Source organism: Pseudomonas sp. NPDC087814 (assembly GCF_044742865.1).
In the GTDB taxonomy this organism is placed as follows: Bacteria; Pseudomonadota; Gammaproteobacteria; order Pseudomonadales; family Pseudomonadaceae; genus Aquipseudomonas.
In genome coordinates, this window is the sequence record NZ_JBIUVK010000009.1 from 37100 (window position 1) to 91595 (window position 54496).

The 54496-nt window shown below is 61.5% G+C and carries 53 protein-coding genes, 1 pseudogene and 1 riboswitch (1 of these 55 only partly in view); of the genes and pseudogenes, 31 read left to right on the plus strand and 23 right to left on the minus strand.

Features of this window, described 5'->3' with window-relative positions; translation table 11 throughout:
- Positions 1-141 precede the first annotated feature (141 nt).
- The 10 genes from ACIOMR_RS10030 to ACIOMR_RS10075 all read right to left on the minus strand — a co-directional run bounded on the left by ACIOMR_RS10030 (position 142) and on the right by ACIOMR_RS10075 (position 11628).
- A complete protein-coding gene (locus tag ACIOMR_RS10030; RefSeq protein ID WP_003208015.1) occupies positions 142-1539 on the minus strand; it encodes a sigma-54-dependent Fis family transcriptional regulator in 1398 nt (465 codons plus the stop codon).
- Positions 1536-3107 (minus strand): ABC transporter ATP-binding protein, encoded by a 1572-nt coding sequence (locus tag ACIOMR_RS10035; protein ID WP_087694187.1) that lies wholly within the window; start codon positions 3105-3107, stop codon positions 1536-1538. The genes ACIOMR_RS10030 and ACIOMR_RS10035 overlap by 4 nt, the downstream gene beginning before the upstream one ends.
- An 11-nt stretch (positions 3108-3118) precedes the next feature.
- On the minus strand, positions 3119-4141 hold the full coding sequence (locus tag ACIOMR_RS10040; protein ID WP_003208019.1) for an ABC transporter permease: 1023 nt from the start codon (positions 4139-4141) through the stop codon (positions 3119-3121).
- Positions 4141-5202, minus strand: coding sequence for a microcin C ABC transporter permease YejB (locus ACIOMR_RS10045; RefSeq protein WP_003208021.1), 1062 nt, complete (start codon positions 5200-5202; stop codon positions 4141-4143). The genes ACIOMR_RS10040 and ACIOMR_RS10045 overlap by 1 nt, the downstream gene beginning before the upstream one ends.
- A complete protein-coding gene (locus ACIOMR_RS10050) occupies positions 5202-7061 on the minus strand; it encodes an extracellular solute-binding protein (protein WP_003208022.1) in 1860 nt (619 codons plus the stop codon). Before ACIOMR_RS10050 ends, ACIOMR_RS10045 begins: the two co-directional genes overlap by 1 nt.
- A 140-nt stretch (positions 7062-7201) precedes the next feature.
- Positions 7202-7483, minus strand: a complete 282-nt coding sequence (locus tag ACIOMR_RS10055) for a peptidylprolyl isomerase (protein WP_003208024.1) — start codon at positions 7481-7483, stop codon at positions 7202-7204.
- Positions 7484-7570: 87 nt separating this feature from the next.
- Positions 7571-8488, minus strand: a complete 918-nt coding sequence (locus ACIOMR_RS10060; RefSeq protein ID WP_401193799.1) for a response regulator transcription factor — start codon at positions 8486-8488, stop codon at positions 7571-7573.
- Entirely contained in the window at positions 8485-9903 is a 1419-nt protein-coding gene (locus ACIOMR_RS10065) for an aminotransferase (RefSeq protein ID WP_177123062.1), read from the minus strand. Before ACIOMR_RS10065 ends, ACIOMR_RS10060 begins: the two co-directional genes overlap by 4 nt.
- A gap of 25 nt (positions 9904-9928) precedes the next feature.
- Positions 9929-11029 carry a polyamine ABC transporter substrate-binding protein gene (locus tag ACIOMR_RS10070; RefSeq protein ID WP_401193804.1) on the minus strand — a complete coding sequence of 367 codons (1101 nt, stop codon included), beginning with the start codon at positions 11027-11029 and terminating at the stop codon, positions 9929-9931.
- Between the two features lie 104 nt (positions 11030-11133).
- Positions 11134-11628, minus strand: a complete 495-nt coding sequence (locus ACIOMR_RS10075; protein WP_177041632.1) for a DUF1543 domain-containing protein — start codon at positions 11626-11628, stop codon at positions 11134-11136.
- Between the two features lie 108 nt (positions 11629-11736).
- Here ACIOMR_RS10075 and ACIOMR_RS10080 point away from each other — a divergent pair, with 108 nt between their 5' ends.
- A complete protein-coding gene (locus tag ACIOMR_RS10080; protein WP_178912506.1) occupies positions 11737-12558 on the plus strand; it encodes an aldo/keto reductase in 822 nt (273 codons plus the stop codon).
- Positions 12559-12613: 55 nt separating this feature from the next.
- Here ACIOMR_RS10080 and ACIOMR_RS10085 read toward each other — a convergent pair whose 3' ends face one another.
- A complete protein-coding gene (locus tag ACIOMR_RS10085) occupies positions 12614-13129 on the minus strand; it encodes an Hcp family type VI secretion system effector (protein ID WP_003208034.1) in 516 nt (171 codons plus the stop codon).
- Positions 13130-13605: 476 nt separating this feature from the next.
- Here ACIOMR_RS10085 and tssA point away from each other — a divergent pair, with 476 nt between their 5' ends.
- From tssA to ACIOMR_RS10165, 16 genes are read left to right on the plus strand one after another with little or no spacing between them, the layout of a single operon-like run.
- Positions 13606-15159, plus strand: coding sequence for a type VI secretion system protein TssA (gene tssA / locus ACIOMR_RS10090; protein WP_178964786.1), 1554 nt, complete (start codon positions 13606-13608; stop codon positions 15157-15159).
- 32 nt (positions 15160-15191) lie between these two features.
- Positions 15192-15689, plus strand: a complete 498-nt coding sequence (tssB, locus tag ACIOMR_RS10095; protein ID WP_177008256.1) for a type VI secretion system contractile sheath small subunit — start codon at positions 15192-15194, stop codon at positions 15687-15689.
- 28 nt (positions 15690-15717) lie between these two features.
- Complete coding sequence (gene tssC, locus ACIOMR_RS10100; RefSeq protein WP_178964787.1) at positions 15718-17193, plus strand: type VI secretion system contractile sheath large subunit; 1476 nt, start codon at positions 15718-15720, stop codon at positions 17191-17193.
- Positions 17190-17615 carry a type VI secretion system baseplate subunit TssE gene (gene tssE / locus ACIOMR_RS10105; protein ID WP_178912508.1) on the plus strand — a complete coding sequence of 142 codons (426 nt, stop codon included), beginning with the start codon at positions 17190-17192 and terminating at the stop codon, positions 17613-17615. The genes tssC and tssE overlap by 4 nt, the downstream gene beginning before the upstream one ends.
- Positions 17605-19380 carry a type VI secretion system baseplate subunit TssF gene (gene tssF, locus ACIOMR_RS10110; protein ID WP_178964788.1) on the plus strand — a complete coding sequence of 592 codons (1776 nt, stop codon included), beginning with the start codon at positions 17605-17607 and terminating at the stop codon, positions 19378-19380. The genes tssE and tssF overlap by 11 nt, the downstream gene beginning before the upstream one ends.
- The gene (tssG, locus tag ACIOMR_RS10115) at positions 19344-20351 is read left to right on the plus strand and encodes a type VI secretion system baseplate subunit TssG (RefSeq protein ID WP_177019437.1); all 1008 of its coding nucleotides are present in this window, start codon (positions 19344-19346) and stop codon (positions 20349-20351) included. The genes tssF and tssG overlap by 37 nt, the downstream gene beginning before the upstream one ends.
- 12 nt (positions 20352-20363) lie before the next feature.
- Positions 20364-22928 (plus strand): type VI secretion system ATPase TssH, encoded by a 2565-nt coding sequence (gene tssH, locus ACIOMR_RS10120; RefSeq protein WP_401193813.1) that lies wholly within the window; start codon positions 20364-20366, stop codon positions 22926-22928.
- Positions 22928-24460, plus strand: coding sequence for a sigma-54 interaction domain-containing protein (locus tag ACIOMR_RS10125; protein ID WP_401193816.1), 1533 nt, complete (start codon positions 22928-22930; stop codon positions 24458-24460). Before tssH ends, ACIOMR_RS10125 begins: the two co-directional genes overlap by 1 nt.
- Before the next feature lie 33 nt (positions 24461-24493).
- A complete protein-coding gene (locus ACIOMR_RS10130; RefSeq protein WP_003208049.1) occupies positions 24494-24625 on the plus strand; it encodes a hypothetical protein in 132 nt (43 codons plus the stop codon).
- A gap of 18 nt (positions 24626-24643) precedes the next feature.
- Entirely contained in the window at positions 24644-25825 is a 1182-nt protein-coding gene (gene tagH, locus ACIOMR_RS10135) for a type VI secretion system-associated FHA domain protein TagH (protein ID WP_401193819.1), read from the plus strand.
- 5 nt (positions 25826-25830) lie between these two features.
- The gene (gene tssJ / locus ACIOMR_RS10140; protein WP_102604778.1) at positions 25831-26313 is read left to right on the plus strand and encodes a type VI secretion system lipoprotein TssJ; all 483 of its coding nucleotides are present in this window, start codon (positions 25831-25833) and stop codon (positions 26311-26313) included.
- A gap of 1 nt (position 26314) precedes the next feature.
- Positions 26315-27643, plus strand: coding sequence for a type VI secretion system baseplate subunit TssK (gene tssK, locus ACIOMR_RS10145; protein WP_401193824.1), 1329 nt, complete (start codon positions 26315-26317; stop codon positions 27641-27643).
- Between the two features lie 4 nt (positions 27644-27647).
- A complete protein-coding gene (icmH, locus tag ACIOMR_RS10150; protein WP_401193827.1) occupies positions 27648-28508 on the plus strand; it encodes a type IVB secretion system protein IcmH/DotU in 861 nt (286 codons plus the stop codon).
- 15 nt (positions 28509-28523) lie between these two features.
- The gene (gene tssM, locus ACIOMR_RS10155) at positions 28524-31910 is read left to right on the plus strand and encodes a type VI secretion system membrane subunit TssM (RefSeq protein ID WP_401193830.1); all 3387 of its coding nucleotides are present in this window, start codon (positions 28524-28526) and stop codon (positions 31908-31910) included.
- On the plus strand, positions 31907-32644 hold the full coding sequence (locus tag ACIOMR_RS10160) for a PP2C family serine/threonine-protein phosphatase (RefSeq protein WP_087694172.1): 738 nt from the start codon (positions 31907-31909) through the stop codon (positions 32642-32644). The genes tssM and ACIOMR_RS10160 overlap by 4 nt, the downstream gene beginning before the upstream one ends.
- Positions 32632-33510, plus strand: a complete 879-nt coding sequence (locus tag ACIOMR_RS10165; protein WP_087694171.1) for a serine/threonine-protein kinase — start codon at positions 32632-32634, stop codon at positions 33508-33510. Before ACIOMR_RS10160 ends, ACIOMR_RS10165 begins: the two co-directional genes overlap by 13 nt.
- On the opposite strand, the gene ACIOMR_RS10170 is transcribed toward ACIOMR_RS10165, so the two are convergent.
- Both ACIOMR_RS10170 and ACIOMR_RS10175 read right to left on the minus strand, forming a co-directional pair.
- The gene (locus ACIOMR_RS10170) at positions 33507-33836 is read right to left on the minus strand and encodes a DUF6388 family protein (RefSeq protein WP_087694170.1); all 330 of its coding nucleotides are present in this window, start codon (positions 33834-33836) and stop codon (positions 33507-33509) included. The genes ACIOMR_RS10165 and ACIOMR_RS10170 overlap by 4 nt on opposite strands.
- Positions 33837-33863: 27 nt before the next feature.
- Positions 33864-35159 (minus strand): serine hydrolase domain-containing protein, encoded by a 1296-nt coding sequence (locus tag ACIOMR_RS10175; RefSeq protein WP_401193951.1) that lies wholly within the window; start codon positions 35157-35159, stop codon positions 33864-33866.
- 254 nt (positions 35160-35413) lie between these two features.
- Between ACIOMR_RS10175 and ACIOMR_RS10180 the strand changes: the two genes are divergently transcribed.
- A complete protein-coding gene (locus ACIOMR_RS10180; RefSeq protein ID WP_102604784.1) occupies positions 35414-37507 on the plus strand; it encodes an EAL domain-containing protein in 2094 nt (697 codons plus the stop codon).
- On the opposite strand, the gene ACIOMR_RS10185 is transcribed toward ACIOMR_RS10180, so the two are convergent.
- The gene (locus ACIOMR_RS10185) at positions 37485-38351 is read right to left on the minus strand and encodes a LysR family transcriptional regulator (RefSeq protein ID WP_087694167.1); all 867 of its coding nucleotides are present in this window, start codon (positions 38349-38351) and stop codon (positions 37485-37487) included. The genes ACIOMR_RS10180 and ACIOMR_RS10185 overlap by 23 nt on opposite strands.
- Before the next feature lie 92 nt (positions 38352-38443).
- Here ACIOMR_RS10185 and ACIOMR_RS10190 point away from each other — a divergent pair, with 92 nt between their 5' ends.
- Positions 38444-38998, plus strand: a complete 555-nt coding sequence (locus ACIOMR_RS10190; protein ID WP_102604786.1) for a DUF4865 family protein — start codon at positions 38444-38446, stop codon at positions 38996-38998.
- Between the two features lie 40 nt (positions 38999-39038).
- On the opposite strand, the gene ACIOMR_RS10195 is transcribed toward ACIOMR_RS10190, so the two are convergent.
- Complete coding sequence (locus tag ACIOMR_RS10195; RefSeq protein WP_032899583.1) at positions 39039-39767, minus strand: CbtA family protein; 729 nt, start codon at positions 39765-39767, stop codon at positions 39039-39041.
- Positions 39768-39782: 15 nt separating this feature from the next.
- The gene (locus ACIOMR_RS10200; protein WP_003208073.1) at positions 39783-39995 is read right to left on the minus strand and encodes a CbtB domain-containing protein; all 213 of its coding nucleotides are present in this window, start codon (positions 39993-39995) and stop codon (positions 39783-39785) included.
- A gap of 31 nt (positions 39996-40026) precedes the next feature.
- A riboswitch (cobalamin riboswitch) is annotated at positions 40027-40166 on the minus strand.
- Positions 40167-40193: 27 nt separating this feature from the next.
- Between ACIOMR_RS10200 and ACIOMR_RS10205 the strand changes: the two genes are divergently transcribed.
- From ACIOMR_RS10205 to ACIOMR_RS10215, 3 genes are read left to right on the plus strand one after another with little or no spacing between them, the layout of a single operon-like run.
- Positions 40194-40757 carry a histidine phosphatase family protein gene (locus ACIOMR_RS10205; protein ID WP_003208075.1) on the plus strand — a complete coding sequence of 188 codons (564 nt, stop codon included), beginning with the start codon at positions 40194-40196 and terminating at the stop codon, positions 40755-40757.
- A gap of 58 nt (positions 40758-40815) precedes the next feature.
- Positions 40816-41571: a precorrin-6A synthase (deacetylating) gene (gene cobF, locus ACIOMR_RS10210; RefSeq protein WP_003208076.1), complete on the plus strand. Its 756-nt coding sequence runs from the start codon at positions 40816-40818 to the stop codon at positions 41569-41571.
- A gap of 12 nt (positions 41572-41583) precedes the next feature.
- A complete protein-coding gene (locus ACIOMR_RS10215; RefSeq protein ID WP_003208077.1) occupies positions 41584-42303 on the plus strand; it encodes an alpha/beta hydrolase in 720 nt (239 codons plus the stop codon).
- A 144-nt stretch (positions 42304-42447) separates the two neighbouring features.
- Here ACIOMR_RS10215 and ACIOMR_RS10220 read toward each other — a convergent pair whose 3' ends face one another.
- Both ACIOMR_RS10220 and ACIOMR_RS10225 read right to left on the minus strand, forming a co-directional pair.
- The gene (locus ACIOMR_RS10220; protein WP_401193839.1) at positions 42448-43026 is read right to left on the minus strand and encodes a hypothetical protein; all 579 of its coding nucleotides are present in this window, start codon (positions 43024-43026) and stop codon (positions 42448-42450) included.
- 72 nt (positions 43027-43098) lie between these two features.
- Entirely contained in the window at positions 43099-44907 is a 1809-nt protein-coding gene (locus ACIOMR_RS10225) for a monovalent cation:proton antiporter-2 (CPA2) family protein (RefSeq protein WP_401193842.1), read from the minus strand.
- Positions 44908-45266: 359 nt separating this feature from the next.
- On the opposite strand from ACIOMR_RS10225, the pseudogene ACIOMR_RS10230 reads away from it, so the two are divergent.
- The 3 genes and pseudogenes from ACIOMR_RS10230 (at position 45267) to ACIOMR_RS10240 (ending at position 46943) form a co-directional block, all read left to right on the plus strand.
- Positions 45267-45633 (plus strand): annotated as a pseudogene (locus ACIOMR_RS10230) (type II toxin-antitoxin system RelE/ParE family toxin).
- Positions 45626-45931: an XRE family transcriptional regulator gene (locus tag ACIOMR_RS10235; protein ID WP_003208085.1), complete on the plus strand. Its 306-nt coding sequence runs from the start codon at positions 45626-45628 to the stop codon at positions 45929-45931. The pseudogene ACIOMR_RS10230 and the gene ACIOMR_RS10235 overlap by 8 nt, the downstream one beginning before the upstream one ends.
- A gap of 115 nt (positions 45932-46046) precedes the next feature.
- A complete protein-coding gene (locus ACIOMR_RS10240) occupies positions 46047-46943 on the plus strand; it encodes a LysR family transcriptional regulator (RefSeq protein ID WP_401193846.1) in 897 nt (298 codons plus the stop codon).
- Here ACIOMR_RS10240 and ACIOMR_RS10245 read toward each other — a convergent pair.
- Positions 46933-47334, minus strand: a complete 402-nt coding sequence (locus ACIOMR_RS10245) for a RidA family protein (RefSeq protein WP_003208087.1) — start codon at positions 47332-47334, stop codon at positions 46933-46935. The two genes, ACIOMR_RS10240 and ACIOMR_RS10245, sit on opposite strands and share 11 nt — an antisense overlap.
- A 181-nt stretch (positions 47335-47515) precedes the next feature.
- Between ACIOMR_RS10245 and ACIOMR_RS10250 the strand changes: the two genes are divergently transcribed.
- Together ACIOMR_RS10250 and ACIOMR_RS10255 are read left to right on the plus strand one after the other, a co-directional pair.
- Positions 47516-49069 carry a DUF726 domain-containing protein gene (locus ACIOMR_RS10250; protein ID WP_401193849.1) on the plus strand — a complete coding sequence of 518 codons (1554 nt, stop codon included), beginning with the start codon at positions 47516-47518 and terminating at the stop codon, positions 49067-49069.
- A gap of 41 nt (positions 49070-49110) precedes the next feature.
- Positions 49111-50430, plus strand: coding sequence for an Nramp family divalent metal transporter (locus tag ACIOMR_RS10255; protein WP_177008242.1), 1320 nt, complete (start codon positions 49111-49113; stop codon positions 50428-50430).
- A gap of 10 nt (positions 50431-50440) precedes the next feature.
- On the opposite strand, the gene ACIOMR_RS10260 is transcribed toward ACIOMR_RS10255, so the two are convergent.
- From ACIOMR_RS10260 to ACIOMR_RS10270, 3 genes are all read right to left on the minus strand, one after another.
- Positions 50441-50818, minus strand: coding sequence for a type II toxin-antitoxin system VapC family toxin (locus ACIOMR_RS10260; protein WP_003208092.1), 378 nt, complete (start codon positions 50816-50818; stop codon positions 50441-50443).
- Positions 50815-51186 (minus strand): type II toxin-antitoxin system Phd/YefM family antitoxin, encoded by a 372-nt coding sequence (locus ACIOMR_RS10265; RefSeq protein ID WP_008437059.1) that lies wholly within the window; start codon positions 51184-51186, stop codon positions 50815-50817. The genes ACIOMR_RS10260 and ACIOMR_RS10265 overlap by 4 nt, the downstream gene beginning before the upstream one ends.
- A gap of 138 nt (positions 51187-51324) precedes the next feature.
- On the minus strand, positions 51325-52257 hold the full coding sequence (locus ACIOMR_RS10270; RefSeq protein ID WP_023658922.1) for a LysR family transcriptional regulator: 933 nt from the start codon (positions 52255-52257) through the stop codon (positions 51325-51327).
- Positions 52258-52375: 118 nt separating this feature from the next.
- On the opposite strand from ACIOMR_RS10270, the gene ACIOMR_RS10275 reads away from it, so the two are divergent.
- From ACIOMR_RS10275 to ACIOMR_RS10285, 3 genes are all read left to right on the plus strand, one after another.
- Positions 52376-52861 carry a DMT family transporter gene (locus ACIOMR_RS10275; RefSeq protein WP_008437061.1) on the plus strand — a complete coding sequence of 162 codons (486 nt, stop codon included), beginning with the start codon at positions 52376-52378 and terminating at the stop codon, positions 52859-52861.
- A 4-nt stretch (positions 52862-52865) separates the two neighbouring features.
- The gene (locus ACIOMR_RS10280; RefSeq protein ID WP_008437062.1) at positions 52866-53321 is read left to right on the plus strand and encodes a DMT family transporter; all 456 of its coding nucleotides are present in this window, start codon (positions 52866-52868) and stop codon (positions 53319-53321) included.
- A 92-nt stretch (positions 53322-53413) separates the two neighbouring features.
- The gene (locus tag ACIOMR_RS10285; protein ID WP_401193856.1) at positions 53414-53584 is read left to right on the plus strand and encodes a metallothionein; all 171 of its coding nucleotides are present in this window, start codon (positions 53414-53416) and stop codon (positions 53582-53584) included.
- Positions 53585-53701: 117 nt separating this feature from the next.
- Here the strand turns inward: ACIOMR_RS10285 and ACIOMR_RS10290 are convergent, their stop codons facing one another.
- A complete protein-coding gene (locus ACIOMR_RS10290; protein WP_003208104.1) occupies positions 53702-53944 on the minus strand; it encodes a DUF6555 family protein in 243 nt (80 codons plus the stop codon).
- A gap of 116 nt (positions 53945-54060) precedes the next feature.
- Here ACIOMR_RS10290 and ACIOMR_RS10295 point away from each other — a divergent pair, with 116 nt between their 5' ends.
- Positions 54061-54496 carry the 5' portion of a helix-turn-helix domain-containing protein gene (locus tag ACIOMR_RS10295; RefSeq protein ID WP_008437064.1) on the plus strand. The gene runs 329 nt beyond the window's last position, so only the first 436 of its 765 coding nucleotides appear in the window; it begins with the start codon at positions 54061-54063; its stop codon lies beyond the right edge, outside the window.

The window sequence follows — 54496 nt, forward strand, 5'->3', positions numbered from 1 at the left end:
GTTGTTGGGGTGGGTGGTGTCTGCCCCCTGGTCTCAGCACCCACCCCCCCCCCCCCCCCCCCCCCCCCCCCCCCCCCCCCCCCCCCCCCCGCTCCCACATTGGATTTTCTCTGTATTTGGAATTGTGTCTCTTTTTGGAGACTAGGCGATGCCCAAGGCAACCATTTTCTTGTACAAGGTCGACCGACCCAGCCCCAGCCGCTTCGCCGCCTCCACCACATTCCCCTCACAGTGCTTCAACGCCGCCCCAATCACCTGCCGATCAAACCGCTCCCGGGCCGCGCTGAAACTCTCGCCCTCAACGGTCTCTACCGAACTCTGCTCAACCGGGCTGAATGTACCAATTGCTGCGCGAATTTCACTGGCGTCCAGCACCAGGTCATCACTCAACAGCGCCGCCCGCTCCAGCACATTGCGCAGCTCGCGGATATTCCCCGGCCACGCATGCTGCGCCAATAACGCCAAGGCCTCGCGGTCCAGCTCATGCTGGCTGCGCAACTCCTCCAGAATCGCCTCGCTCAACGCCGGCAAATCATCCAGCCGCGCGCGCAACGGCGGCACCTGGATCGGCAGCACATTCAGCCGGTAATACAGGTCCGCCCGAAACTCGCCGCGCTTGATTGCCGCTTCCAGGTCCATGGACGTGGCCGCAATCACCCGCACATCACTGTGGATCATCTCGTTGGAGCCCACCGGCTCGAACTCTTTCTCCTGCAACACCCGCAGCAATTTGCTTTGCAGTGGTAGCGGCATGTCGCCGATCTCATCCAGAAACAGCGTGCCGCCCTGGGCAATCTGCAACTTGCCGGGGCGGCCCTTGCGGTCGGCGCCGGTAAACGCGCCCGGTGCCGTGCCGAAGAATTCGGCTTCCAACAAATCATGGGGAATCGCCGCGCTGTTGATGCTCACAAAGGCTTTGTGCGCCCGAGGCGATGCACCATGAATCGCCTGGGCCAGCAGCTCCTTGCCGGTCCCGGTTTCCCCCAGCAGCAACACTGGCGACTCCGCGCTCGCACTGCGCCGCGCCCGACGTTTGACTTCCAGGCTGGCCGCGCTGGTGCCGATAAAGTGCGCGAAGTTGTATTTACTCTGCCGCGACCTCAGCAGCGACCGAGTGGAAGCCAGTTCCTGCTGCATGCTCAGGTAACGCTCGATCAGCGGCGACAGGTTGCGCAGCTCATCAAACAGCGCAAACCCGATGGCGCCGATCACCTTGCCGGCGTCGTCATGGATCGGCAGGCGCATCACCACCAGCGGGCCTTTGGGCGTGTCCTGGATATCCAGCAATATCGGCTGGTCGTTGCGCACCACCTGGCGCAACAGGCTGTTGGAAATCACCTGCTCGCAGGGTTGCCCGATGGCTTCGTCGGCGCTTTTCAGGCCGAAGCGCTTGGCGTAGCGCTCGTTCATCCAGACGATGTTCGCGTCACCGTCGACAATCACCGTGCCTTCGCTGGACTGCTCGATGATCTCGAACAGCGACTGGATCGCCAGGCCGCGAACGTATTGGTAATCCTTGAGGCTGCCAGTGGTGCTCATGGGTGCGCCGCCGCGAGGAGTTCCCGGGTGTAAGGGTGTTGAGGCGCGGCAAACACTTCATCGCTGGGCCCGCGTTCCACCACCTTGCCGTCCTTGATCACGATCATGTCGTGGGCCAGGGCCCGCACCACCGCCAGGTCATGGCTGATAAACAGGTACGTCAGGCCGTACTTTTCCTGCAGCTCAAGCAGCAGGGCGACCACCTGTTTCTGCACGGTACGGTCTAGTGCAGAAGTGGGTTCGTCCAGCAGGATCAGCGCCGGCTTGAGCACCAGCGCACGGGCGATGGCGATGCGCTGGCGCTGGCCGCCGGAGAATTCATGGGGGTAGCGATGGCGGCTGGCAGGGTCCAGGCCCACGTCTTCCAGCACGCGGATCACTTGGGCTTCGCGGTCCTTGAGGCTGCACGGGGCATGCACTTCCAGGCCTTCGCTGATGATCTGCGCCACCGACATCCGCGGGCTGAGGCTGCCGAACGGGTCCTGGAACACCACCTGCATCTGCTTGCGCCACGGCTGCATCTGTTTTTGCGTCAGGCCGTCGAGGGCCTCGCCCTGGAAGCGAATCGTGCCGCTGGAATCCAGCAGCCGCAGAATCGCCTGGCCCAGGGTGGATTTGCCCGAGCCGGACTCGCCGACAATCCCCAGTGTCTTGCCGCGCTGTACCTCCAGGCTGATGCCATCCACCGCTTGCAGGTACTGCTTGCGCCGGAACAGTCCGCCGCCCAGCGGGAACTGCACACTCAGGTTATCCACCTGCAACACCGTCTCCCGCGCCTCGTGATTCAAGACGATGCCTGCCGGTTCAGCATCCAGCAGCAGGCGGCTGTAAGGGTGCTGCGGGGCGCAGAACAGGGTTTCGCAATCCGCCTGTTCGACAATTTCCCCGGCCTTCATCACGCACACCCGCTGGGCAATGCTGCGCACCAGGTTGAGGTCGTGGCTGATCAGCAGCAGCGACATGCCCAGGCGTTGTTGCAGGGACTTGAGCAGCAGCAGGATCTTGCGCTGCACCGTCACATCCAGTGCAGTCGTCGGCTCATCGGCAATCAGCAGTTCCGGTTCACAGGCCAGGGCCATGGCGATCATCACCCGCTGGCGCTGGCCGCCGGAGAGTTGGTGGGGGTAGGCCTTGAGGCGTTCCCGGGGCTTCTGGATGCCCACCAGTTCGAGCAATTCAAGGATCCGCGCCTGGGCCTGTTTGCCGCCCAGGCCCTTGTGCAACAGCAGGGTTTCGCCGATCTGCTTCTCGATGCTGTGCAGCGGATTCAGGGACGTCATCGGCTCCTGGAAGATCATCGCAATCCGGTTGCCCCGCAGTTTTTGCAGGGTGGCGGGCGAGGCGCCGAGCAGTTCCTGGCCGCGATAGCGCACCGAGCCGGTGGTTTCGGTGCCGGCTTCGGGCAGCAGTTGCAGGATCGAATGGGCGGTCACCGATTTGCCCGAACCCGACTCGCCCACCAGCGCCAGGCACTCGCCGGGGCGCACGTCCAGGCACAGCTTGCGCACCACGGTCTGGCCGTTGAAGGCGACACTCAGGTCGCGAATCTCGATCAGGTTTTCAGTCATCTCAACGGCCTTCATGAGCGTGGGTCGAAGGCGTCACGCAACGCCTCGCCGATAAACACCAGCAACGACAGGATCAGCGCCAGGGTGAAAAACGCGGTCAGCCCCAGCCACGGCGCTTGCAGGTTCTGCTTGCCCTGGGCGATCAGCTCACCCAATGACGCGCTGCCGGCGGGCATGCCGAAACCGAGGAAATCCAGGGCGCTCAGGGTAGAAATCGCCCCGGTCAAAATGAACGGCAGGTAGCTCAGGGTCGCGGTCATCGCGTTCGGCAGGATATGCCGGCGGATGATCTTGCCGTCCCCCAGGCCCAACGCCCGCGCGGCCTTGACGTACTCCAGGTTGCGCCCCCGCAGGAACTCGGCGCGCACCACGTCCACCAGGGCCAGCCAGGAAAACAGCGCCATGATCCCCAGCAGCCACCAGAAATTCGGTTCGACAAAACCTGACAGGATGATCAACAGATACAGCACCGGCAGCCCGGACCACACTTCCAATATTCGTTGCCCGAGCAAGTCGACCCAGCCGCCGTAATATCCCTGCAACGCACCCGCCGCGATGCCGATGGCGGCGCTGATGGCGGTGAGAGCCAGGGCAAACAGGATCGACACCCGGGCACCGAAGATCACCCGCGCCAGCACGTCGCGGGATTGGTCATCGGTGCCCAGCCAGTTCACGCTGGAGGGCGGGCTGGGGGCAGGGCGGGTCAGCTCATAGTTGGGGGTGTCGTCGCTGAACGGGATTGGCGGGAACAGCATCCAGCCGCCGTCCTTCTTGATCAGGTTCTGCACGTATTCACTGCGGTAATCCGCCTGGAACGGCAGTTGCCCGCCGAACTCCTGCTCGGTGTAGCGCTTGAACACCGGGAAATACAGTTCGTTCTGGTAGCTGAGCACCAGGGGTTTGTCATTGGCGATCAACTCGCCGCCGAGGGTCAGGATAAACAGGCCGATAAACAGCCACAGCGACCACCAGCCGCGGCGGTTTTTCTTGAAGCGTTCAAAGCGCCGACGGGCCACGGGAGAGAGCTTGAGCATCAGGCGTTCCTCGCGGCGAAGTCGATACGCGGGTCCACCAGGGTGTAGCAGAGGTCACCGATGAGTTTTATCAAAAGGCCAAACAGCGTGAAGATAAACAATGAACCGAACACCACCGGATAATCCCGTGAAACCGCAGCTTCGTAGCTCATGCGACCGAGGCCGTCGAGGGAGAAGATCACCTCGATCAGCAGCGAACCGGCAAAGAACACCGCGATAAATGCCTGGGGAATTCCCGAGATCACCAACAGCATGGCGTTGCGGAACACATGCCCGTACAGCACCCGACGTTCACTCAAGCCTTTGGCCCGGGCGGTGACCACGTACTGGCGGGTGATTTCATTGAGGAACGAGTTTTTCGTGAGGATGGTCAAGGTGGCGAAGCCGCCGATCACCAGGGCGCTGACCGGCAGTACCAGGTGCCAGAAGTAATCGGCGATCTTGCCGACGGTGCTCAACTGGTCAAAGTTTTCCGAGACCAGCCCGCGCACCGGAAACCAGTTCAACGAAGTACCGCCGGCGAACACCACGATCAGGAACATCGCAAACAGAAACGCCGGCATCGCATACCCAATCACGATCGCGGTGCTGCTCCACACATCGAAACTGCTGCCATGGCGCACCGCCTTGCGAATCCCCAGCGGGATCGACACCAGGTAGGTGATCAAGGTGGCCCACAGGCCGAGGGAAATGGTCACCGGCATCTTTTCGAGGATCAGGTCGGTCACGCTTTTGCCACGGAAGAAACTGTTGCCGAAGTCCAGCTGGGCGTAGCTCTTGAGCATCAGCCACAGGCGTTCCGGCGCGGGCTTGTCGAAGCCGTATTGTTTTTCGATGTCCTTGATCAGTTTCGGGTCCAGGCCACGGCTGGCCCGTGAGCCGCTGCTGAGGCTTTCGGCAGACGAGCCGCCGACGCCACCGCCACCGATGCCTTGCAGGTGGGCGATGGCCTGTTCCACCGGCCCGCCGGGCGCGGCCTGCACGATAACGAAATTCACCAGCAGGATAATCACCAGGGTGGGAATGATCAGCAGCAAGCGCCGCACGATATAGGCAAACATCAGCGGGCTCCCGGGCGTTTGGTCAGTTCGGCTTTCATCTGCTCGTTAGTGAGCGGTGTGGGGCTGATTTCCCACCAGGTTTCCAGGGCCTCATCGGTCTTGGCTTCCACGGCCGGGCGGCCGAAGCGGTTCCACCACGCGGCGGAGGTGCCCGGCGGGTAGTAGTTGGGGATCCACAGGTAATTCCATTGCAGCACGCGGTCCAGGGCGTGGGCGTAACTGAGCATCAGCGACTGGGTATCAGCCTTGACCAGGCCGTTGATCAGGCTGTCGACGGCCGGGTCTTTCAGCACCATGTAGTTGTTGGCGCCGGTATCAAACGCGGCGGCCGAACCGAAGTAGTTGTACAGCTCCATCCCCGGCGAAGTGGTAACCGGGAAGCCGGTGACGATCATGTCGTAGTCCCGGGCCATCAGGCGGTTGACGTATTGCGAGGAGTCAATGCGGCGGATGTTGAGGGTGATGCCGATCTGCGCCAGGTTGCGCTTGTACGGCAACAACAGGCGCTCAAGGCCGTTCTGGGCGTTGAGGAAGGTGAACTCCAGCGGCTCGCCCTCGGCATTCACCAGCTTGTCACCGTCGGGCTTCCAGCCGGCCTGTTCCAGCAGGGCCAGGGCTTGCAGCTGCTTGTCGCGGATCATCCCGGTACCGTCGGTGGTGGGGGCCTTGAACACCTGGGTGAAGACTTCGTCGGGAATCTGCCCGCGCAAAGGTTCCAGAATCGCCAGTTCCTGGGCATCCGGCAGTTGGGTCGCCGCCAGCGGGCTGTTGGAGAAGAAGCTCTGCTGGCGGATGTACATGTTGCGCATCATCTGCCGGTTGGCCCACTCGAAGTCCCACAGCATGGCCAGGGCCTGGCGCACGCGGCGGTCCTTGAACATCGGTTTTTGCACGTTGAACACGTAGCCCTGGGCCGGCTGCGGTGCCTCCTTGGCCAGGTGCGCGCGTTGCAGGCGGCCATCATCGAGGGCCGGGCCGTTGTAGCCGATGGAGTAGCCGGTGGCGGAGAATTCGCGGTTGAAGTCGTAGGCACCGCCCCGCAGGACCTGGCGCGCGACTTCGGTGTCGCCGAAGTATTCCAGGCTCAGGTGATCGAAGTTGTACAGGCCGCGGCTGATGGGCAGGTCCTTGCCCCACCAGTTCGGGTCACGCTTGAACGTGATGGTGTTGCCGGCATCCACCTTGCTGATGGTGTAGGGGCCGCTGCCGAGGGGAATCTCGTAGCCGCCGCCGTCGGCGAAGTTGCGGGTCTTCCACCAATGCTCGGGGAACACCGGCAGGGTCGCGACATCCAGGGGCAGGGTGCGGTTTTCATTGCTTGCGAAATCGAAGCGCACCTGGCGCGGGCCTTCGACTTCGACGTGTTTGACGTCGGCGAACAGCGTGCGGTAGCGCAGGCTGCCCTGGGTCATCAGCAGGTCAAAGGAGTAACGCACGTCTTCGGCGGTGATCGGTTGGCCATCGGCGAAACGCGCCTTGGGGTTCAGGTAGAAACGCAGGGACAGACCGTCGTCTGACCGCTCCATCTTTTCCGCCACCAGGCCGTAGACCGTGTAGGGCTCGTCCAGCGAACGCAGGGCCAGGGGCGAATACAGCCAGCCATCGACCTGGCTGACCCCGATGCCTTTGTCGCCATAAGGCAGTACATGGTCGTAGCGCCCGATTTCGATCGCCGAACGCCGCAGGCTGCCGCCCTTGGGGGCATTGGGGTTGGCGTAGTCGAAATGGGTGAAGCCGGGTTGGTATTTGGCCGGCTCGCCGTACACGGTCAATGCCGATTGCGGCGCGGCGATCACGGCGGTGCTGGCCAGCAACAGGGCCAGGGTGGAGCAAAACAGGGTAGAAAAAGCGACTCGCATTATCAGCCTTGGGCGCCGGGTGAAGAGGTAAAGGGATTTGTACGCTATGCGCGTACGCCTCGCCAGTCATCACACTGTCACAGATGCACAACGGCCCACCAAAGGGTGGGCCGTTGTTTTAAACATTAGCGCGGACTGGATCAGTCCTGACGGCTGGTTACTTCCAGCAGGTGATAACCGAACTGGGTTTTCACTGGGCCTTGCACGGTGTTGACCGGGGCGCTGAATACGACGGTGTCGAATTCCTTGACCATTTGGCCCGGGCCGAACGAACCCAGGTCGCCGCCTTGACGGCTGGACGGGCAGGACGAGTTGGCTTTGGCAACTTCGGCGAAGTCGGCGCCGCCTTCGATTTGCGCTTTCAGTTCGTTGCACTTGTCTTCGGTGGCAACGAGGATGTGACGGGCGGTGGCTTTGGCCATGAGGGGTATCTCCTTGGGTAAAAATGCTGAGCGTACCGGATTCAGGTGGTTATTTCCTGGCAAAGTTCCCCTGGGTTGCCTGGACGGTCAGGATCGGGCCATTACGCCGCTGTGGGTCAGCCAATCGATAAACAGCGCAAACAGCTCCGCCTGGGAGTTGATTTCAAGCTTGGTATACAAATGCTTGCGGTGCATGCGCACGGTTTCCGGGGAAATGCCCAGCACCTGCGCGGTGGATTTCACCGAGTGCCCACGCAATATCAGATGGGCGATTTCCCGTTCGCGCACGGTCAATACGCCGCTGCCAAAATGCATGAACGCCGCTTCAATCTGCTGATGCACCTGGGTCTGGGTGAAGGCCTCGTCGCTGATCACCTTGCACAGCCCGCCCGTGGTGCCGAAGCGGCGTAGCAGTTCGCGCACGATGGGTTGGGCGGTTCGTTGCAGTGCCAGTTGTTCGTCGCTGAACTGGCCGGCACTCAGCCCCTGGAACATGCACAACGAAATCTTGCTGTTGGGGCACAGGTCGACGATGTAGTAGCTCTCCTGGGCGCCGCCGCTGCGCAGGTAGTAGGTTTTGTAGTACTCGCTGTTGAAGAAATCGTCCGGGGCGATCTGCGCCAGGTGGTAGAAACCTTCGGCCAGGCCCTTGTCTACCGCGAGGCAGAACGGGTCCAGCAGGTAGCCCCGGGAGAAGTAACGGTTGATGATCTCTTCGTAGTGCGGCCGGGGGATGCCTTGCTGGTAGAGCAAGTGTGGCGCCTGACCCTGGCGCTCCAGGCTGATCATCATCGATTCGATAGGGGTCAGCACACTGAGGGCGCAGGCCAGGTGTTCAAGGAATGACGCTTCGTCGACGCTGGCGAAGGCGTGGGCCAACGCACCATTCCAGGCGTCGAGCACCTGGAAGGACGGGGCAGGGCAGTGATCGGCATGCTCGTTCATGCCGGCCAGTCTACCCGCCGGCCAGGGCCCCGGCAAAAGCACCGGGGCGCCCAGGCTCATCGGCCTTGATACTCGCCGCTCTGGCGCAGCTCTTCGGCGGTGTCGAGGATGCACTGGCGCAGGATTTCCACCACTTGATCCACCTGGGCATGGGTGATGATCAGCGGCGGCGACATCACATTCAGGTGGCCAATGGGCCGTACCAGCAAGCCTTTGGCCTGGGCCCGCAGGTGGATCTTCTCGCCGATGTTCACCGCGTCCGGCAGCAGCGCCTTGGTGTGTTTGTCGGCGACGAACTCAATGCAGGCCATCAGCCGCTGGCAGCGCACATCGCCCACCAGCGGCAGGCTGGCCAGGGTTTGCAGGCGCTGTTCGAGGTACACGCCGACGTCTTCGACATGGGCCAGCAGGTTCTCCCGCTCGATGATCTCGATGTTCTTCAGCGCCGCCACGCAACTCACCGGGTGGCCGCTGTAGGTGAAGCCGTGGGTAAAGCAGCGGCCCTTGCCCGGCTCGCCGATCACTTGCCAGATGCGATCCGAGAAAATACACGCGCCCAACGGCAGGTAGCCGGACGTCAGGCCCTTGGCGGTGGTGATGATGTCCGGTTGCATGTCGAACACTTCCTGGGAGGCGAAGAATTTTCCCAGCCGGCCGAAGGACGTCACCACTTCATCCGCCACGTAGAGCAGGTCATAACGTTGGCAGACTTCCCACATGCGCCGGTGGTAACCCTTGGGCGGAATGATCACGCCGCCCGAGCCCATGATCGGTTCGGCAAAGAACGCGGCCACTTTGTCGGCGCCGATGGTCAGGATCTTGTCTTCGAACTCATCCACCAGGAAATCGAGGAACTGCGCCTCGCTCATGCCCTGCGGCGCCCGGTAGTAATTGGGGCACGAAATGTGGTGGAACAAGTCGCTCATGAAATCGAATTCCGGCGCGCGGTCGGCGGCCTTGTTGCCGATGGACATCGTGAGGAACGTCGAGCCGTGATACGCACTGAAGCGCGAGATGATGTGTTTCTTCTCATGCTTGCCGCGACTGTTCTGATAGAACTGCACCAGACGATAGGCGGTATCGACAGCCGTGGAACCGCCGGTGGTCAGGAACACATGATCAAGATCGCCGGGAGCCAGGCTGGCAAGCTTGGCGCACAGTTCGATGGCGGTGACGTTGGCCATGTCGCAGAACGGGTTGGAATACGCCAGCTGGCGAACCTGGTTGGCGATGGCGTCTGCCATTTCCTCGCGGCCCAGACCAATATTCGTACACCACATGCCGCCGACCGCATCCAGGTAGCGGTTGCCGGCGGTGTCGTAGATGTAGGCGCCGTCACCTGCCGCGATATTCAGTGAGCCTTGTTCACGGTGTTCGTCGAACATATGAAAACCGTGCATGTAATGGGCCTTGTCGGCGGCGTCCAGTTGGTCGTGGTCGAACTGGGCGAAAAAGTCAGGATTTGGCAGGGTCATGGCGTTTACCTTCAATGGCTGGGTTTCACTTGCCGGTCTTCACGGCGTTCCAGGTACGGGTGATCAGGCGCACGGCAGCTTGGGACTGGCTTTTCTGGGTGAACAAGCGCTGCATCGTCGCCGGGTCCGGGTAGATGGCCGGGTTGTCGCGTATATCGGCATTTACGAAGGGCTTGGAGGCCAGGTTGCTGTTGGCGTAGTGAATGGTGTTGCTGACGCCGGCGATAACCTCGGGTTGCAGGAGGAACTCGATGAACTTGTGGGCATTCGCCACATGGGGTGCGTCGGCCGGGATGTAGAAGTTATCGAACCAGATCAGCGAGCCTTCCCTTGGGATGAAGTAACCCAGGTTGACCTTGGCCCCGGCTTCCGCCGCCCGGGCCTGGGACGTGGCGTAGTCGCCGGACCAGGTGGTGGCCATGCACAGCTCGCCATTGGCCAGGCCGTTGATAAAGCCGCTGGAGTCGAATTTGCGGATGTACGGGCGCACGGCCATCAGCACATCCTGAGCGGCCTTGAGGTCTTTGGGCGCCACGCTGTTGGGGTCCAGGCCGAGGTAGGTCAGGGCCAGCGGGATCATGTCGGTGGGGGAGTCGATGAAGGTGATGCCGCAGTCGGCAAAGCGCGAAATGATCTTGGGGTCGAAGATCATCGCCAGGGAACCAATGGGCGCATCCGGCATGCGTTCCTTGATCTTGTCGATGTTGTAGGTCACGCCATTGCTGCCCCAGGTGTAAGGCGCGGAATAGGTCACGCCCGGATCATGGGTTTCCAGGCTTTTCAGCACTTGCGGGTCGAGGTTGTTCCAGTCCGGCAGCAGCGCTTTGTTGAGGGGCTGGAAGGCCTTGGCCTTGATCAGCAGCGGTACCAGTGAAGCGTTGAGCACCACCAGGTCATAGCCCGAACGCCCGGAGAGCAGCTTGCCCTGCACGGTTTCGTAGGAGTCGTAGGTGTCGTAGATCACCTTGATGCCGGTGGCTTTCTCGAAGTCGGCGAGGGTGTGTTCCCCGATGTAATCGGCCCAGTTGTAGATGCGCAAGGTGTTGCCCGGGTCGTCAGCGGCCTGGCTGACGGACGTTGATGCAAGCAAGACAGCGCTGAACAGGGCGATAACGGCTTTATGCATGGCGAACCCACCTTGATGTTGTGCTTGTTGTCAGGCCGAGGGGCTGATCGCACTTTCAGGCAGGTGGCGGGTGGGGCGCCATACCCCGTTCGGGTAGGAGGCGGTCAGGGCAGTACGATGTAGTCGTTTCGCGTGATGACCGGGCGGTGTACGCCGCGTTCCAGGTGGATGTAGCGCCCGTCTGCCAGGTCGATGGGCAGGCAGTCGTCGATATCCAGTACGCCATCGGTGTGGGATTGCGTCCAGTGCGTGAGCATCTGCTGTTTGCCTTGGGCTGCCGCCTCCCTGGCCGTGCGCGCAACCACCAGCAGGTAGTGGTGTGCCTCGCCAAAGACGTTCGATTCATACCCGCCCAGGTTGATGAAGTACAGGCGCGGCGCCCCGGCGTTCGGCGCCAGGTGGCTGAGCTGGACTTTCCAACCGTCAACGCCATCCACCGTCATCCAGGAGTCGATATGCACACCTTTCTGGCTGCCGAACCAGCCCTCGCGCAGTTGCGGGTAGGCGGCTTCCAGGGTGTCGGCGACGGCGAACACCACATCATGCACTTCGATTTTCGCCCGGGGGTGCTTACCCCCCAACATGACCACAAACAGCATTGCAGGCCCTTTCTATGGCTGGGATGGAAAGGGCCACCTTCCTTCGATTGAACCCTTTTGTCCAGTCGGTGCCACACTGTTAATTCGCAAATTCATCAGGAGGTTGTCATGCGCACCATTGATCTGGCCGGCGTACCCGTCCCTGTCATCGGCCAGGGGACCTGGCGCATGGGCGAGGATCCCGGCAAGCGCAGCGCCGAAGTGGCCGCGTTGCAACTGGGTATCGATGAGGGCATGACCCTGATCGATACCGCTGAAATGTATGGCGAAGGCGGTGCCGAAGAAGTCGTCGGCGAGGCGATTCGCGGCAAGCGCGACCAGGTGTTCCTGGTCAGCAAGGTGTACCCGCACAATGCCAGCCACAAGGGCATTCCACGTGCATGTGAGGCCAGCCTCCAGCGCCTGGGCTCCGACTACATTGATCTGTATCTGTTGCATTGGCGTGGGCAATACCCCCTTGAAGAAACGGTAGAAGCCTTCGAGCGCTTGCGTGAGGCAGGCAAGATCGGTCGTTGGGGTGTGTCCAACTTTGATGTGGCAGACCTGCAGGAGCTGGCTTCCCCGGCCTGTGCCACCAATCAGGTGCTCTACAACATCGAGGAGCGCGGCATCGAGTTCGACCTGCTGCCATGGTGGCAGCAACACAATTTACCCTTGATGGCCTACTGTCCCATCGCCCAGGGTGGCGAGCTGTTGGCCAGCCCGACCCTCAAGCAAATTGCCCGTCGCCACGAGGTCACACCCGCCCAGGTTTCCCTGGCCTGGGTCTTGCGCCAGGACGGTGTGATCGCGATTCCCAAGGCGGTTACGCCAGAGCATGTCCGGCTCAATGCCGCAGCGGCGAAGCTGGTGCTGGATGAGCACGACCTGGACGCGATTGACCGGGTTTTTGGGGCGCCGAAGCGCAAGCATCCGCTGGCGATGGTCTAGTGGCCGACAGAAACGGTGCCGTCCATGGCGATGCCGTTTCTGTTTCGGTGGCTGCTTAGCCGGCTACCGGGCTGCGCCAGTCATCAGAGCCAGAGGTACCGGAGACCTCATGGGTCCAGACGATTTTCCGGTAAGTGAAATACACATCCTCCAGGTGCGTGAAGTGTGCGTTGTTCGGGTCTTGGCAGTTGGGCATCCGTGATTGGATGTCCACCAGGATCGCGTCTTCCAACTCGATGGTGAAGTAGTGTTCCTGGGTTCCGGCTGAAGAGGTTCGGTACCACTCAAGGCGGCACTTGACCATTTCCCCGGAGGTCAATGCGCTGAACAGCAATGGCGACGATTTATCGAATACCTTGCTGATCATCAGGGGCTTGTGCACACGCTGGCCGGTGGGCTGGCCGGATTGCGGGTCACGGGGAATGATCACCTGATGCTGGAATGCTTCCACCAGGATCTGGTCTTCATGGCCTTCCTGGTAAATGTTGCCGACCGAGTCCTGGGTGAACGTGCCTGCCGTGATCAAGCCTTGCTTGGTGCCGGTGATGGATAGATACGCGGGTGTTGGCATGACGGTTTTCCTTGCCTGATAAATGAGGTCGTCCCGGCCGACGGACTTGCCGGCCGGGTAATGCTCGATATCAAGAAGCGTGCCGGAAAGTTCGAGCGTCAATGAAAGCAGGGGGTTAAGGTTTTATTGGTTTTAATTTTGAACGGCATTAAAGGTTTTAATTCGATTTAGTTGTATTTGTTTGCGCAGGGGTGTGCAGTTAGTTGCTCATGTTGATGGGCGTTGTTATTCGCAGAGTTCACCTCATTCATGATGATGCCTGGCGCCTTGGCTGCGCAAATTCTTGCGCGTCGGCGATTTTTCTATTCTTGTAGGAAACTCCTTAACTGCTATTTGGTGGCTTGAACAATGCTTTTTGCATGGATAAGGTTCGTGCTCTTCTCGTAGGGAAGGCAAACTTTAATCAATGTCCTGATGTGCGCTTGAATGGCCATTAGTTCACTGAACATGTTCAGGAAAGTAAAGTGCGGCCCATAATGGTTTACTCAGACAGGCTTTCCGATTATTACCTCGAACTTGCGCAGGCACCCAACTCGAAAACGAGTTATGCGGGGGCCGATATGCGTTTTTCGACCGAGTATGAGGCGCTTGAAACTGAACTGGGCAAGGCGCACTCCATTCACGGAAACAGTCAGCCTGACTGGCAATGGGTCGTGGAAAAAAGCGAGGCGCTGTTACGCCACCAGTCCAAGGACTTGCGGGTCGCTGTCTGGTTGACCTGGGCCTTGCATCAGCGCGAGTCCTTCCCCGGGCTACTCGCAGGCCTCGGATTGCTGCGCTACCTCTGTGAGCATCATTGGGCGGTCGTTTATCCGGGCAAGCTGCGTACCCGCAGTGCCGCCTTTGGCTGGCTGCTCCCGCGCCTCGAGCAGGTGCTTGCACAACCTGTTTCGCTCAAGGATCAGCGGCCCTTGTTCCACTGCATGCTCGAACACCTGGCGCGGCTGGACGAGTTGTGGACCGAACACCTTCTCGAAGATGCGCCACTGTTACTGCCGGTTCGCAGGCAGCTGTCGGACCGATTGCAACAGTCCACCGAAAGCGAACCTCCAGCAGGCGGTAGCACAGGGGTGATCGCCCATATCAGGCAGGTCGCGACTCAGTTGATGGCGCCCGAGCCCATTGTGGAAAACGAAAAGGACGCCCACAAGCTGCTGCGCACGCTGCAGGAACATGCCCGGCCCTTGTCGGCCTGGTGGCAGCGCCAGAATGCCGCTGACCTGCGCGCACTGCGTCTGAACCGAACGTTGACCTGGCTGACGATCACCAGTCTTCCGGACTGTGACAGCGAACAGGTAACGCCTTTGCGCGGGCCGGCGCCCGACAAGCTCAAGCGGTACCAGGAGCGCTTTGCCCAAGGGCAGCATACCGACCTGCTGCTGGAGCTTGAGGGCAGCCTGGCCGGAGCACCTTTCTGGTTCGACGGCTTGTACCGGGTGTGGGAGTGCCTGCAGGCACTCCAGGCCGACCTGGCCATGACCGAGCTGGAAGTGCACTTCGCGCTGTTGCTCCAGCGCTTGCCGGGGCTTGCACAGCTGCGCTTCCACGACGGAACACCCTTCGCCGACGACGTCACCCGTGGCTGGATCAACACCCAGGTTGCCCGCCATTTGCAAGCCCCGGTTCCACTCAGGTCGGCACCTGATGCCCCGGCTGCGCCTTGGGACAAAGCGTTGCACGACGTCATGCCCGTGCTGCGCAAGGACGGGTTCAAGGTGGCTGTGCGGTCCCTCAAGCAGGGCATGCAAACCGCAACAGGTGATCGTGCCCGGTTTCATTGGCGGCTTGGCCTGGCCAGGTTGTGTTTGCTGGCAGGCAAGCATGACCTGGCCAAAGTCCAGCTCGATCACCTGGACCACGAGCTGCAGCACTCAGGCCTGCAGCGCTGGGAGCCCGAGTTGGCGGTTGAAGTGCTGCAGCTCTTGCATGGCTGCTGTGACGTATTGCCCCAGAGCCATTCCGTGCGTGAGCGCAAGGAAGATGTCCATCGCAGGCTGTGCCACTTCGATCTCGAAGCGGTACTTGAATAGGCTTTCGAGCCCCCCGAAAAAGGAGAAACACCATGGCGAAAGAAGGTTCGGTAGCCCCCAGGGAACGCATCAATATCACGTTCAAACCCGCCGTCGGCACTGCGCAGGAAGAGGTCGAGCTGCCGTTGAAATTGCTGGTGCTTGGTGACTTCACCCAGCGTGAAGACCTGCGCAAGCTCGAAGACCGCAAGCCCGTCGGCATCGACAAGAACAGCCTCGACGAGGTGCTGGCCAAGCAGGCCTTGGGCCTGGCCTTGAGCGTCCCCAACCGGCTGCAGGATTCAGCCGAACCTGATGAGTTGGCGATCCGGGTCAGGATCAATTCGATGAAGGACTTCAATCCTGCACAGCTGGTTGAGCAGATACCCGAGCTGAAAACGCTCATGGACCTGCGCGATGCACTTGTGGCGCTCAAGGGGCCGCTGGGCAACACGCCGAGCTTTCGAAAGGCCATTGAAAATGCCCTCGCCGATGACGATTCGCGCAAGCGGGTATTGGCTGAATTGGGGCTGGACAGCTCCGCCGTATGACTCTCTCAGTTAAAAGGACACTGACACCATGACTACCAGCCAAAGCCCGTTGCATGCGCCCATCACGGATGAGTACAGCATTCTCGACAACATCATTGCCCAGACCCGCCTCAACGCCGACGACGAGGCCTACAGCATTGCAAAGCGTGGAGTCTCGGCATTTATCGAGGAGCTGATCAAGCCGCAAAACAAGGGCGAGCCGGTCAAGAAGCGCCTGGTTGACCGGATGATTGCCGAGATTGACGCAAGGCTCAGCCAGCAAATGGATGAAATCCTGCACCATCCCGACTTCCAGGCACTGGAGTCTTCCTGGCGTGGCCTGCAGTTGCTGGTTGATCGCACCAATTTTCGTGAAAACATCAAGATCGAACTGCTCAGCGTCTCCCGCCAGGACCTGCTGGATGACTTCGAGGACTCACCGGAGGTGACTCAGTCCGGACTCTACAAGCACATCTACAGTGCCGAATACGGTCAGTTCGGCGGCCAGCCCGTAGGGGCAATCATCGCCAATTATTTCCTTTCCCCCAGTGCTCCCGATGTCAGGCTGATGCAGTACGTTTCCAGCGTGGCCTGCATGGCTCATGCACCGTTCATTGCGGCGGCCGGCCCTGGCTTCTTCGGCCTGGAGAGCTTTACCGGCCTGCCTGACCTCAAGGACCTGAAGGACCATTTTGAAGGGCCGCAGTTTGCCAAATGGCAGAGTTTTCGCCAGAGCGAAGATGCCCGCTACATCGGCCTCACCGTACCGCGCTTTCTATTGCGTACGCCGTACGATCCCGTTGATTGCCCGGTCAAGACGTTCGCCTACCAGGAACATGTGGCCAGCAGCCACGAACACTATCTGTGGGGTAATACGGCGTTTGCCTTTGCTACCCGCTTGACGGACAGTTTCGCCCGTTATCGCTGGTGCCCGAACATTATCGGCCCGCAGAGTGGTGGTGCAGTGGAGGACTTGCCGCTGCATCACTTTCACAGCATGGGCGAGATCGAAACCAAGATTCCTACCGAGGTGCTGGTATCCGACCGACGCGAATACGAGCTGGCGCAAGAGGGCTTCATTGCCCTGACCATGCGCAAGGGCAGTGACAATGCAGCGTTCTTTTCCGCCAGTTCGGTGCAAAAACCCAAGTCTTTTGGAATCAGTGCCGAAGGCAAGGCTGCCGAGCTGAATTACCGGCTCGGTACCCAATTGCCGTACATGATGATCGTCAATCGCCTGGCCCACTATCTCAAGGTGCTGCAGCGTGAACAGCTGGGGTCGTGGAAGGAGCGCACCGACCTTGAGCTGGAACTCAACAAATGGATTCGCCAATACGTAGCCGACCAGGACAACCCCAGCACCGAAGTGCGTGGACGGCGCCCGCTTCGGGCTGCGCGCATTGTTGTCAGTGATGTCGACGGGGAGCCCGGCTGGTATCGCGTCAACCTGAGCGTTCGCCCGCACTTCAAGTACATGGGGGCAGACTTCACTCTGTCGCTCGTCGGCAAGCTCGATAAAGAATGAGCCGCCGCCACGTGATTAGCCAGAACCGCAGCCTTTTCGAGCGCCTGGAGTCCGGCGTAGGGCGCAGCCCGCAAGGTTGCGTCGTGGAATCCGTGGCGGGTCATCTGGCGAAAATGCTCAGCACCCGTGCGGGCAGTGTCCAGACGCTACCTGATTACGGGTTACCTGATCTGAATGACATGCGCCTCAGCCTGCATGACGCGTTGAGCCAGGCTCGGTTCCTGATTGAGCGCTTTATCCAGGCCTACGAACCCCGTCTGAAGGATGTCCGTGTCAAGGCATTGCCACAGGACCGTGACCCGATGGTGCTGGCTTTTTCCATCGAGGGGGCCATGGAAGTCAATGGCATGACGCAAGCGGTCGCCTTTTGCGCCAGCCTGGCTCACGGCGCACGGGTCGAGGTCAAACCGAATGTCGTTTAACCGCTACTACCAGGGCGAGCTGAGCGCACTGCGACAGTTGGGGCGACGCTTCTGCGAGCGCAACCCGGCACTCGCGCCGTTTCTTGGGGACGCTGGCCAGGACCCGGACGTAGAACGGTTGCTTGAGGGTTTTGCATTCCTCACCGGTCGCCTGCGGCAGAAGCTTGATGATCAATTGCCGGAGTTGAGTCACTCGTTGATGCATCTGCTGTGGCCCAACTATATGCGGCCGCTGCCGTCGTTCAGCATGCTGCAGTTTGATCCGCTCAAGCGCACAGGGCCGGCCATCAGGGTCGAGCGGGATACACCGGTGGAAAGCATTGCGATCGACGGTGAATGCTGCCGTTTTCGTACCTGTTACCCGACGCAGGTCTTGCCGCTGCAACTGGCCGCCATGGAGTACTCGGTACAGGGCGAGGGCGCTTTGCTCTGCCTGCGTCTGGAGATGACGGCCGAGGGCAACTTCAGTGAGCTGGAACTGAACTGCCTGCGTTTGCATCTCGCGGGGGAGCAGCCCGTCAGCCAGGCGCTTTACCTGGGGCTTTTGCGTCACCTGGACGGGTTCGAGTTGCAGCCTTTCGGGCGCGACGGGCTGCCGGTCATCGGCGCCGACGGCAAGCCTGTTTCATTGCGTCTGTCCAGCAACGATATCAGTCCTGTGGGCTTTTCCGAGGATGAGGCACTGATCCCTTATCCGTTGAATACCTTTCGTGGCTATCGCCATTTGCAGGAGTACTTCGCCTTTCCCGACAAATACCTGTTTGTCGATGTGAGTGGCCTTGGCGCGCTGAGCAGGTTGCCTATTGACGTACTCAAGCAGGTACATGGCGTGACGTTACGCTTCGACATGCGTGGTCGCGGTATTGAGCGAATGGCGCCTACCCTGGACAACGTGAAGCTGTACTGCACGCCCATCGTCAATCTGTTCAAGCACGACGGCGTACCGATTCGCCTGGACGGCAAGCAGGACGAATACCTGTTGTTGCCTGGCGAATACGCCAGGGGGAACTGCGGTGTATTTTCCGTCGACAAGGTCACGGGATGGCGGCCGGGAGGCCTCGGGTACCAGGAATATGTTCCGTTCGAATCGTTTGAGCACGATTTTGGCAGCGCCGCGCCCAGCTATGGCGTTCGCCAGCGGCCATCCCTGCAACATGCCGGCCTGGATACCTGGCTGAGTTTCGACCGGTGTCCAGTGCATGAACAGGAAACCCTGTCGATTGAACTGACCTGCACCAACCACAACCTGCCATGCCTGCTGCAGGTGGGCGATATCAATCAGGCGTGCGAACAGACGCCCGAGTTTCTCTCGTTTCGCAACATCACCGCGGCAACCCCCAGCTTTGCGCCACCCCTGGACAGTGACTTCCTGTGGCGACTGATCAGCAATATGTCGCTCAACTATCTGTCATTGACCGATATCAACGCCTTGAGGGTGATCCTCGAAACCTACGACCTGCCGCGTTATCACGACCGCCAGGTGGAAAAGGTCAGCAGGCGAAGGCTGGGCGCCCTCCGTTCGATCAGTCACCAGCCCGTAGACCGGCTGCACCGAGGCCTGCCATTTCGCGGCTTACGGGTTGACCTCACCATCGATCCTGAAGGCTACCTGGGGGAGGGCGACGTGTTCGTCTTTGCCTCGGTGCTCAACGAGTTCTTCGCGCTTTACGCCAGCCTCAACTCGTACCACGAACTGCGAGTCATCAGCACACAAGGAGACGTGTACCTATGGCCACCCCGGATGGGCCAGCAGCCCCTGCTTTAACCGCACTGTCCCGAGTGATTCGCGAGTACTCGGTGTTTCAGGCGGTTGCGCAGATTATCGAGCGCCTGCGCGAGGCGCATCCCTCGCTGGACGAGGATGCGCTCTACGATCAATTGGAGTTCCAGGCCAACCCAGGCTTTGGCTTTCCCGGCAACGACATTGATCGTGTGGAGTTTTTTGTCGAGCACGGCCATTTGCGGGCACGGCTTCGCCTCAATGTGCTGGGCCTGTTTGGTACAGGGTCACCGCTGCCGGCGTTCTATGGCGAGCAAGCCTTTGCCGAGGTAGCGGGCGGTAATCCGACGCGGGAATTTCTTGATCTTTTTCACCATCGCCTGCACCGGCTGATAGTGCCGATCTGGCGAAAATATCGTTATCAGGCGAGTTTTCAAACGGGCGCCCGCGATCCCTTTTCCGAGCAGATGTTTGCATGGGTGGGCCTGGGTGGCAGCGCGATTCGCAGCGCGGCTCAACTGAACTGGAAACGCCTGTTGCCCTACCTGGGGCTGCTGAGCCTGCGCGTGCACTCCGCCGCGCTGATCGAGACCGTGCTGCGTTATTACTTCAAGCACAACCGGCTGGTCATCGAGCAGTGGGTCGAGCGCAGGGTAGTGATCGACCAGGAGCAGCGCAATGACCTTGGTCGCGCCTATAGCTCGTTGGGTTCGGACCTGGTGCTGGGGGAGTGCCTTATCGACCGCAGTGGCATGTTCAGGGTTCATGTATTGGCACTCGACTGGCAGCGTTTTCACGAGTTTTTGCCCACCGGGGCGGGTTACGAGCCGCTGTGTGCGCTGGTGCGTTTTGCCGCCCGGGACCCCTTGGAATACGACGTGCGACTGGTGTTGGCGGCGGGCGAGGTCCGGCCGTTGCACCTTGGCGAGCACAACGTCTGCCGCCTGGGCTGGACCAGTTGGCTGGGGCATGAGCGGGCAGACGGCGTGGTCATCCTGGCCAGTAAAAATCATTAGGGATTGATGGATATGATGAATGTGGATCTGCAACAACTTATCCAGGCATTGACGGCGTCCACACGGCGCGACCTGGAACGCAGCGCCGAGCGTTGTGTCACCCGGGGCGGCGGCGAGGTCCTGGTGGAAGACTTGCTGCTGACGCTCCTGGAGCATCCCGAGGGTGTTCTTATGCGAGCGCTGCAGGATGCGGGCGTGGATGCCGGGGAATTGCAGGCCGTGCTGCAACCTCGGGTCGACCAGAGCGCGTCCCGCAATCCGGTGTTTTCGCCCGCCCTGGTGCAATGGCTGCAGCAGGCGTTGCTGGTTGCCCATCTGGAGCTGGGCCGACGGGAAGTGGACCATGGCGCCTTGCTGCTCGCCTTGTTGCGCAACCCGATGCAGCACGCTGGCAGCCGTTACCAGGCGGTGATGAGCACGCTTGATGCACCGCGTGTGCTCGGATTTCTCTTGAGTGAAAACGCGCAGGCGGCTCCAGCTGAGGCGGGGAGTTCCTTGCTGGAGCGCTTTACCCATGACCTGACTCGCCAGGCCCGGGACGGGAAACTCGACCCCGTGCTCTGTCGCGATAACGAAGTCCGGCAAATGATCGATACGCTCGCGCGGCGGCGCAAGAACAACCCTATTCTGGTGGGCGAGGCGGGTGTCGGGAAAACCGCGATAGTCGAGGGCCTGGCCCTGCGGATCGTCAGCGCGCAAGTGCCAGAGGTGCTCAGGAAGGTGCGCCTGCTGACCCTGGACATGGGCCTGCTGCAAGCCGGTGCCAGTATCAAGGGTGAGTTCGAGCGCCGCCTCAAAGGCTTGATCGATGAGGTCAACGCCTCGCCGCAACCGGTCATCCTGTTCATCGATGAGGCCCATACCCTGGTCGGCGCAGGCGGCTCGGCCGGCAGCTCCGATGCCGCCAACCTGCTCAAGCCAGCGCTGGCACGAGGTGAGTTGCGTACCATCGCCGCGACGACCTGGTCGGAGTACAAGAAGTACTTCGAGAAAGACCCGGCGTTGGCGCGGCGTTTTCAGCCGGTGCAGGTGCACGAGCCGACGGTTGACGATGCCGTGACGATTTTGCGTGGGTTGGTCCCGGTGTATGAGGCCAGCCACGGAGTCTACGTGCGCGATGACGCCGTGGTCGCCGCCGCGCAGTTGAGTGCCCGCTACCTGGCCGGCCGCCAGTTGCCGGACAAGGCTGTGGACGTGCTGGACACCGCTTGTGCCCGGGTGCGGATCAGCCTGGTCACGGCGCCGGACGAACTGCAGCAGTTGCGCGCCGAACTGGCCGAGGGCACGCGCCAGCAACGTGCCGTGCGCAGGGATGCCGACGCGGGGTTGGCCATCGATGAACAGGTGCTGCAGCACCTCACCCGGAGACTGGATGAAGTAGAAGTTGCACAGTTCCAGCTTGAACAACGCTGGACCCACCAGCGCGAACTGGCCGAGAAGGTGCTCTCGCTGCGCCAGCAACTGGCCGACGCCGGTAACCTTGGCGAAAGCACTGAGGCTCTCGCTCCGCTCCTGGCCCAGAACCATCAGGCGTTGCAGGCCATACAGCACGAACAGCGATTGGTCAGCTTCGAAGTATGCCCACGGTTGGTGGCACAGGTTATCAGCGCCTGGACGGGTATTCCCCTGGAACAGCTTGCCCGCGAACACAGCGCGAAGGTCCTGAACTTTGCGGATGATCTGCGTGGTCGCATCCTCGGCCAGGAAGGTGCCGTGCAGGTCCTGGACCGTTGCCTGCGGGCTGTCGCGGCCGGCGTGAACAAGCCTGATGCCCCCGTGGGGGTATTTCTGTTGGTGGGCCCCAGTGGTGTCGGCAAAACTGAAACAGCCCACGCCCTGGCCGACCTGTTGTATGGCGGCGAGCGCTTTGTCACCACGATCAACATGTCTGAATACCAGGAGAAACACTCACTGTCCCGGCTGATCGGCGCACCACCGGGTTATGTCGGTTACGGGGAGGGCGGGGTGCTGACTGAGGCGGTGCGGCAAAAGCCCTATTCAGTGGTGCTGCTCGATGAGGTGGAAAAGGCCGATCCGGATGTCCTGAACCTGTTTTACCAGGTGTTCGACAAAGGGGTAGCCAATGATGGAGAAGGGCGTGAAATCGACTTTCGCAATACCCTGATCCTGATGACTTCCAACCTGGGCAGCGATCTTGTCACCGGGCTGTGCGCCGACAGTCAACGACCGGCTGTCGAAGTACTGCACGCCGCAATCCGGCCGGTACTGACAGCTCATTTCAAGCCGGCGCTGCTGGCCCGTATGCGAGTCGTGCCGTATTACCCGGTGGCAGGCGCGGTGCTGCACCAACTGATTGAACACAAACTTCAGCGCCTGGGCCAGCGTCTGCTTCAGCGCAAGCTCGCATTCAGTCACGCAGGGGATCTTGTCGCACACATGGCCGAGCACTGTAGCCACAGTGGGAGTGGCGCGCGGTTTGTCGACCAATGGATCGAGGAAAACCTGTTGCCGCAGGTGGTGGATCGCCTGCTGGGTGCGATGGCCGTTGGCAAGTCCCTGCAGTTCGTCCATGCCAGGCTGGATGCCAACGGCACCGTAATCTGTGAGTTCAGCTGATGGCGGACAATCCGTTTACCCAGTTGCCAAGCCCGCTGGACTACGCCGCTGCCTTGTTGGGATGGTTTACCCGGTTGGGCATCAATAGTGACGAATCGACATTGGCCGATGACTTTGCGGCAGGCGCCGCGCAATTGAGCGGCTGCGAGCTTGGCCAGTTGTACTTGCTCGACCAGGCCACCGGCCGCCTCGAACTGGCTGCCCAGTATTTGCCGGGCCTGTCGCCGCCAGGGGCGGTTGTGAGCTCGGGCGCGGATTTTCGGAACGAGCAACTGTTGCAGTACGTGCTGCAACAGAACCGGGTGTTTAACCTCACCGAGGCAGGCAGCAGTGTGTATGACACGGGGTTTCTGCCAGCGGGCGCGGCGTCCTGGCAATCACTCCTGTGCGTGCCGTTACCGGGGCCGAGCAAGCAGGTATCCGGGATGGTGTTGTGTGCCAGCCTGCGAGCGACGGAGCTGGCTGGCTACGGTGCGTCCCTGGGCCAATTGGGCAGTTTTGTCTTGAGCCAGTTGGCCCTGTTGCGGCGAATGCGCCGGGCTCCCGGTGCGTTGAAGGTGGTTCGCAGCACCCGCAGCACCAGCGCCTACGGCTTGATCGGAAACAGCACGGCCATGGACGAGACGTGCCGCCTGATCGGCAAGGTGGTGCATAGCCCCTACACCGTGCTGCTCCGGGGCGAGACCGGCACCGGTAAAGAGGTGGTCGCCCGGGTCATTCATGCTGCCGGCCCGCGCAGCAGCAAGGCATTTGTGGTGCAAAACTGCGCAGCGTTTCCCGAAGGCTTGCTCGAAAGTGAGTTGTTCGGTTACCGCAAAGGCGCGTTCACCGGGGCCGAAAGAGACCACGCCGGCCTGTTTGACACCGCCCACGGCGGCACGCTGCTGCTCGACGAAATCGGTGATATGCCGCTCTCACTGCAGGCCAAGTTGTTGCGGGTCCTGCAGGAGGGCGAGATTCGGCCGTTGGGTGCCAACACGTCCCACAAGGTCGACGTGCGAATCGTCGCGGCGACCCACCGGGACCTCACCAGCATGGTGGCTGAAGGAAGCTTTCGCGAGGACCTTTATTACCGGCTGGCGCAGTTTCCTATCGAGTTGCCGGCGCTGCGCCAGCGGGACGGGGACGTGCTGCAACTGGCCCGGCATTTCGCCGACAAGGCCTGTGCATTGTTGGGGCGAGCCACGGTGGGCTGGTCGAGTGCGGCCCTGGATCAACTGTCCAGCCACCACTTTCCCGGCAACGTTCGTGAGCTCAAATGCATGGTGGAGCGGGCGGTTCTGCTGTGCGACGACGAGGTGATCCTGCCTGCGCATTTATCGCTGCCATCAACCCTGTCCGCGCCCGCTGTCGACGCAACGCTGCGCCAGCGCATGGAGCGAGTCGAGCGGGTAGTGCTGATCGACTGCCTGCGCAAGAACCGTGGCAATCGAACCCGCACCGCCCGTGAACTGGGCCTCGCCCGGCGCACGTTGTTGTACCGCCTTGCACGCCTGGACATTCCGTTTGGCGAAGTCCAGGGAGAGTGCTGAATGGCACACCCTTTCAATTCCGGGAGATACCTGATGCCTGTTAGTCAGTGGCAAGCCCTGGTGCTTGTGTTGTTTTTGCTGAGTGGCTGTAACACCAATCATGTCTTTGACGACGATGACTACCGTCCGCTGGGTGATCCACGGTCCACCGGTCGTGGCCTGTGAGCGCGGAGGAGTCCTGCCATGCAGCTAGTGTTTGAGGTGTGCCCTGCGGGGCCAGCAGAGTCCGCGCCGGCGCTGCGCAAAGTCTTTGACGGTGTGGGGGGCGTCATCGGCCGGGGGGCCGGTTGCGACTGGACCCTGCCTGACACCAGTCGCCAGGTTTCCGGTCGTCACGCGGTGATCAGTTATCGTGACGGCCGGTATTTCCTGACGGATATCAGCAGCAATGGAACCCGCCTGGCAGGCCGCAGTGAGCGCCTGCATGAGGGGCAGCAGCAACCGATAGATGACGGCGCGGTATTTCAGCTGGGGCCGCTGAGTATTCGCGCACGACTGGTCAGCCCACCGCAGGGACAGGGCCAGGACGGATTACACAGGCTGATTCCCGATGATGCATTCCTTGAGCTGGACCCACTGCGGGCACTGGCCAGCGAACTGCAGCGCGAGGACGGGTCGCAAGAGCTGGCGGCCCTGAACATGACCACCTACGAGACATTGCGCTGGACGGACCACGCGGCGCCGGACCGGGATCACCTGACGGTTCCCGAACTTGTGAAGCCTGCGCGCCAGGTTGCCCCAAGTCCGCAATCGCCCGTTCCAGGTCAAGGCTCAGGGCCATTCTGGTTGGGGTTTGCGCAGGCACTCGGTATTGATCTGGGCGACCTCGATGAGTCGGCAAGAGAAGTCCTGGCGATCAAGGCCGCGAGCTTGCTCCGGCAAATGACTGAAGGGTTGCAACAGAGCCTGGGCACCCGTAACGAGCTCAGGCAAGAGCTGAAACTGGCACTCACCCAGACGCCGCTCCAAAGCCCCAACCCACTTAGAGACAGCGCAGACGCCAGTGCGGCCTTGGGGTCGCTGCTGGGTGTCGGGCAACTGGGGCAGGTTTCCGCCGAGATGCTTGTCATGCGGGCGTACCGCGACATGCAGGCTCACGAGGTGGCCTTGCTGGCGGCCTGCCGCGCGGCAGTACGCGGCGCTCTGGCAGCCTTTGCGCCCGGCCATTTGCTGCTGTGCTTCGAACGCCAGGCAAGGCCGCCGCTGATCCCCCGGTGTGGCGCCCGCTGGCGCGCGTATCAGCGCCATTACCAGACACTGATCGAGGACGAGCACTTGAGCGAGCGCCTGCTGGGCAGCGACTTCGCCAAGGCGTACGAGGAACAGATTCGTCTGATCTCAACCCTTCACCGTTATCCAGGATGATCTTCATGTCCCGAGTCACCGTTGCATTGTTGTGCGCTGTAATGGGTTTGCTGGGTGGTTGCTCCCTGTCGCCCTTTTCGAAGTTGACCAAGCTGGACCTGACACTGACCGCCAGCGAACGGGTCAACCCTGATCTCCATGGTCGCCCGTCGCCGATCGTGGTGCACCTGATGGAGCTTCGACACCCCGTGGCTTTTGAAAATGCGGACTTTTTCAGCCTTTATGCTCATGCCGAGCACACGTTGCCCAAGGACCTGGTGAACCTCGAAGAGCTGGAGTTGCGCCCCGGCGATCACTCCACGCTCAAACTCAGTCTTGAGCCCGGCAGTCGTTATGTCGGCGTGCTGGCGGCGTACCGTGATTTGCCTCACTCGCAATGGCGCTATGTGTTGCCGGTGACCGCGCAGCGATTGACCGGCGCTGAACTGATCCTTGATCAGGCCGGCATTCGGTTGGTCAACCCGCAACCCGCGAAGGTGGGCGACTGACATGTACAGCCAAAAAGTCATCTGGCAGGAAGGCATGTTGTTGTGCCCTCAGCATTTCCAGCAAAACGATCGGTACCACGATCAGCAACTCACGCGGCGCACCCAGCTGTTGTGCCGTCACGCCTGGGGCTTCCTGGCCCTGGAAATCGATGTGCAATACCTCAATATGGGCAAGGTCGTTATCAGCCAGGCCAGCGGCATATTGCCGGATGGCAGCCTGTTCGAGCTGGGCGGCGCGATGGAGTCGCTGGTGCTGGAGGTTCCGGTCAATACCGGGAAGCAGTCGATCTACCTGGCCTTGCCGCTGGCCACAGGTAACTGTGTTGAAGCCCGTCGACCCGAGCAGATTGATGTGTTGGCGCGCTACAAGACTCTTGCGGTAGACGTCAGCGACTCCAACGCCGGGGAAGAAGCTCGTCGTCAGGTCAATTGCGGGCAGCTGGATTTTCGCCTGTTGCTGGGGGAGCAACACAGCGACCCGCATTACGTGAAGCTCAAGGTTGCCCAGGTGCTCAGTTGCACCGAGGAGGGCGTCAGCCTGGACCCCGATTTTATCCCGAGCTTCATTCACCTGCATGGCTCCGGCTACCTGCTGTCTTGCCTCAAGGAAGTGATCAGCCTGCTCGCTTACCGGGGGGATGCCATCGCCGAGCGGATTCGCGCCAACGGTACCGCCGCCGGCGCGGAGGTTGGCGACTTCCTGATGTTGCAATTGATCAATCGCACCGAACTGGTCTTGCGTCACTACCTGAGCCTGAGCCAGGTCAGCCCTGAAACGCTGTATCGAACATTGCTGTCGATCCTGGGTGAACTCGCGACGTTTGCCAGCGACAGCAAGCGTGCGCACTTCGAGGGGCATTACCGGCACAGCGACCAGGGCGCCAGCTTTCGTGGATTGATGGAGCCGATTCGCAGCCTGCTGTCGATGGTGCTTGAGCAGCATGCCATTGAGCTGGCGCTGCAGCCTCGCCAGTACGGGGTGCTGGTGTGCCCGGTGAGCGATCTCAACCTGCTGGGTTCGGCGACCTTCATTCTGGCCGCCAGCGCCCATTGTGACGCCGAGGAGCTTCGACACCGGCTTCCGGCGCACCTCAAGGTCGGCCCCGTGGAGCGGATTCGCGAGTTGGTCAACCTGCAGTTGGCGGGCATCAAGGTCAAGCCGCTGCCGGTGGCTCCCCGGCAGATACCGTTTCATGCCGCCAACACCTATTTCATGCTTGAACTCGGTGCCCGGGACATTGAGCAGTTGAAGCAGTCGGGAGGATTTGCCTTCCACGTCAGCGGTGAATTTGCCGAACTGGAACTGAAATTCTGGGCTATCAGGAACTGAGACCATGGACAGGGAATACCCGCAGGACGAGAAAACCGTCCTGCTTGATCGACAGGGACGCGGACCGGCGCAGGGACCGATGACCGACTTCGCATCGCCGCCGCGTTTCGAACAACTGGAAGACCGGATGATCTACGCGGCCCGCTTGCAGGGCGCGGAGCATTTCGACATTGGCCTGAACAGTTTGGTGGCGCCTGCCTGGGAGCTGTTGTCCGAGGTGGTCCGCCTCAAGCGCAGTACCGCCGAGGAAAGCCTGCGCGCCCTGAATGAACGACTCTCGGCGGCAGTCACGCTGTTCGAGACGCGGGCCCGGCATGACGGGGCCCAAAGCAGCGAGGTCATGGCGGCGCGGTATGTGCTGTGCAGCGTGATCGACGAGGCAGTGGTCACCACCTCATGGGGCAGCCAGAGCGATTGGTCGAAGATGAGCCTGCTGAGCAGTTTTCACAACGAAACCTTCGGCGGCGAGAAGTTTTTCCAGTTGCTTGAGCGCATGTCGAGGGACCCCTTCAAGCACCTGGCGATGCTGGAGTTGATGTACCTGTGCCTGTCCCTCGGGTTTGAGGGCAAGTACCGGGTCATGGAGCGTGGGTTGTTGCAGCTTGAACAGGTTCGGGACGCGCTGTATCGGCAGATCCGGCATGTGCGGGGTGATACGCCTGCGGCGTGCGCGCCGTCGCCCAGGCCGGAACAGCCGCGCCGGAAACGGCTGAGAGTCGTGTCGCTCACCTGGATTGCAGTGTTTGTCGCCGCCAGCCTGTTGAGCCTGTATGCAGGATTTGCCTGGGTGCTGGGCCAGCAGCGTGAAGCGGTGTTGCAACCGTATCAACTCGTGGCGCCGGATATTTTCCGGGCGCCGCTCTAACGCAGGGAGCAACGCATGAACGCATTCTTCAGGAGCGCGGGCGCCGTGCTGGGCAGGGTTTGGGTCTGGAGCCTGCTGCTGGTGCTCGCGGTCGCAATGACCGTGTGGTTCTTCGGGCCACTGCTGGCTGTCGACGACTATCGATTCTGGCAAGCGGCGGCATCGCGCTTGCTGACAATCAGCGGGCTGTTTTTGTTGTGGGGCCTGGCGATGGTGTATGCCAATTGGCGCAGTATGGCCCGGCAATCAACCGTCGATGACGGCGAACCACGCCCGCGCAAAGGCCAGGTTGAAAACGAGCAGCGGCACCTGCGCGGTCGCTTCAAGGACGCTTTGTACACCCTGAAACACTCCCGGATTTATGGTGAACGCAGCCCGCGTTGGCGTAATGCATTGCCCTGGTATTTGCTGATCGGCAAGGAAGGCAGTGGCAAGTCCCGGATGTTGGCCGCCAGTGGCTTGCAGTTGCTCCAGGATCAGGGCGCGTCGGTAGCGACGCAGGGCGGTGCCACGCGGGACTGTGACTGGCATTTCGCCGAGGACGGCGTGTTGCTCGACGTCGCCGGCCGCTACCTTACCCAGCCTGACAGCCAGGTGGATGGCGCGGGTTGGTCGACGCTGCTGGAGCTGCTCAAGGTGCGGCGCCGGACACGCCCGCTCAATGGTGTGGTGGTGGCGCTGTCCACGGACACATTGCTCCATGGCAGCGAGCGTCAGATGGAGAATGAGGCGCGGGCAGTCCAGAGTCGGTTGCTGGAGATCCGCCAGACGTTGCATGTGGAGGTGCCGGTCTACCTGGTGGTGACCCAGGCCGACCGCCTGCCGGGGTTTGCGGAGTTCTTCGAGCGGCCGTTGGGCGAAGGCAGTGATGCGGTGTTGGGCGAATCTATCGTCCCAGGCAAAGCGGGTATTGGCATTGCCCAGGTACGACAGGCGTTTGAAGCACTGCTGCAGCGCTTGAGCGGTGAGCTTGTGCAGCGCCTGCACCAGGAACGCAACAGTGATCTGCGCGGACGGATGCTCGACTTTCCCCATCAGGCGGCCCGGATTGGCGAACGCCTGAGCCTCTATATCGACGTTGCTTTTTGCGGCCCGCGTTATCAGCACACTAACGGCTTTCGTGGTTTCTACTTGACCAGCGCCGACGGTGGCCCACAGGCACTTGAACCACGTTCGCACTTTATCCAGGGCTTGTTCAGCCGGGTGATTCTGGCGCAAGCCGACCTGGCGGACCTCGATAGCCAGGAGCGCCGTCGAATCCGCCGGCACCAGGGGGGGCTGGCCCTGGGCGCACTAGTGGTCGTCGTGGCGGCGGGCTTGCTGTGGACCCACAGTTACTCCTCCAATCATCAGCGTCTGGAGCAACTGCAGGCGCTGGCACGACAGCCCGCACCCGTGCAGCCTGGGTCAGACGCTACCCAGGCACTCCTGCCGCTGCTGGACAGCCGCCTGGCGGCCACGCGGATTTTCCCCTTGCCGGGCGAAGCCAGGCTGGTTGAGCGGATGGGGTTGTATCAGGGCAGTATCAGCCGTCCGGTGCTGGAGCAGGCCTACGAGCGTGCCTTGGGCCGGCTGTTGCTGTCCCAGGTCAGCGAGATGCTGCAGGAACAGGTTCGCGGCAGCCTGGAAGATCGTGAGCGGCTGCTGGATAACCTCCGGGCGTACCTGATGCTCAACCTGCGGGAGCGGCGGGATGTCGGCTGGCTGCGTGAGCGGGTGGCGGGGCATTGGTCTGTACGGTTTGCCGGTGAGCCCTCCGTGCAAAACCGGTTGAATGAACATTTCGCGCGCTTGCTTGAGCAGCCGTTCGTGCAGCCGCTCGATGACGAGCTGGTGGCCCGCGCGCGCCACGTGTTGCGGGGCGAATCGCTGGTTGACGTGGTGTACCGGGTGCTGCGCGAACAAGCTCGCGGCCTTGAACCGTTGCGCCTTGCACACGGGCGGGTGTTTGACGGGGGCGAGCGTTCCATTCCGGGGTTTTATACCCGCACGTACCAGCGGCATTTTGAAGCGCAGGGCGCGCGGCTGGTGAACACCATCGTCCAGGACAACTGGGTGCTGGGAGAGGGCGCCGACCTGAGCGCCATGGATTTGCAACGGTTGATGGTGGAGCTTGAACAACGCTACTTCAGCGAGTATGCCGATGCCTGGAGCGAGGCGCTTGGGCAGGTTGGCCTGCGTGAAACTGAAAACTCCAGGCAAGGCGCCGAGCAGCTCGCCAGCTTGACGTCGGCCCAGTCGCCGTTGTTGCAGTTGTTGCAGCAGGTTCGTGACCACACGCGCCTGCCGTCGGCCAGTGAGCGCCTCGACGAGCTGGCTGCCAAGCTGCCTGGGCCTGCGGCAGAGCGGTTGCCGACCGCCGCCGGGCTGGTCAATGCCTTGCCCGACAGCGCACGGCGAGCCATGCAGCGCCGCTTCGAGCCCTTGCACCAGTTGCTGGACAGCCAGGAGAACCCGGGGGCCGAGTTGACCGGCGTGTTACAGGCGCTCAACGACTTGCACCTGCAGTTGGCGAGCTTGAATCGCGAAGGCGCGCCGGAGCCGGTCGCGTTCGAGATGGTCAAGCGGCGGATCCAGGGGCAACAGGATGCGCTGAGTAACCTGCGCAACGTGGCCGCTCGTTTGCCGCTGCCGCTGGCGGGCTGGTTCGAAAGCCTGGCCGACGAGCATTGGCGCCTCATGCTCGACCAGGCCTATCGGCATGTGAACCAGCGTTATCAGAGCGAGGTATATGGTTTCTACAGCCGGGCGATCAAGCTGCGTTTCCCGTTCAATGCCCACGCCAGCAGCGACGTTTCCCTCAACGACTTCCAGGAGTTTTTCAAGCCTGAGGGGATCATGGCGCGATTCTTTGACAGCTATCTGAAGCCTTTCGTCAGCGGTGATTCCGGGCGCTACAGGCTGCGTAGCCTGGATGGGCGCAGCTTGCCGATGTCTCGGGCGTTGCTCGACCAGCAGGCGAAGGTGCAGGTGATCAGGCGCGGTTTTTTTGCGGATGAGCCGGGGGACTTGCAGGTTCGTTTCACGCTCGCACCCTATAGCCTGGACCCGTCGGTGAGTCGCGCGGTCTTGCGTTTGGGTGGCCAGCAGATGGAGTACCGGCACGGGCCGATTGTCCCCATGGCGATGCAATGGCCAGCCGAGGCTGAGAATGGTCGCAGCAGCCTGGTACTGGAGCGTGGCAGCGAGCGGGCGCTGGGGCTCGAAAAAAATACGGGGGCCTGGTCCCTGTTTCGCTTGTTCGACTTGATGCAGAGCGAACCCTCCAGCGGGCAGGATGAGCTGATCCTCAAGGCTGACCTGGCAGGCTTGCGCGCCAACTACCTGCTGACCAGCCGACGCACCCCCAATCCATTCCAGATGGCGCAGTGGCGAACTTTTCGCCTGCCGGAGCAGTTGTGAGCCAACCTCGCGACCGCTGGCACAGCGCCGGTCGCACAGACCGTGGAAAGGTCCGTTTACGCAACGAGGATGCCTTTCTCGATTGCCCCGGGACGGGCTGCTGGGCCGTGGCGGACGGGATGGGCGGGCATCAGGCGGGGGATATCGCCAGCCAGTTGGTGGTCGATGGCCTGGCGTCATTGCCCGGCCAGGGCAGCCTGGATGAACGCGTCGAGGCGACCCGTCGTTGCCTGCAATGGCTCAACCGGCGGCTGGGCGATGAATTGACGCTGGCCTCCCATGGCGCCGAGGCCATCATGGGAAGCACGGTCGTGGCGTTGTTGCTTCAGGGCGATCGCGCTGCGTGTGTCTGGGCCGGTGACAGTCGTTGCTATCTGTGGCGCGGGCAGACGCTGTACCAGCTGTCGCGAGACCATTCGCTGTGTGAGCAATTGATTGACCAGCAGGTGAGCCCGGAACAGGCCAGGGCCCATCCAGACGCACGGGCCTTGACCCGGGCCATCGGCTCGCGGGCACCACTGAGCCCGCAGGTCCTGGAACTCGGTACCTTGGCAGGGGATGTGTTTCTGTTGTGCAGCGACGGCCTGTACCAGGCGCTTAGCCACTCTGAGTTGGGCCAGGCCTTGAGCCAGGGAAACCCGCAACGTGTCCTGGACCAGCTGTTTGCAGGTGTCTTGCGCGGCACGGCCGGCGACAACCTGACCGCTGTGGTGGTGCAGTCATGCGCGACCTGACCCACTTTGCCTTTGCCAAGGCCCCGATAAACCCACCGCGCGACGGAGCCCCCGAGTTGCTGGCCGGGCGGTACCTGATCGAGCGCGTGTTGGGCGCAGGCGGCATGGGCGTGGTCTATCGTGCGCGGGACCTGCTGCACGAACAGTTTGGCGAACCCTGTTCCAGTGTCGCGATCAAGGTGTTGGGCGAAGCCATCCGCGAGTCTGCGGATGCCCACGTGTTGCTGTACAACGAGTTTGCCCTGACCCGCAGCCTGCGGCATGAGCAGGTGGTGCGTGTGTATTCATTTGAAGTGGATGCTCCCGGCCAGATCGCATTCTTTACCATGGAACTGCTCCAGGGCATGACCCTGGACCGGTTGCTGCTGGAGTGCCCCGGCGGTTTACCCTGGCAAGCGCTGCAAGGCATCGCCGTGCAATTGCTCGACGCGTTGCGCCATAGCCATCAGCAGGGTGTGCTGCACGGGGATGTGAAACCCGCCAATGTCATGGTGGGAGACGGCGGCTTGCGCTTGTTCGATTTCGGTCTGGGCGAGGCTTGCGGACAGGCCCCGGCAGGTTCTCCAGGCTTGAGTCGCAGCCGCTTCAATGCCTGGACGCCCGCGTACGCCGCGCCGGAGTTGCTGGCTGGCGGAGCACTGTCGGCCAGCGCCGACCTGTATGCAGTGGCCTGTGTATTGTACGAGTTGGCACAAGGCCGACGCCACGCCAGTGACAGGCCGGCCCGGCCCCGGCAACTGCCTCGCCATTGCTGGCCTGTATTGCGTACGGCGTTGACGGCTGACCCTGAACGCAGGGCCGTTACCCTTGATGAATTACGCGCGGTGCTCGCTGATCGCAGGAAGGGCCTGGGCCGCTGGTTCTAGACGGGCAAGTCGTGCAGCTGGCAATACTCGAACCAACTCAGGCCTGCCATTTGCGCCACCTCCTTGTGCACCTCAAGGCGTTGCGCCTCGAACTCCGCCGGGGAATGCGCCGTCAATTTCAGCGTCAGTTCCCAGGCAAACAAGCCCTGTTGCTCCGCTTCTGCCTCGAAGGCTTCATGCAGGCGCTCGGCGCGGTACTGCTCCATGGTTTCCCCTTTGGCCTGGGCCGCCAGGGGGTTCAACGTATTCAGTTCCGCGGCCAGGGCCGGGTGTTCACTCAAGAATCGGTCCAGGGCTAGCTGGTGGTTTTCGCCGGGTTGGGACAAAGGTTTACTCCACGGTAAGAGAGACGGTCAGTCTGGCTTGGACATTAAAAAAGCCGCCATGGCTGCATAGGCGGGCAAGGTCACCCCATCATTGGCGGCGTTGCCGGCCACCGGGTGGGAGGCATAGCGAACAATCACCATTTCAGCCTTGGGGTCGATGTAGATGCTCTGGCCATGCACCCCACGCGCCATGAACGCCCCGTCGGGATTGTGGGTTACCCACCACATGTTGCGATAGCTCCAGCCCTTCAATTGAGCGTAGCCGGCCTGGGCGAACGCCTGCTTGTCGCCGCCCTGGCGAATATCCGTCACCACGCTTTCGGGCACGATCTGCTGGCCATTGAAGCGCCCGCCGTTGCGCAGCATCTCGGCAAACCGGGCCAGGTCCCGCAGCCCGGTGTTCAGGCCGCCACCGGCGAAGGGTGTGCCGATGGAGTCGACGGTGAAGTAGGCGTCCTGTTCGGCGCCAAGCCGACTCCAGATGCGTTCGCTGAGCAGTTGCGCGACATTGCGTCCGGTCGCGCGGGCAATCACCCAGCCAAGTACGTCGGTATTGACGGTCTTGTAGCCGAAGGCACGCCCGTGTTCGCCACGCTGCTTAACCGTTTGCAGGAACTCGTAGTAGCTGCGCGGCCCGGTGTAGTCCTTGGGTTTGGGTAGCGGGTTGCCGGCCTGGGCGTGGGCCCAGACTTCGGCGTTGGGGTCGGCATAATCTTCGCTGTAGTCCAGGGCGGTGGTCATGTCCAGCACCTGGCGCAAGGTGGCGCTGCCAAAGGCCGAGCGGCCGAGTTCGGGCACATAGTCGACGATCTTTTTCTGTGGGTCCAGGGTGCCATCGGCCACCAGCATCGCGCCCAGGGTACCGATCACCGATTTGGTGACCGACATGGCCGCGTGTTGCCCATCCTCCTTGAGCACCCCGAAATAACGCTCATAAACCACCGTGCCGCGATGCATCACCACGATGCCATCGGTGTAGGTGGCGTCCAGGGCCTGGCGCCAGGTCAGCGGCTGGGTCGCATCCACTGGCTGCACGGGGATTGCATCGAGTGCCGGGTCGAGTTTGCGTGGCAATGCCAGCGGTGCGCCGAGCCCGCGGGAGACGTTCACCGTGGGCATCAATTGGCGAAAGTTGGCGACACTCCAGCGCATCGCCGGGAAGCGGAAATAGCTGCCGTCTTCAAAGCGTACGGTGCGGTCGGCCGGCGGCGGTGCGCCGACCATCCATTGCAGCCTGGCCGGGTCGCTGGCCTGGGCATCGGCGAAGGTCGGGGTGGCGGCGCCGGCCAACGGGCTGGTCAGCCCAAGCAGCGCACAGGCCATGAGGGGAGTGAATCGCAGCATCAGTCGAGTCCGTTCGAGGGGGGCGTCGTTTTTTACGACAACCAGTGCGCCAAAGGATGGGCCAACCCGAGCCAATCGACAAGCAGCAAGCCCCTGCGGTGATTCTGAATAAATGCGCCAGGGGCGGCAAAAGCCTTTCGCTTGCGGTGTCAGGGCGTGTAGCGTTACCCCGTGATAAGGCGACAGCCAGGTGTTATTTTGCGACCCTGGCATCAGGGACCGAGGGACAGGTGATGGCGCAAACGCTGTTCAAGCTTTTCTTCACCCAGCGGCTGGCGGCCCTCGCCAGTACCGAGTCGTTGCGGGCCATACGCGAGGGGCTGTTGTGGATCCTGCCGTGCCTGCTGGTATCGGCCGGTTTCCTGATCCTGTCCGAATGCGCCCGAGTGCTGGGTTTCGACCCTCAGGTGGTGGCCTTCCTGGCGGGGTTGCACAACCAGATCAGCTCGGTGATCCCGCTGCTGGTGGCAGCCTCCATCGGTTACATGCTCGCGATCCAGCACCGCCTGCCGCAACTCCCGGTAGCGTTCCTGTGCCTGGCCCATGTAGTGATCGCCACGTTTGTGCTGCGGGATTTTCCCCGAGCCTCGGCGACCTTCGTGTTGTTCATCGCCATCGCCTCACCGCTGATCAATGTGCCCGCCATCGCCTGGCTGCATCGGCGTCGCTGGACGCGGTTGATCAACGAAGACCTGGTGGGGCACAACCTCAAGGGCACCCTCAATATGGTGGTGCCGGGGGCAATCACGGCGCTCGGGCTGGTGCTCGTGCTGTCGTTGCTGTTGCAGATTCCGCAGGTGGCACAGCTTCAGGGGCCGCAGGTGCTCGATGCACTGGAGACGCCCTATGGCAGCGGCCTGTTTGTGACCCTGATGAATTCGCTGCTGTGGTTTTTCGGAATCCATGGGGTCTACGCCATGCAGCCGTTTTTTGATGTGCTGGACCAGGCGGTCGGGCTCAATAATGCGGCGGTGGCCGCGGGCGAGCCGGTCAAATATCTACTGAATGGCGGCTTGCTGGGCAGTTTCGCGTTTATCGGCGGTTCGGGTGGTGCCCTGTGCCTGCTGCTGGCGATCCTGCTGTTTTCCAAAAGCCGGTCCATGCGATTGGTGGCGATGGCGAGCCTGCCGTTGTCGTTGTTCAATGTCAGTGAAGTGCTGTTGTTTGGCTTGCCGATCATTCTTAACCCGCGGCTGTTCATTCCCTTTCTGGTGGTCCCGGCGTTCAACGTGATACTGGCGTTGATGGTGGTGCAGATTGGCTGGGTGTCGCCTGCGGTGGTGAGCGTGCCATTTACCGCGCCGGTGTTGCTCAACGCCTACCTGAGCACCCACGGCGATCTCGCGGCAGTGTTGCTGCAGGTGGTGTTGCTGGGGGTTGGCATGCTGATCTATGCGCCCTATGTGCGTGCGATCAACCGCCAGGCCACGGAGGGCGGCACGGTGTATTTGAAGTCGCTGGACATGACCTTTCGCGGCCTGGAAGAAAAAGGCCGCTTGCTGGAGCTGGACCCGGTGATGGCGTCCCACAAGGCCCAGGCGCGCCAGGTCAGCGAGTTGAGTCATATCCAGCAGATCAGCGACTACGAGTTCTACCTCGAATTCCAGCCGCAGATTTCCACCCGGACCGGGCTATGCACCGGTTGCGAAGCGTTGATGCGGGCCCGGGACGCCGAAGGTACGGTGCATTCACCCTGGGAGTTCCTGCAATGGCTGGCCCATGCCAGGTTGATGCCCGACGTGGATGTGTGGGTGGCATCCCAGGCTGTGCGCCAGTACCAGAAGTGGCAGAAGGTCGGGTTTACGTTGCCGATGACGATCAATATCTCCAGCGCCACGCTGACTACCCCGGCGTATGGTGATCGGCTGGTGGAGATACTGGCCCAGGCCCACGGGCAGGTTTCGGTGGAGATCACCGAGGATGCGCTGGTGGGCGATATCCAGGGCACGCGGCAGATGATCGAGAAGCTCCAGGCGATTGGTGCCAAGGTGTATATCGACGACTTCGGCACCGGATTTTCAGCGCTGAGTTACCTGCACCAGTTCCCCGTGGATTTCATCAAGATCGATCGCAGTTTCGTGGTCGCCCAGCATGATCCAAAGGGCGCCCAGGTGTTGACCGGGATGCTGCGGTTCTGTGAGGCGCTGAACCTCGGGGTAGTGGTGGAAGGCGTGGAAACCGCCGAGCAACTGGCGTTTTTGCAGTCGGGCTCGGAGCTGATCATCCAGGGCTGGTATTTCAGCAAGGCGCTGCCGGGCGATGAACTGGAGCGGTTCGTGCGCGGGCGGTATACCCAGATGCAATCTAACGCTCCAGAACCCCTCTGAAGGTTGCGCTCAACGCCCGCAATGTCTCGCGGGAGCGGCCGTCGCTGATGCGGCTATGCAGCACGATTTCACTGACGGGCAATGCCGGTAATCCGTACTGTTCGCTGACGTCCACGGCGCCCGCCGGCGCCACTCGCCGGGCCAGCGCCGCCACACCCAGGCCGGCGCTGACTGCCGCACCTACCGCCATTACGCCGCCGCCGACAAACACTTCGGTCCAGTCAATCCGCGCCTCATCCAGCGCGCGCACCGCCAGGTGTCGCACGCCGCAGGGCGAGGCCATGGTTGCCATGCGCAGGGGCGTGCCGGGCGTGTGCTGCCAGGTAGGCGCGGCGAACCAGCCAAAGCGCTCCACCACCAATACCTCACCGTCCTGGCGATCGCCTTCGTTGCGCACGATCACCGCGTCCAGTTCGTTGCGGTCGAACGCCGCCACCAGGTCGCGGGACGAAGCGATCCGCACCTCCAGGATCACCAGCGGGTCATAGGCAGCCAGGCGGCTGAGCCACAGTGGCAGGTCCGGCCCGGCCACGTGGTCGCTGATGCCGATCACCAACCGTCGCGGGGCGCCATTGCCCATGTCACCCAACGCCCGTTCGTGGGCATTGAGCAATGCGCGGGCGGCGACGATGAACTGCTCGCCCTGGGGCGACAGCCGCACATGCCGCGGTGTGCGCACCAGCAGGCGATAACCGAGGCGTTCTTCCAGGCGCTTGAGCTTGAGGCTGATGGCTGCCTGCGAGGTGTCCAGTGCCTGGGCCGCGCGGGTGAAGCTGGCGAAATCGGCGACCAGGACAAAGGCGTGCACGGTGTCGATATCCAGCGGCTTGAGTGCGTCGGTCATTTCAGTTCCTTATCATACCTATATCCGGTGATATCTTGCTGAAATCATGGGCGCTGCGCAAGCTGGGCACTCATCTGAACAGGAGCGCCATGATGTTTGCCAAACAGTATTCACACCGCTTGCCAGCCGATTACGACATGGGTGTCATCCGTGAGCGGGCCGCTCGCCTGGGGCCGTTGTGGGATCATGCCGAGGGTTTGCTGTTCAAGGCGTTTATCGCCCAGGAGCGAGGGCAGGGGCCGGGGGTGGGTAACCTGTATTCGTCGGTTTATCTGTGGTCGGATCCTTTGCAGGCTGCGGATTTCTTGCTCGGCGAGCGCTTCCAGAAGGTCCTCGACAGTTTTGGCCAGCCGCACATTGAGTCCTGGTTACCGCTGGACGTGCAGCGAGGTCCGGCGCAAGACGCCTTGAGCCTGTATCGGGAGGAGTGGGCGCTGGCGCCGGGGGCGGACCGCGGGCAAATCCTCGCCGCAGAAAAGGCCCGCAACCAGCAGCTCGCGGACAGCAGCGATAACTTCGCGGTGTTTCTGGCGCTGGATGTGCAGGCGTGGAAGCTGGTGCGAATTACCTTGTCGGCCAAGGTGCTGGATGTGAACCATCCGGGCAATGGCTACGAGGTGTTCTACCTGGCGCGGCCCGGGGTGTGAATGCCGGTAGCCGCCGATGCGTCGGCGGCTACCTGTACCGTCAGGAATTGAGACGCGCCTGAGGCTGGCTCAGCTTGCGCTCGGCCACGGCGCCGAACACCAGGCCCAGGGTGGTCCACAGCACCAGTTGAATCCCCAGGGAAGCCACCCGGAATTTCCACAGCAACACTGCCGAGAACTGTTCCGGCACTTCGTTGATGGTCGGGAACAAGCTGCCGGCCACCGACACGATCACGATGTACAGCGCCACACCGAGAATCGCGCCTGCCCATAGGCCACGGCTGGCAATCAGCTTGCGCGCCGCGTTGATCGCAATCACCGCAGCCGCCACCGACACCAGCAGCATCAGGAAGAACAGCTTGGTGCGTTGCGCGATGGTGGCCGGGTCGCCCACCGATGGCGGGTTGGCCGGATACTTCAGCCCCGGCACCACGATGATCGTCACAAACGCCGCCAATGCCAGCAGCGCTGCCAAGCCACGGGGGCCGACCTTGCCGATGCGGCCCAGGGAGTAGGCGAACACCAAGGCGAAAATGCCACCCAGGGAGACGCTGTACACCACCACGCCGGTGAACAGGCCGAAGGTACTTTGTACTTCGCGGCTCACCAGTTCTTCTTCCGGCGCGTCGCCGTGCATCTGTGCCATCTGATCTTCGAAGGCGATGGCCTTGTCGATCTGCGGCTCACCAAAGGTCTTGGCGAAGCCGAAGGCCAAGATGCCGGCGAGCAGGCCCACCAGCATCCCGCGAACGAGTAAATGCCCTGTCATGTCGTCACGCTCCAATCAATGGCAGGGGAAACCCAGCAGGTGGCGACCGTCATGCACAAACTCATGCACGTACATGCCTTTGAACACGGCCGTCGCGCCTTGCTCGGCGCCGACGAAGTAAATCGCGAGCAATAGCAGCAGGCCGCCGAAGATCGCCCAGGGCAGGATTTCGCCCAGGGGAATGGACGGTATTGAAACGTCGGAGCCAGTTGCAGCGGTATAAGCCATGAGAACCTCCAGGGATGACGCGTCCCGAAATGGATAGCGAGTTGGCTGAAACAGGGTCTGGCTTACGGCTAAAAGGCCGAATACAGTGGCGCGACCGCGCCGGCATTGAACCGGCTTCCTGTTGCAGAATAGTTGAAACATGTTGAAACAACTTCGCAAGTCTACGCTGACTGCACCTTAAAACCAGAGCGATTTGTCATGCAGGCCACCCGTTTGACCCTTGTTGCCCACGCCAGCACCCGTGCCCAGAAACAGGCACGCTTTGCGCTGGATGAGTCGGTGGAGATGGACTGGCAGCAGGCGGCGCTTTCCCAGGGGCAACGCTTCAAGCGTGCACCCCGGGTGCTGTGCGGCCCGGAGGCGCGGACCCGGCAGACGGCGGCGCTGTTTGCCGACGATGCTTTGGTTGAAACAGCCCTGCGCGATTGTGATTTTGGCCGCTGGCAAGGGTTGGCGATCGAGGAGGTTCAGCAGGCCGAACCCGAAGCGCTTCAGGCCTGGTTGACCGACAGCACCTCGGCGCCCCACGGCGGCGAGTCGGTAGTGCAACTGTGTGAGCGGATAGGGCAGTGGTTGCAGTCCCTCGAGCAATCCCCGGGGCATGTCGTGGCGGTGACGCATCCATTTGTGATCCGCGCAGCGCTGCTGCATGTCATGCAATGCCCACCCGCCATGTTCAACCTGATCGACGTGGAACCGCTGTCATCCACCGAGTTGCGCTTCAATGGGCGTTGGCGCCTGCGCCTGGAAACTCACGCCTGACGTCCCGAACATGGCAAAATCCGTTCCCCGCACCGAGACCACCCATGAAGACTTTCCCATGAAACGCATCCTGATCATCGGCATTGGCGCCGGCAACCCTGACTACATCACGATGCAGGCGGTCAAGGCGCTCAACCGCACCGACGTGTTTTTCCTGATGGACAAGGGCCAGAGCAAGGACAAGCTGATCGACCTGCGCCGGGAAATCTGCGAGACCTACATCACCGATCACGCCTACCGCTTTGTCGAGGCCGATTGCCCCGAGCGGGTGCGTGGCGATATCGACTACACCACCGCCGTGAAGGACCTGAACCGCGACAAGCAGCAGACCTTCGAACGGATGATCAATGAAGAAATGGCCGACGGCGAAGTGGGCGCATTCCTGGCCTGGGGCGACCCCGCACTGTACGACAGCACCATTCGTATCCTGCAGGCGATCCTCGCCAGCGGCAGCTGCGAATTCGAATTTGAAGTGATCCCCGGGATCACCAGCGTCCAGGCGTTGGCGGCGCAGCACAAAGTGCCGCTGAACCGCATCGGTCGCTCCATCGAAATCACCACCGGGCGCCGGTTGGCGGCGGGGCAGGCGAGTGATGCCGACACCCTGGTTGTCATGCTCGATGCCGAAGATTCCTACCGCACCGTGGCCGATCAGGACCTGGATATCTACTGGGGCGCCTACCTGGGCACACCGGATGAAATCCTGATCAGCGGCAAAGTGGCCGAGGTTGCCGAAGAGATTGAACGTGTGCGCAAGGCGGCGCGCCAGGCCAATGGCTGGATCATGGATACCTATTTGTTGCGCAAACCCTAGAGGTTGATGCTCATGCTCAAACTGATTGCCCTGACGGTAGCGCTGTTTACCGGCGCCGCACAGGCCGAAGACGTATTGCACACCGACCTGCCGCTGCCTTACCTGGAACAGACTCAAAGTGATGCCCGCAACGAGCCGCTGGTGATCTTCCTGCACGGTTATGGCAGTGACGAGGCCGACCTGTTCGGGCTCAAGGACCGCTTGCCGTCGACCTGGACCTACCTGTCTGCACGGGCACCGATGCCGGTGGAGGGCGGTGGTTATCGCTGGTTTCGCAAGAAGCCGGGCGATGGCGATTTTGATGGCGAGACCGCCGACCTGCAGAGCAGCGCCAAGCTGATCGAAGCCTTCGTCGCCCAGGCCACCACCAAGTACCACACCCAACCTGAGCGGGTGTTTCTGGTAGGGTTCAGCCAGGGTGCGATCATGTCGTATGAAGTCGGGTTAAGACATCCCGAAACCCTGCGCGGGATTGCGGCGTTGAGCGGCAGCCTGCTGCCGGTACTCAAGGCCGAACTCAAGCCGGATGCGCCACTGGGCAAGCTGGCAATTTTCATCGGTCACGGGACGCTGGACCAGGCGCTGCCGTACTACTCGGCAACGCGGGCCAACGAGGTATTGCAGGGGATTGGCCTCACCCCGGAATTCCACGGCTACCCGGGGATGATTCATACCGTCGGTGAGGCGGAGTTGCTGGACTTGAAGCAGTGGCTGGAAAAGAGCCTGCGTTGAATCCTGCGATGTGAACGCGATAAAAATGTGGGAGCGGGCTTGCTCGCGAAGACGGTGTTGCAGTCAGCACATGTATTAACTGACCCACCGCATTCGCGAGCAAGCCCGCTCCCACATTGGATTTTCACTGCCAGATAAAACCGGTTATTTACCGCCGATAATCTGCTTCACCAACAGTGCATGACCGGCTTCATCATCCGCCCGGGAAATGGCCTGCACCACCAATTGGTGGCTGCCGGAGCCCGTCAGGAAGGTGGAACTCAGTGTCTTGCCACCGCCCATGGTCGCGGTGCTGTCGACCTGGCGCAGGGCCAGGCCTTTCACGGTGAGTTTCTTCTCGGCGCCTTTCTTGAAGTCCGGCAGGGCGGCGCTTTGTTCCTTGACGAAATCCGCCACGGCACCGTCGAGGAACTGCGGGTCGTTGTCCTTGATCAGGCCGGCGACACTCGGTTTTTCGACGACGAAGATCACGCTTTTGGTGGCCTGGTCACTGTACATCGTGCCGCTGGCGCCTGCGGTGCCGTGCTCGGCATCACCGGCCGGCAGTGGGTCGGCCAGGTAGGACTTGGGCAGGTTGAAGCTGAACTTGCCATCCAGGGTGGAGATGGTCTGGGTGGCGGTCTTCTGCGCCGCTGGCTTGCTGGCGGCGAGGACTTGGCTGGCGCCGAGCCCGGCGGCCAGCGCGAGGGCCAAGAGGGCTGCGGTCTTGCTGAGGGTGGCCATGAAGCTCTCCAGGGATGAACGAAATTGCGCCGTATTCTGTCAGAAAACTCGCAAGATCGTTCATCTCCATCGCTACACCTTGTCGGACTCTTCCTCGATCCGGTCCATCTCAAACAGCCGTGCCAGTTCCGTCCGGGCTTCCTGGGCAGACTGCATCACCTTGGCCGCGTCGTCATACACGGCGTGTTGGGCCGCCAGCAATTGCAGGTCATGGTTTTTGAAGCGGCTGATGCGCGCGTCGGCCTGGGCCTGGGTCAAGCCAAGGCCCACCAGGGTGCGGCGGCTCATTTCCAGGCTGGAGTAAAACGTCTCGCGCACCGGTGACGCGTCGAGGTCCACCAGGCGGTGCACATGCTGGCGGTTACGGGCGCGGGCGATGATCTTCATGTGCGGGTAGAGGCTGCGTACCAGCGCGGCGGTCTTGATGTTGATCTCGGGGTCGTCCATGGCGATCACGAAAAACTCGGCCTGGTCGACTTTCGCTGCGTGAAGGATTTCCGGGCGCTGCGGGTCGCCGTAGAACACCGGCATGCCGCCGAAACTGCGGGTCAGTTCGATGGTTTCCACCGAGGTGTCGAGGGCAATGAACGAGATGTTCTGTGCCCGCAGGATCCGCGCCACGATCTGCCCCATGCGGCCCATCCCGGCGATCACCACCCGTGGCGCATCGCTTTCGATGGCACGGTATTCCTCGGGTACTTCCACCGGCTTGGCCTTGGGCTTGAACAGCTTCGGGCAGAGCAACAGCAGCAATGGCGTCACGGCCATGGACAGGGTGATGGTCAGCACCAGGATGTCGTAGAGGTTCGGCTCGAACAGGCCCTGGTCGCGGCCGATCTTGAACACCACGAATGCGAACTCACCACCGGCTGCCAGCACCACGCCCAGGCGCAGCGCGCTTTCAGGGTTCAGGCCGCCTGCCAGGCGACCCACGCAAAACAGCAGCGGCAACTTGATGGCGATCAGCAGCAGGGTCAGCCCCAGCACGATCACCGGCGCGCTGAACAGCAGGCTGATATTGGCGCCCATGCCCACGCTGATAAAAAACAGACCCAGCAGCAGGCCCTTGAACGGTTCGATCTGCGATTCCAGCTCATGCCGGTATTCGGAGTCTGCCAGCAGCAACCCGGCGAGGAAGGCGCCGAGGGCCATGGACACGCCCACCAATTCCATCAGCCATGCGGTGCCGATCACCACCAGCAACGCGGTGGCGGTGGAGACCTCCCGCAGGCCGGTCTTGGCGACGATGCGAAACACCGGCCGCAACAGATAGCGCCCGCCGATGATCACCACGGCGATGCTGCCCAGTACTTCCAGGCCGTGTCGCAGGCCCTGGGAGGTGGTGGCGGGATGATCGCTGCCCGCGAGCAGCGGCACCATGGCGATCAACGGGATGGCGGCGATGTCCTGGAACAACAGAATCGCAAAGGCCAGTCGCCCGTGGGGCTGGTTGAGTTCCTTGCGCTCGGCGAGGCTTTGCAGGCCAAACGCGGTGGAGGAGAGCGCCAGGCCAAGGCCCAGCACAATCGCGCTGTTCCATGATTGGCCAAACACGAACAGCGCGACCACGCCGATCACGGTGCCCGTCAGTAACACCTGTGCCAGGCCTACACCGAACACTGCCTTGCGCATCACCCATAGACGCTTCGGTGACAACTCCAGGCCAATGATGAACAGCAGCAATACCACCCCAAGTTCGGAAAACTGGCTGACGCTTTGCGGGTTGCCCACCAGGCCCAGCACCGATGGGCCGATGATCACTCCGGCCAGCAAGTAACCCAGCACGGCACCCAGTTGCAGGCGCTTGGCCAGGGGCACGGTCAGGACGGCAGCGAGCAGGAATACAACGGCCGCTTGTAACAGGTTGCCTTCATGGGGCATTGGGGACTCCGGGATCGTTTTGCTGAATCAACAGGTTTTACTGTAGGAGCGAGCTTGCTTTGCAGGTCCCAAGGCCTTCGCCTCCGGGTTCATTGGATGTCGTCCGGTTCTTTCGCGGCACTCTCCAAACTATTAATACCATTTATTTCAATGAGTTTTATGCACGTGGCGGTCGGGATCATCCGTGGTGCCGGCGCTATGGTCTTGTCTTCAGCCGCGCGAAAGGGTGGTTTTTTATGGGCTGAGCATTGTGCGGGAATAATCTACAAACACTTTTCCGGGACAAACGGAAGCCTGTACACGCCAGGAACTCCTACAATTATGCCCTTGAGTTTATATTCCATGGATGGAATATTTGCATGAGTTGGGACATTGAATACACGGACGAGTTTGGAATCTGGTGGGGCGGTCTGGATGCAAAGGAGCAATCCTCAGTATCGGTCAGTGTGGATTTACTGAGCCTTCTGGGGCCAGGCCTTGGCTTCCCCCCGCAGCAGCGATATCAAGGGCTCCAGGCATGGCTGCCTGCGAGAGTTGCGGGTGCAGCATGCCGGGCGGCCTTACCGCGTTCTGTATGCATTTGATCCGCGCCGGTGTGCCTTGTTGCTGATTGGCGGGGATAAAACCGGTCGAGGCCGTTGGTATGACGAATACGTCCCGCTGGCTGAGAAGTTGTATGACGAACATTTGGAAACACTGCTTAAAGAGGGCCGTCACCATGGCTAAAAAATTCAGTGAGCTGCAGGCTCGCATGACACCGCAAGCCCGGGCCGATGCAGAGCGCATCTTCCAGCAACACCTGAAAGAAATGCCCCTGCATGAACTGCGCAAGGCGCAACAGATGAGCCAGGATACGCTGGCCAAGGCGCTGAATATCAATCAGGCGGCAGTGTCCAAAATGGAGCGGCGTACCGACATGTATATCAGCACGCTGCGTAACTATATCCGCGCCATGGGAGGAGAACTGGAGATTGTCGCTACGTTTCCTGATGGCCAGGTAAAGATCGAGAACTTTGCCCACTGAGTCATCCGCTCCGTCAAAGCCCGGCCATGCGCCGGGTTTTCTGTTCGCTGAATGCCTGTCGTCATTGTGCAGCTTAATGGACAATACTCGCCATTCTCGCCCATCGGACATCAACGTGAACCAACTCCTCGCCATGCGTGCCTTCGTCCGTGTCGTCGAAACCGGCTCCTTCAGCCGCGCGTCCGACCAGTTGGCACTGCCGCGTTCCACCGTCAGTAAACTCATCACGGACCTGGAGAAGCACCTTGGCGTCAAGTTGATGCATCGCACCACCCGTGCGCTGGCGGCGACGCCGGAGGGGTTGGAGTACTACAGCCACGCGCTGTGCCTGGTGGCGGAACTCGATGAACTGGACAATGCCCTGCGCGGGCAGAAGCTCAAGCCCGGCGGCCACCTGAAAGTGGATGCGCCGGCGTCCTTTGCCAATTGCCTGCTGATCCCGGCGCTGGTGGATTTTCATCGTGAGTACCCTGAGATCACCATCGCCCTGGGCATCAGCGACCGCGCCGTGAATATCGTGGGGGAGGGTGTGGATTGCGTACTGCGCGCTGGCAAGCTCGATGACATGGCAATGATCGCCCGCAAGGTTGTCGACCTCGAGTACGTCACTTGTGCGGCCCCCGGCTACCTGGAGCGCATGGGTACGCCCGTGTCTCCCGAGGACCTCGAGAAGAACCACCTCAAGGCGGGGTATTTCTTTGCCGGGTCGGGTAAGCCGGAGCCGTTGATTTTCGAGAAGGGCGCGACTCGGTATGAGGTAGGCAACTGCGCGTTTTCCACCAACGAAGGCAACGGCCTCAAGGAAATGCTGCTCGCCGGCCTGGGCGTCGGGCAGCATTTCAAGACCATCGTTGACTACTACGTAGAGGCAGGCCAGTTAGTCCCGGTACTCGAAGACTGGACCCGGCCCGCCACGCCCTTGCACATCATCTATCCACCCAATCGCCATCAGAACGCCCGGCTGAAGGTGTTTATCGAATGGGTGATCGAGCGGTTCGGCGTCAGGCAATAATCGCTGTCACGCGGATTTCAATGCGCATTGCCGGCAGCCCCAGGGCTTCTACTCCCAGCTCAGTCCAGATGGGGGCGTGATTGGGCATGTAATGGCGGTACCACTTGACCATCTGCTCGTTCACCTCCGGCGGAAAACCTCCCACGTGGTAGGAATTGACGTGTACCACATGCTCCCAGCCGGCGCCGGCTGCCGCCAGGGTGCGTTCGAGGTTTTGAAAGGCCAGGGCGATCTCGTCGGTGAGGGATTCGGGAATCTGGAACTCGTCATCCCAGCCGCCCTGGCCCGAGGTTTCGACGCGGTTGCCGATTTTGACCGCCTGGGTGTAATGCAGGGTCTCGCGTGCAATGTCGCCGTAACCGGGTGTGATGAAAAACTCGGGCTTGCTCATGGTGTTCCTCGGTTTCAGTGGTTGACCCGACAAAGGTTAATGGACTGAATCTGCGAACAAAATCCGCGTTTTTTGTCATCACTGTGCAGCGATATGGATAGTCCGAGTATCAGTTTTTCACATTCCCGTAGCCCGCCCTTTGTTACTATCGCCCTCCGTCGTCGCCAGGAGTCACCGTCACATGCAACACCAGTGGGATGAAATGCACCGCACCCGCAAGCCCACGTTTGTGTTGTGTGGCGAGCCCCAGGGGGATGTGCTCAATCTCTACGTGCATGGTTATTCGGCGTTCTTCAACCAGCAACAACTGGGTAGTTTCTCCCGGCAACTGGCAACCATCGAAGGCTCCACCAACCTGATGCTGTTCTGGCCGGCAGGGCATTTCCTGGAAAACCTGTTTGCGCCGTTCAAGGATGTGATTACCTCGATGCTGGGTGGCGGTAGCCTGGGTGCCGCAACCATCGGGGTGGGCAAGGCGATTGCCTATTTCCTCGACCACTACAAAAGCGTCGAGGCGCGGGTGGATGAGGTCGCCAAAAGCCTGCTGCCCGAATTGGCCAACTACCTCCATGGCGAGTCGATCAAGGTGCGGCAGATCAACCTGATCGGCCACTCCCTGGGCGCGCGCATCCTGGTCAAGAGCCTGCTGGCCAGCCCTGAGGTGGCCCGTGAGTTGCCGCTGAACAACCTGCTGCTGATGGGCGGTGCGATTTGTACCTCCAGCCCCTGGGACCTGGTCTCGGCGCCGCTCAGCGGTCGGGTGATCAACTGCCACTCGAGCAAGGATTGGGCGCTGGCGCTCAAGCCGGACACCGAGCGCTGCATCGGTCGTTATGCGATCCCGCTGACACCGGCGCTCAAGGCCAAGGTCGCCAACGTGCACCTGGCCACGTTCGACCACGCCGCGTATTGGCCGCAACTGAAGACGGTGGTGCAGTACACCGACCTGCTGCAGGAACGCCGGGGCATGATCCGCGCCGATCAACGCAGCAGCGAAGTGCGCTTTGCGGAAGAGGATGTCGAGCTGTTCCCGCTGCTGGTGCAGGCGCGGCCGGAGGAGTTGCAGTTTTTCGCCGAGCTGATGGCGCAAAAGCGCAGTGCCTCTATCGACGCCACCGTGCGCGAGCCCTTGAAGCTGGCCATCGAGTTGCAGCGCATGGGCGGCGACACCTTTATGAACCTGGCCCGTGGTCATGGCGTGAGCTATCGCGAAATCGCCCAGGACGTGGCGCAGCGGGTGGGTATCAAGTTTGATCAACCGATCGAGAAAGTGGCCCTTGCTGATCTGGAACTGCAGGTTGCCGAGCGGCTGATCGAGCAATACAAGGACAAGCTCAGCCAGGCTGATCGCCAAGTGTTCGAGGCAGAGTTGAAGGCTGCGGCACAAAAGGAACAGGGTTTTTTCAATCGTTTCGATGTCGGGCGCTCAGCCACCACTGCCCTCAGCGGGACCGCGCTGGCCGGGTTGACCGGGTTTATCCTGCGCCGCGGCGCGGCCACGGCCATTCCGGTGGTGGGGCAGGCGCTCGCGGCGGCGATGCTGCTGGTGACCGGCGTGCGGGCGTTTTCCGGCCCCGCGTATTCCATCACCACCCTGGCGGTGCTGGTGATCGGGGTGATTCGCGAGCGCCTGGAGCGTGAAGCACTGAACCAGGAGATGGATCTGGTGGTCCAGGTGGTAGAGGCATTTGATCTGCCCCGGGAGACGGTGATGCATACCGTTGCGTCTGACTGATAAGCTGCGTTCACGTCTTGTGTGAAAGCCTGGTACCCCGCGTGAAATTCAGCCTGCCCAAAATCGCTACCGCCCCGTTCTGCCCGCCGGAAGTCGCCGGCTCCATCGTCGTTGATCCCCGTGCCTCGTTTTTCAAACGTGCGCTGATGTTTGCCGGCCCTGGCTTGCTGATATCCATCGGCTATATGGACCCGGGCAACTGGGCCACCGCCATCGAGGCCGGTTCGCGCTACGGCTACAACCTGTTGTTCGTGGTGCTGCTGGCGAGCCTGGCGGGGATGGCGGTGCAGTGCCTGTGCTCACGGCTGGGCATCGCCACCGGCAAGGACCTGGCGCAACTGAGCCGCGAGCGCTACAGCCGGCGCTCGTCGTTCGTGCAGTGGATCCTTGCGGAAATCTCGATCATCGCCACCGACCTCGCCGAAGTCCTCGGCTGCGCCCTGGCGTTTCACCTGTTGCTGGGCGTGTCACTGACCACCGGGATTGTCATCACTGCCTTCGATACCTTGCTGATCCTGGCCCTGCAAAATCGAGGCTTCCGCCGGCTGGAAGCGATCATGCTGGCACTGGTGGCGACCATCGGCGTGTGTTTCTTCATCGAGCTGGTGCTGATCAAGCCTTACTGGCCCGACGTGTTTCGTGGTTTCACCCCGTCGTTGTCCGCCATCAGTGATGCCGCACCGTTGTACCTGGCCATTGGCATACTGGGGGCCACGGTGATGCCCCATAACCTCTACCTGCACAGCTCCATTGTGCAAACCCGACTGTTCGGCAAGGACCTGGCCAGCCGCCAGGACGCGGTGAAACTGGCGCGTATCGATACCATCGGTTCCCTGTCCCTGGCACTGCTGGTCAACGCGGCAATCCTGATACTGGCCGCCGCCGCGTTCCACCAGACCGGCCACACTGATGTGGTGGAAATCCAGGACGCCTATCACTTGCTCGACCCGCTGGTGGGTGGCGTGTTCGCCAGCGTGCTGTTCGGTGTTGCGCTGTTGGCTTCGGGCCAGAGCTCCACGTTCACCGGCACCATTGCCGGGCAAGTGATCATGGAAGGCTACCTCAACCTGCGCATTCCCTGCTGGCAGCGACGCCTGATCACCCGTGGCCTGGCGCTGATCCCGGCGTTCCTCGGGGTGTGGCTGATGGGGGATGATGCCATCGGCAAGCTGCTGATCCTCAGCCAGGTGGTGTTGAGCCTGCAGTTGCCGTTTGCGTTGTTTCCGCTGATCCGCATGACGGGTGACAAGCGCCTGATGGGGCCGTTCGTCAACAGCTTGCCTACGCGGCTGCTGGCCTGGAGCTTGTTTGTGGTGATCAGCGGGGCGAATGCCTGGCTGATCGGGCAGTGGTTGTTTTGAGCGAAGTGAATTAAGTCAAAACGGCCAATGATGTGTATTTCGCCACCATCGGGTCGGCTGTCACTAACTTCATCGGCTCAATGATAGCCGTTGCAATGATGAGCCGATCAAACGGGTCCCTGTGATGGTGTTCAAGGTCCTTGACCGCGATGGCGTGCTCCGAGGTGATGGGCAATTCCACGTAGCCGCTTTCCAGGCAGTATTCGCGAATTTCGTCCAGGTTTACGTTGAGCTTCCCGAGCCCGACCTTTATCGCCAGCTCCCAGAATGTGGCGGCACTGACGTAAATTTCAGCCGCGTTCTCGATCAGCTTTCTGGCCTTCGCTGGCAGTTTTGGATCATCGCTCAGGGCCCAAAGCAGGATGTGGGTATCCAGCAGTATTCTCATGGGTGGTTTCCCTCAAACGCATCCAGCATGTCGTCTGGCAATGGCGCATCGAAGTCATCCGGCACCACCAGTTTGCCCTTCATTGCGCCGATTCGCCGGCCTGTCGGTTTCCCTACAGGAACAAGGCGAGCCATCGCCCGCCCATGCTTGGCTATGGTGATGATTTGGCCGGCGGCGGCATCATCGACCAGTTTTGATAAATTATTTTTTGCTTCACCCAACGGTACGGTAATCATTTGGTCTTCTCGAGGTTTTGGCCAAATATAGCCAAAATTTCGTAAGCAGGCAAAGATCAACCGACTGCTGGCGGAGGGTGATTTTTGCGGGGACGATTGCAGGTTTCCAAACGAGTAATGACTGGCATCCATGACGTCTCTCCTGAAGGAATTCCTCGAAGTCTGCCCGAGTGCAAGCGGTTTTTGACCCGTGTTGTGGAAAATCAGATCGGACTTACTTGAAGGGGGATGTTTCCCGACAGTGCGGGCCGAATAGTTTCCCACAGTTGCTCAACGGTCCCAGTAAGGCACTGCCCCAAAACACTCGACGAAGTAATCAATCACGGTCCGCACCTTCAACGACAGCCGCCGGCTACCCGGCCACAGCGCAGCAATCTGTTGCGGCTCCAGGGTCGTCGCCACTTCATAGTCGCTGAGCACCGCCTGCAGCGTGCCGGCGCGCAGGCCTTCACCGATCAACCATGACGGGAACACCACCAGCCCCAGGCCTTGTTCGGCAGCGTGGGTCAGGGTGTCGGCGTGGTTGCCGGTGATCGGGCCCTTGACGCTGTAGGACGTCCAGTCGCCCTGGTCGCGGCGGAAGAACCAGCGCTGCTGGCCGGTGACGCCCTTGTAGGCCAGGCACTGGTGGTTCACCAGTTCGTCCGGATGCCGGGGCGTACCGAAACGCTCCAGATAGCCGGGGCTGGCAGCGAGACGAAAGCGCTGGGGGGCGAAGATTCGCGCCTGCATGCCGGAATCGTTCAGCACACCGATGCGAAACAGCAGGTCTGTGCCGTCTTGCAACGGGTCGACGTAGGTGTCGGTTTGCTGGATATCCAGTTGCAGCTTCGGGTAACGCCGACACAGCTCCCCAAGCCACGGCGAGAGGTGGCGTTGGCCAAACACCATCGGCGCATTGATGCGCACCAGGCCGCTGGGTTCGCTTTCCTGTTCCTGCAACGCCTGGCCGGCGGCTTCCAGTTGCTCCAGCATCAATCGCGCATGCCGGCCCAGCAGGCGACCGGCTTCGGTAGGGCTGACCGCACGGGTATGGCGGTACAGCAACTGTTGGCCCAGGGCCTGCTCCATCAACTGCACCTGCCGGGAAATGGAGGAGGGCGCCAGGCCTTCGCGGCGTGCGACTTCGGAGAAGCTGCCGTAGTCCAATACCGCGACAAACAGGCGAAGCGCCTTGAAGCTCAGTTCGTTCAAACCCTGCATCATCACTCCATGCTGTGCGTATTGCGCAAAGGTGTTGTCGGCATGCTCCCATTTATCGCACAGCAGTGCCACCGGATAATACGCGCCATTGTTCCTCTCTCTAACGCGCAGGTGATGTATGCAGGCTTCTTCAGTGGCGGGTGTGGCTCAGGCCAAGCCCAAGACGTTTCTTCGGTTGTTGCTATTGCCGCTGGTGATCTTCGCCGGCATGGGCTTGTCGGTGGAGGCCGGCTTGCTGGGCCCGCTGGGTGTGCAGGTCGGCCACTTGTGGGCGACCTTGAGCATCTTCGGCGTCGGCTCGGCGATCCTGTTCCTGCTGTTGCTGTTCAGCGGCCCGCAAAAGGGTCCGGCGTTGACCGACCTGCCGCGCTGGCAATTGATCGGTGGCTTCCTGGGGCCGATGTACGTGGTGGTGCTGACCCTGGCGACCCCGCATATCGGGATCGCGATGACCATGATTGCGATCTTGTCGGGCCAGGTGGGCAAGAGCGTGCTGATCGACCACTTCGGCTGGTTTGGCACTGCCCGCAAGCGGGTCAACGTGGAGCGCTGGATTGCACTGGCGTTGATTGTGGTGGCACTTGTTCTGATTGCGCGAGGTTAAGGCGATGAACCTGTTTCTGTTGTTGGTATTGGTAGTGGCCGCCGGTGCGGTATTGAGTGTGCAGGCCGCCATCAATGGCCGCCTCGGGCAGGCGGTGGGCGTATTGCGCAGCAGCCTGCTGACCTTTGTCGTGGGCGCGATCAGTACCGGGTTGCTGATTCTGTTCTTTGAGCCCGCCCACGCGGTCAGCCTGCTGGACGTGCCGAAGTGGCAACTGACCGGGGCGTTGTTCGGGGTGGTGTACATGATGGTGATGGTCGGCGCGGTCCCGATTGTCGGCACGGCAGTGGCGACGGTGGCGGTGATTGTCGGGCAGTTGGGCATGGGCATGCTGATCGATAACTTCGGCTGGCTCGGCAACCCGGCGATCGAGCTGTCCGGCAGCCGCATCGTGGCGATGCTGTGCCTCGCGCTGGCCCTGGTGTTCATGTACCGCAGCAACGCTCGTCGGGCTGACTGACGGGCCTATGAACCTTGAATCGTTGCCTATAGTCATTGCTTGAGGTGTCGGCGTTCGCCGCATCTGGACGACCACGAAAAAGGAGTCTGACCATGCAAGAGAAAACATGTGCCTGCCCCCACTGCAACTGCCAGGTGGGGAAAAACGCGGTGATGAAGGATGGCAAGGGCTATTGCTGCCAAGGCTGCGCCGAGCATCATGCCCATGGCGAGCCTTGTGCTTCGGCGACAGGGTGCGAGTGTGCCAAGTCGGCGCACGGCTAACGCTGGCTGCCTCCTGTAGGAGCGAGCTTGCTCGCGAAACACCCGAGAGCGACGCGGAGCACCAGGTGCCCCGCGTCATCGTTAACGACCTTCGCGAGAAAGCTCGCTCCTACAGTTTCACGCGCTGGGGCGCGCATCCGAGCGGCGCCATTGCACGTTTTCGATGCCGAATTTCTCGGCCTGGGGCTGGCTCGTCTTCTTCACCTGCTCACGGGCAAAGCGCCCGATGCGGCCTACGCCGGCGTCGCAGCTCGCCCAATGCCAGGCTTCGGCGTTGTCGAGTTTTTCCAGGCGGATGATGAATGACTTGGGCTGGCCATGCAGCGTGTAGTCGATCACGAAAAGTTTTGCGTTAGTCATGGATCCGTAAACCCTCCTTGTGTCTTTAAGTGACCCTGCGCAGGTGGTAAAAATTCACTCGGATCATCCGGTTCACGTCTTATCATGGCGCTCCATACTTGAACGATGTGTCTTCCATGGCCCTTGCCGCGCCTCCCGACCTCAGTGATCACGCCGTCCCCGTGCAACCCTTGGCGCGCACCTATCCGCGCGGATTGTATGTCGAGCCCCATCAACACGATTGGGGCCAGTTGCTGTATGCCATGAGCGGCGTGATGTGGGTCGAGACACCCCAGGAAGCGCTGGTAGTACCGCCCCAGCGCGCGGTGTGGCTGCCGCCGGGTGTCGAGCATGGGATTCGCGTGGTGTCGGACTTGCAGATGCGCAACATCTACCTGCGCCCGGCGCTGGCAGCGACCCTGGACAGCCAGGTGCAAGTGATCGAGGTCGGCGGGCTGCTGCGCGAACTGATCGTGGCGCTGGTGGAGCAGGGCGACAAGGGGGACCAGGCCTATTACGAAGCCGTGGTCGGCCTGGCCCTGCTGGAACTGCAACGGGCCCGGCGCTCGCCGA

What these genes read in the sequence shown, in the direction of transcription:
- ACIOMR_RS10165 (WP_087694171.1), top strand. Translation starts at nt 32,632, where the DNA reads ATGCGCGACCTGACCCACTTTGCCTTTGCCAAGGCCCCGATAAACCCA.
- ACIOMR_RS10045 (WP_003208021.1), bottom strand. Translation starts at nt 5,202, where the DNA reads ATGTTTGCCTATATCGTGCGGCGCTTGCTGCTGATCATTCCCACCCTG.
- cobF (WP_003208076.1), top strand. Translation starts at nt 40,816, where the DNA reads ATGAAACGCATCCTGATCATCGGCATTGGCGCCGGCAACCCTGACTAC.
- tssE (WP_178912508.1), top strand. Translation starts at nt 17,190, where the DNA reads ATGAGCCGCCGCCACGTGATTAGCCAGAACCGCAGCCTTTTCGAGCGC.
- tssK (WP_401193824.1), top strand. Translation starts at nt 26,315, where the DNA reads ATGTACAGCCAAAAAGTCATCTGGCAGGAAGGCATGTTGTTGTGCCCT.
- ACIOMR_RS10055 (WP_003208024.1), bottom strand. Translation starts at nt 7,483, where the DNA reads ATGGCCAAAGCCACCGCCCGTCACATCCTCGTTGCCACCGAAGACAAG.
- ACIOMR_RS10205 (WP_003208075.1), top strand. Translation starts at nt 40,194, where the DNA reads ATGCAGGCCACCCGTTTGACCCTTGTTGCCCACGCCAGCACCCGTGCC.
- ACIOMR_RS10285 (WP_401193856.1), top strand. Translation starts at nt 53,414, where the DNA reads ATGCAAGAGAAAACATGTGCCTGCCCCCACTGCAACTGCCAGGTGGGG.
- ACIOMR_RS10035 (WP_087694187.1), bottom strand. Translation starts at nt 3,107, where the DNA reads ATGACTGAAAACCTGATCGAGATTCGCGACCTGAGTGTCGCCTTCAAC.
- tssC (WP_178964787.1), top strand. Translation starts at nt 15,718, where the DNA reads ATGACTACCAGCCAAAGCCCGTTGCATGCGCCCATCACGGATGAGTAC.
- ACIOMR_RS10040 (WP_003208019.1), bottom strand. Translation starts at nt 4,141, where the DNA reads ATGCTCAAGCTCTCTCCCGTGGCCCGTCGGCGCTTTGAACGCTTCAAG.
- ACIOMR_RS10190 (WP_102604786.1), top strand. Translation starts at nt 38,444, where the DNA reads ATGTTTGCCAAACAGTATTCACACCGCTTGCCAGCCGATTACGACATG.
- ACIOMR_RS10270 (WP_023658922.1), bottom strand. Translation starts at nt 52,257, where the DNA reads ATGCAGGGTTTGAACGAACTGAGCTTCAAGGCGCTTCGCCTGTTTGTC.
- ACIOMR_RS10030 (WP_003208015.1), bottom strand. Translation starts at nt 1,539, where the DNA reads ATGAGCACCACTGGCAGCCTCAAGGATTACCAATACGTTCGCGGCCTG.
- tssH (WP_401193813.1), top strand. Translation starts at nt 20,364, where the DNA reads ATGATGAATGTGGATCTGCAACAACTTATCCAGGCATTGACGGCGTCC.
- tssM (WP_401193830.1), top strand. Translation starts at nt 28,524, where the DNA reads ATGAACGCATTCTTCAGGAGCGCGGGCGCCGTGCTGGGCAGGGTTTGG.
- ACIOMR_RS10080 (WP_178912506.1), top strand. Translation starts at nt 11,737, where the DNA reads ATGCGCACCATTGATCTGGCCGGCGTACCCGTCCCTGTCATCGGCCAG.
- ACIOMR_RS10065 (WP_177123062.1), bottom strand. Translation starts at nt 9,903, where the DNA reads ATGACCCTGCCAAATCCTGACTTTTTCGCCCAGTTCGACCACGACCAA.
- ACIOMR_RS10195 (WP_032899583.1), bottom strand. Translation starts at nt 39,767, where the DNA reads ATGACAGGGCATTTACTCGTTCGCGGGATGCTGGTGGGCCTGCTCGCC.
- tssG (WP_177019437.1), top strand. Translation starts at nt 19,344, where the DNA reads ATGGCCACCCCGGATGGGCCAGCAGCCCCTGCTTTAACCGCACTGTCC.
- tssF (WP_178964788.1), top strand. Translation starts at nt 17,605, where the DNA reads ATGTCGTTTAACCGCTACTACCAGGGCGAGCTGAGCGCACTGCGACAG.
- tssA (WP_178964786.1), top strand. Translation starts at nt 13,606, where the DNA reads ATGGTTTACTCAGACAGGCTTTCCGATTATTACCTCGAACTTGCGCAG.
- ACIOMR_RS10175 (WP_401193951.1), bottom strand. Translation starts at nt 35,159, where the DNA reads ATGGCCTGTGCGCTGCTTGGGCTGACCAGCCCGTTGGCCGGCGCCGCC.
- ACIOMR_RS10290 (WP_003208104.1), bottom strand. Translation starts at nt 53,944, where the DNA reads ATGACTAACGCAAAACTTTTCGTGATCGACTACACGCTGCATGGCCAG.
- ACIOMR_RS10245 (WP_003208087.1), bottom strand. Translation starts at nt 47,334, where the DNA reads ATGAGCAAGCCCGAGTTTTTCATCACACCCGGTTACGGCGACATTGCA.
- ACIOMR_RS10200 (WP_003208073.1), bottom strand. Translation starts at nt 39,995, where the DNA reads ATGGCTTATACCGCTGCAACTGGCTCCGACGTTTCAATACCGTCCATT.
- ACIOMR_RS10235 (WP_003208085.1), top strand. Translation starts at nt 45,626, where the DNA reads ATGGCTAAAAAATTCAGTGAGCTGCAGGCTCGCATGACACCGCAAGCC.
- ACIOMR_RS10060 (WP_401193799.1), bottom strand. Translation starts at nt 8,488, where the DNA reads ATGAGCCTGGGCGCCCCGGTGCTTTTGCCGGGGCCCTGGCCGGCGGGT.
- ACIOMR_RS10250 (WP_401193849.1), top strand. Translation starts at nt 47,516, where the DNA reads ATGCAACACCAGTGGGATGAAATGCACCGCACCCGCAAGCCCACGTTT.
- ACIOMR_RS10215 (WP_003208077.1), top strand. Translation starts at nt 41,584, where the DNA reads ATGCTCAAACTGATTGCCCTGACGGTAGCGCTGTTTACCGGCGCCGCA.
- ACIOMR_RS10265 (WP_008437059.1), bottom strand. Translation starts at nt 51,186, where the DNA reads ATGGATGCCAGTCATTACTCGTTTGGAAACCTGCAATCGTCCCCGCAA.
- ACIOMR_RS10075 (WP_177041632.1), bottom strand. Translation starts at nt 11,628, where the DNA reads ATGCTGTTTGTGGTCATGTTGGGGGGTAAGCACCCCCGGGCGAAAATC.
- ACIOMR_RS10180 (WP_102604784.1), top strand. Translation starts at nt 35,414, where the DNA reads ATGGCGCAAACGCTGTTCAAGCTTTTCTTCACCCAGCGGCTGGCGGCC.
- ACIOMR_RS10070 (WP_401193804.1), bottom strand. Translation starts at nt 11,029, where the DNA reads ATGCATAAAGCCGTTATCGCCCTGTTCAGCGCTGTCTTGCTTGCATCA.
- ACIOMR_RS10260 (WP_003208092.1), bottom strand. Translation starts at nt 50,818, where the DNA reads ATGAGAATACTGCTGGATACCCACATCCTGCTTTGGGCCCTGAGCGAT.
- tssJ (WP_102604778.1), top strand. Translation starts at nt 25,831, where the DNA reads ATGTCCCGAGTCACCGTTGCATTGTTGTGCGCTGTAATGGGTTTGCTG.
- ACIOMR_RS10050 (WP_003208022.1), bottom strand. Translation starts at nt 7,061, where the DNA reads ATGCGAGTCGCTTTTTCTACCCTGTTTTGCTCCACCCTGGCCCTGTTG.
- ACIOMR_RS10085 (WP_003208034.1), bottom strand. Translation starts at nt 13,129, where the DNA reads ATGCCAACACCCGCGTATCTATCCATCACCGGCACCAAGCAAGGCTTG.
- ACIOMR_RS10275 (WP_008437061.1), top strand. Translation starts at nt 52,376, where the DNA reads ATGCAGGCTTCTTCAGTGGCGGGTGTGGCTCAGGCCAAGCCCAAGACG.
- ACIOMR_RS10130 (WP_003208049.1), top strand. Translation starts at nt 24,494, where the DNA reads ATGCCTGTTAGTCAGTGGCAAGCCCTGGTGCTTGTGTTGTTTTTGCTG.
- ACIOMR_RS10280 (WP_008437062.1), top strand. Translation starts at nt 52,866, where the DNA reads ATGAACCTGTTTCTGTTGTTGGTATTGGTAGTGGCCGCCGGTGCGGTA.
- ACIOMR_RS10185 (WP_087694167.1), bottom strand. Translation starts at nt 38,351, where the DNA reads ATGACCGACGCACTCAAGCCGCTGGATATCGACACCGTGCACGCCTTT.
- tagH (WP_401193819.1), top strand. Translation starts at nt 24,644, where the DNA reads ATGCAGCTAGTGTTTGAGGTGTGCCCTGCGGGGCCAGCAGAGTCCGCG.
- ACIOMR_RS10220 (WP_401193839.1), bottom strand. Translation starts at nt 43,026, where the DNA reads ATGGCCACCCTCAGCAAGACCGCAGCCCTCTTGGCCCTCGCGCTGGCC.
- icmH (WP_401193827.1), top strand. Translation starts at nt 27,648, where the DNA reads ATGGACAGGGAATACCCGCAGGACGAGAAAACCGTCCTGCTTGATCGA.
- tssB (WP_177008256.1), top strand. Translation starts at nt 15,192, where the DNA reads ATGGCGAAAGAAGGTTCGGTAGCCCCCAGGGAACGCATCAATATCACG.
- ACIOMR_RS10225 (WP_401193842.1), bottom strand. Translation starts at nt 44,907, where the DNA reads ATGCCCCATGAAGGCAACCTGTTACAAGCGGCCGTTGTATTCCTGCTC.
- ACIOMR_RS10125 (WP_401193816.1), top strand. Translation starts at nt 22,928, where the DNA reads ATGGCGGACAATCCGTTTACCCAGTTGCCAAGCCCGCTGGACTACGCC.